Origin of the sequence: Citreicella sp. C3M06 (assembly GCF_018860705.1) — a bacterium.
Classification (GTDB): domain Bacteria; phylum Pseudomonadota; class Alphaproteobacteria; order Rhodobacterales; family Rhodobacteraceae; genus Salipiger.
This window is the reverse complement of record NZ_JAHKQA010000041.1, coordinates 1-55,052: the sequence shown is the minus strand read 5'-3', so window position 1 is coordinate 55,052 and position 55,052 is coordinate 1. Positions and strand designations below refer to the sequence as shown.

The 55,052-nt window shown below is 65.3% G+C and carries 56 protein-coding genes, 1 tRNA gene and 1 pseudogene (1 of these 58 running past the window's edge); 30 read left to right on the top strand and 28 right to left on the bottom strand.

The window, feature by feature from the left end; translation table 11 throughout:
- The 5 genes from KO516_RS08545 to KO516_RS08525 form a co-directional block, all read right to left on the bottom strand.
- Window positions 1-665, bottom strand: partial view of a pitrilysin family protein gene (locus KO516_RS08545; protein ID WP_216003368.1) — the 5' portion only. 598 nt of this gene lie to the left of the window's left edge; 665 of the gene's 1,263 nt are visible here — the first part of the coding sequence; the start codon lies at window positions 663-665; its stop codon lies off the left edge, out of view.
- Window positions 662-2,050, bottom strand: coding sequence for a threonine synthase (gene thrC, locus KO516_RS08540; RefSeq protein ID WP_216003367.1), 1,389 nt, complete (start codon window positions 2,048-2,050; stop codon window positions 662-664). Before thrC ends, KO516_RS08545 begins: the two co-directional genes overlap by 4 nt.
- A complete protein-coding gene (locus KO516_RS08535) occupies window positions 2,051-2,725 on the bottom strand; it encodes an SURF1 family protein (protein ID WP_216003366.1) in 675 nt (224 codons plus the stop codon).
- A gap of 213 nt (window positions 2,726-2,938) precedes the next feature.
- Window positions 2,939-3,592: a DsbA family protein gene (locus KO516_RS08530; RefSeq protein ID WP_216003365.1), complete on the bottom strand. Its 654-nt coding sequence runs from the start codon at window positions 3,590-3,592 to the stop codon at window positions 2,939-2,941.
- Window positions 3,593-3,632: 40 nt separating this feature from the next.
- Complete coding sequence (locus tag KO516_RS08525) at window positions 3,633-4,175, bottom strand: DUF721 domain-containing protein (protein WP_216003364.1); 543 nt, start codon at window positions 4,173-4,175, stop codon at window positions 3,633-3,635.
- Between the two features lie 84 nt (window positions 4,176-4,259).
- Here KO516_RS08525 and mutY point away from each other — a divergent pair, with 84 nt between their 5' ends.
- From mutY to KO516_RS08485, 8 genes are all read left to right on the top strand, one after another.
- Window positions 4,260-5,297, top strand: coding sequence for an A/G-specific adenine glycosylase (mutY, locus tag KO516_RS08520; RefSeq protein ID WP_216003363.1), 1,038 nt, complete (start codon window positions 4,260-4,262; stop codon window positions 5,295-5,297).
- Between the two features lie 63 nt (window positions 5,298-5,360).
- Window positions 5,361-6,503 (top strand): alkane 1-monooxygenase, encoded by a 1,143-nt coding sequence (locus KO516_RS08515; RefSeq protein ID WP_216003362.1) that lies wholly within the window; start codon window positions 5,361-5,363, stop codon window positions 6,501-6,503.
- A gap of 203 nt (window positions 6,504-6,706) precedes the next feature.
- Window positions 6,707-7,099, top strand: a complete 393-nt coding sequence (locus KO516_RS08510) for a cytidine deaminase (protein WP_216003361.1) — start codon at window positions 6,707-6,709, stop codon at window positions 7,097-7,099.
- Window positions 7,099-8,388 carry a thymidine phosphorylase gene (locus tag KO516_RS08505; RefSeq protein ID WP_216003360.1) on the top strand — a complete coding sequence of 430 codons (1,290 nt, stop codon included), beginning with the start codon at window positions 7,099-7,101 and terminating at the stop codon, window positions 8,386-8,388. Before KO516_RS08510 ends, KO516_RS08505 begins: the two co-directional genes overlap by 1 nt.
- On the top strand, window positions 8,385-9,590 hold the full coding sequence (locus KO516_RS08500; protein ID WP_216003359.1) for a phosphopentomutase: 1,206 nt from the start codon (window positions 8,385-8,387) through the stop codon (window positions 9,588-9,590). Before KO516_RS08505 ends, KO516_RS08500 begins: the two co-directional genes overlap by 4 nt.
- Window positions 9,587-10,624: an adenosine deaminase gene (locus KO516_RS08495; protein ID WP_371742050.1), complete on the top strand. Its 1,038-nt coding sequence runs from the start codon at window positions 9,587-9,589 to the stop codon at window positions 10,622-10,624. The genes KO516_RS08500 and KO516_RS08495 overlap by 4 nt, the downstream gene beginning before the upstream one ends.
- Window positions 10,625-10,727: 103 nt before the next feature.
- Entirely contained in the window at window positions 10,728-11,360 is a 633-nt protein-coding gene (gene upp / locus KO516_RS08490) for a uracil phosphoribosyltransferase (protein ID WP_216003358.1), read from the top strand.
- A gap of 67 nt (window positions 11,361-11,427) precedes the next feature.
- Window positions 11,428-12,627: an SPOR domain-containing protein gene (locus tag KO516_RS08485; protein ID WP_216003357.1), complete on the top strand. Its 1,200-nt coding sequence runs from the start codon at window positions 11,428-11,430 to the stop codon at window positions 12,625-12,627.
- Between the two features lie 18 nt (window positions 12,628-12,645).
- Here KO516_RS08485 and KO516_RS08480 read toward each other — a convergent pair whose 3' ends face one another.
- A complete protein-coding gene (locus KO516_RS08480) occupies window positions 12,646-13,671 on the bottom strand; it encodes a hypothetical protein (RefSeq protein ID WP_216003356.1) in 1,026 nt (341 codons plus the stop codon).
- 167 nt (window positions 13,672-13,838) lie between these two features.
- Between KO516_RS08480 and KO516_RS08475 the strand changes: the two genes are divergently transcribed.
- Entirely contained in the window at window positions 13,839-15,161 is a 1,323-nt protein-coding gene (locus KO516_RS08475; RefSeq protein ID WP_216003355.1) for a diguanylate cyclase, read from the top strand.
- Between the two features lie 6 nt (window positions 15,162-15,167).
- Here the strand turns inward: KO516_RS08475 and KO516_RS08470 are convergent, their stop codons facing one another.
- Entirely contained in the window at window positions 15,168-16,793 is a 1,626-nt protein-coding gene (locus KO516_RS08470; protein WP_216003354.1) for an AMP-binding protein, read from the bottom strand.
- A 111-nt stretch (window positions 16,794-16,904) separates the two neighbouring features.
- Between KO516_RS08470 and KO516_RS08465 the strand changes: the two genes are divergently transcribed.
- Window positions 16,905-17,552 (top strand): sulfotransferase family 2 domain-containing protein, encoded by a 648-nt coding sequence (locus tag KO516_RS08465; RefSeq protein WP_216003353.1) that lies wholly within the window; start codon window positions 16,905-16,907, stop codon window positions 17,550-17,552.
- Window positions 17,553-17,703: 151 nt separating this feature from the next.
- Here the strand turns inward: KO516_RS08465 and KO516_RS08460 are convergent, their stop codons facing one another.
- A complete protein-coding gene (locus tag KO516_RS08460) occupies window positions 17,704-18,327 on the bottom strand; it encodes a ribonuclease T2 (RefSeq protein WP_216003352.1) in 624 nt (207 codons plus the stop codon).
- 142 nt (window positions 18,328-18,469) lie between these two features.
- On the opposite strand from KO516_RS08460, the gene KO516_RS08455 reads away from it, so the two are divergent.
- The 4 genes from KO516_RS08455 (at window position 18,470) to KO516_RS08440 (ending at window position 20,924) form a co-directional block, all read left to right on the top strand.
- Window positions 18,470-19,243 (top strand): DUF1013 domain-containing protein, encoded by a 774-nt coding sequence (locus tag KO516_RS08455; protein WP_216003351.1) that lies wholly within the window; start codon window positions 18,470-18,472, stop codon window positions 19,241-19,243.
- Window positions 19,218-19,415, top strand: a complete 198-nt coding sequence (locus KO516_RS08450) for a hypothetical protein (protein WP_216003350.1) — start codon at window positions 19,218-19,220, stop codon at window positions 19,413-19,415. Before KO516_RS08455 ends, KO516_RS08450 begins: the two co-directional genes overlap by 26 nt.
- Before the next feature lie 66 nt (window positions 19,416-19,481).
- Window positions 19,482-19,691 carry a hypothetical protein gene (locus KO516_RS08445; RefSeq protein WP_216003349.1) on the top strand — a complete coding sequence of 70 codons (210 nt, stop codon included), beginning with the start codon at window positions 19,482-19,484 and terminating at the stop codon, window positions 19,689-19,691.
- A 366-nt stretch (window positions 19,692-20,057) separates the two neighbouring features.
- Window positions 20,058-20,924, top strand: a complete 867-nt coding sequence (locus tag KO516_RS08440) for a hypothetical protein (RefSeq protein WP_216003348.1) — start codon at window positions 20,058-20,060, stop codon at window positions 20,922-20,924.
- 3 nt (window positions 20,925-20,927) lie between these two features.
- Here the strand turns inward: KO516_RS08440 and recR are convergent, their stop codons facing one another.
- From recR to KO516_RS08415, 5 genes are all read right to left on the bottom strand, one after another.
- A complete protein-coding gene (gene recR / locus KO516_RS08435) occupies window positions 20,928-21,521 on the bottom strand; it encodes a recombination mediator RecR (RefSeq protein WP_216003347.1) in 594 nt (197 codons plus the stop codon).
- Between the two features lie 43 nt (window positions 21,522-21,564).
- Window positions 21,565-21,909 (bottom strand): YbaB/EbfC family nucleoid-associated protein, encoded by a 345-nt coding sequence (locus KO516_RS08430; protein WP_216003346.1) that lies wholly within the window; start codon window positions 21,907-21,909, stop codon window positions 21,565-21,567.
- An 86-nt stretch (window positions 21,910-21,995) separates the two neighbouring features.
- The gene (locus KO516_RS08425; protein WP_216003345.1) at window positions 21,996-24,023 is read right to left on the bottom strand and encodes a capsular polysaccharide biosynthesis protein; all 2,028 of its coding nucleotides are present in this window, start codon (window positions 24,021-24,023) and stop codon (window positions 21,996-21,998) included.
- Between the two features lie 17 nt (window positions 24,024-24,040).
- Window positions 24,041-25,186, bottom strand: a complete 1,146-nt coding sequence (locus KO516_RS08420) for a polysaccharide biosynthesis/export family protein (protein ID WP_216003344.1) — start codon at window positions 25,184-25,186, stop codon at window positions 24,041-24,043.
- Window positions 25,187-25,283: 97 nt separating this feature from the next.
- Entirely contained in the window at window positions 25,284-26,576 is a 1,293-nt protein-coding gene (locus tag KO516_RS08415; protein WP_216003512.1) for a capsule biosynthesis protein, read from the bottom strand.
- A gap of 104 nt (window positions 26,577-26,680) precedes the next feature.
- On the opposite strand from KO516_RS08415, the gene KO516_RS08410 reads away from it, so the two are divergent.
- The gene (locus KO516_RS08410) at window positions 26,681-27,268 is read left to right on the top strand and encodes a riboflavin synthase (RefSeq protein ID WP_216003343.1); all 588 of its coding nucleotides are present in this window, start codon (window positions 26,681-26,683) and stop codon (window positions 27,266-27,268) included.
- A 137-nt stretch (window positions 27,269-27,405) separates the two neighbouring features.
- On the opposite strand, the gene KO516_RS08405 is transcribed toward KO516_RS08410, so the two are convergent.
- On the bottom strand, window positions 27,406-29,820 hold the full coding sequence (locus tag KO516_RS08405; RefSeq protein WP_216003342.1) for a ligase-associated DNA damage response DEXH box helicase: 2,415 nt from the start codon (window positions 29,818-29,820) through the stop codon (window positions 27,406-27,408).
- 123 nt (window positions 29,821-29,943) lie between these two features.
- On the opposite strand from KO516_RS08405, the gene yghU reads away from it, so the two are divergent.
- The 4 genes from yghU to KO516_RS08385 all read left to right on the top strand — a co-directional run bounded on the left by yghU (window position 29,944) and on the right by KO516_RS08385 (window position 33,117).
- Window positions 29,944-30,798: a glutathione-dependent disulfide-bond oxidoreductase gene (yghU, locus tag KO516_RS08400; RefSeq protein ID WP_216003341.1), complete on the top strand. Its 855-nt coding sequence runs from the start codon at window positions 29,944-29,946 to the stop codon at window positions 30,796-30,798.
- A 257-nt stretch (window positions 30,799-31,055) separates the two neighbouring features.
- Window positions 31,056-31,550, top strand: coding sequence for a 5-(carboxyamino)imidazole ribonucleotide mutase (gene purE / locus KO516_RS08395; protein WP_216003340.1), 495 nt, complete (start codon window positions 31,056-31,058; stop codon window positions 31,548-31,550).
- Between the two features lie 60 nt (window positions 31,551-31,610).
- Complete coding sequence (locus tag KO516_RS08390; protein ID WP_216003339.1) at window positions 31,611-32,681, top strand: 5-(carboxyamino)imidazole ribonucleotide synthase; 1,071 nt, start codon at window positions 31,611-31,613, stop codon at window positions 32,679-32,681.
- A 229-nt stretch (window positions 32,682-32,910) separates the two neighbouring features.
- Window positions 32,911-33,117 (top strand): cold-shock protein, encoded by a 207-nt coding sequence (locus tag KO516_RS08385; RefSeq protein WP_216003338.1) that lies wholly within the window; start codon window positions 32,911-32,913, stop codon window positions 33,115-33,117.
- Window positions 33,118-33,179: 62 nt separating this feature from the next.
- On the opposite strand, the gene KO516_RS08380 is transcribed toward KO516_RS08385, so the two are convergent.
- The gene (locus KO516_RS08380) at window positions 33,180-33,782 is read right to left on the bottom strand and encodes a CDP-alcohol phosphatidyltransferase family protein (RefSeq protein WP_216003337.1); all 603 of its coding nucleotides are present in this window, start codon (window positions 33,780-33,782) and stop codon (window positions 33,180-33,182) included.
- A gap of 459 nt (window positions 33,783-34,241) precedes the next feature.
- Between KO516_RS08380 and modA the strand changes: the two genes are divergently transcribed.
- The 7 genes from modA to KO516_RS08345 all read left to right on the top strand — a co-directional run bounded on the left by modA (window position 34,242) and on the right by KO516_RS08345 (window position 40,113).
- Complete coding sequence (gene modA / locus KO516_RS08375) at window positions 34,242-34,979, top strand: molybdate ABC transporter substrate-binding protein (RefSeq protein ID WP_216003336.1); 738 nt, start codon at window positions 34,242-34,244, stop codon at window positions 34,977-34,979.
- A 1-nt stretch (window position 34,980) separates the two neighbouring features.
- A complete protein-coding gene (gene modB / locus KO516_RS08370; RefSeq protein ID WP_216003335.1) occupies window positions 34,981-35,667 on the top strand; it encodes a molybdate ABC transporter permease subunit in 687 nt (228 codons plus the stop codon).
- Window positions 35,664-36,749: a molybdenum ABC transporter ATP-binding protein gene (gene modC, locus KO516_RS08365; protein ID WP_216003334.1), complete on the top strand. Its 1,086-nt coding sequence runs from the start codon at window positions 35,664-35,666 to the stop codon at window positions 36,747-36,749. Before modB ends, modC begins: the two co-directional genes overlap by 4 nt.
- A gap of 132 nt (window positions 36,750-36,881) precedes the next feature.
- Complete coding sequence (locus KO516_RS08360) at window positions 36,882-37,706, top strand: UDP-2,3-diacylglucosamine diphosphatase (protein WP_216003333.1); 825 nt, start codon at window positions 36,882-36,884, stop codon at window positions 37,704-37,706.
- On the top strand, window positions 37,703-38,809 hold the full coding sequence (locus KO516_RS08355) for a ceramide glucosyltransferase (RefSeq protein ID WP_216003332.1): 1,107 nt from the start codon (window positions 37,703-37,705) through the stop codon (window positions 38,807-38,809). Before KO516_RS08360 ends, KO516_RS08355 begins: the two co-directional genes overlap by 4 nt.
- A gap of 3 nt (window positions 38,810-38,812) precedes the next feature.
- Window positions 38,813-39,385 (top strand): DedA family protein, encoded by a 573-nt coding sequence (locus tag KO516_RS08350; RefSeq protein WP_216003331.1) that lies wholly within the window; start codon window positions 38,813-38,815, stop codon window positions 39,383-39,385.
- Entirely contained in the window at window positions 39,382-40,113 is a 732-nt protein-coding gene (locus tag KO516_RS08345; protein WP_216003330.1) for a glycosyltransferase family 2 protein, read from the top strand. The genes KO516_RS08350 and KO516_RS08345 overlap by 4 nt, the downstream gene beginning before the upstream one ends.
- A gap of 133 nt (window positions 40,114-40,246) precedes the next feature.
- On the opposite strand, the gene argE is transcribed toward KO516_RS08345, so the two are convergent.
- The 9 genes from argE to KO516_RS08300 all read right to left on the bottom strand — a co-directional run bounded on the left by argE (window position 40,247) and on the right by KO516_RS08300 (window position 49,243).
- Window positions 40,247-41,314, bottom strand: a complete 1,068-nt coding sequence (gene argE, locus KO516_RS08340) for an acetylornithine deacetylase (protein ID WP_216003329.1) — start codon at window positions 41,312-41,314, stop codon at window positions 40,247-40,249.
- Window positions 41,314-41,991: a DUF1028 domain-containing protein gene (locus KO516_RS08335; protein WP_216003328.1), complete on the bottom strand. Its 678-nt coding sequence runs from the start codon at window positions 41,989-41,991 to the stop codon at window positions 41,314-41,316. The genes argE and KO516_RS08335 overlap by 1 nt, the downstream gene beginning before the upstream one ends.
- Before the next feature lie 47 nt (window positions 41,992-42,038).
- Complete coding sequence (locus tag KO516_RS08330) at window positions 42,039-43,160, bottom strand: SRPBCC family protein (protein ID WP_216003327.1); 1,122 nt, start codon at window positions 43,158-43,160, stop codon at window positions 42,039-42,041.
- Window positions 43,161-43,270: 110 nt separating this feature from the next.
- Window positions 43,271-44,641: an aminotransferase class III-fold pyridoxal phosphate-dependent enzyme gene (locus KO516_RS08325; RefSeq protein WP_216003326.1), complete on the bottom strand. Its 1,371-nt coding sequence runs from the start codon at window positions 44,639-44,641 to the stop codon at window positions 43,271-43,273.
- A gap of 3 nt (window positions 44,642-44,644) precedes the next feature.
- A complete protein-coding gene (locus KO516_RS08320; protein ID WP_216003325.1) occupies window positions 44,645-45,412 on the bottom strand; it encodes a carbon-nitrogen hydrolase family protein in 768 nt (255 codons plus the stop codon).
- Window positions 45,413-45,414: 2 nt separating this feature from the next.
- Window positions 45,415-46,434 carry an extracellular solute-binding protein gene (locus tag KO516_RS08315; RefSeq protein ID WP_216003324.1) on the bottom strand — a complete coding sequence of 340 codons (1,020 nt, stop codon included), beginning with the start codon at window positions 46,432-46,434 and terminating at the stop codon, window positions 45,415-45,417.
- 21 nt (window positions 46,435-46,455) lie between these two features.
- Complete coding sequence (locus KO516_RS08310; RefSeq protein WP_216003323.1) at window positions 46,456-47,262, bottom strand: ABC transporter permease; 807 nt, start codon at window positions 47,260-47,262, stop codon at window positions 46,456-46,458.
- Window positions 47,259-48,179 (bottom strand): ABC transporter permease, encoded by a 921-nt coding sequence (locus tag KO516_RS08305; RefSeq protein WP_216003322.1) that lies wholly within the window; start codon window positions 48,177-48,179, stop codon window positions 47,259-47,261. Before KO516_RS08305 ends, KO516_RS08310 begins: the two co-directional genes overlap by 4 nt.
- On the bottom strand, window positions 48,179-49,243 hold the full coding sequence (locus tag KO516_RS08300) for an ABC transporter ATP-binding protein (protein ID WP_216003321.1): 1,065 nt from the start codon (window positions 49,241-49,243) through the stop codon (window positions 48,179-48,181). The genes KO516_RS08305 and KO516_RS08300 overlap by 1 nt, the downstream gene beginning before the upstream one ends.
- A 117-nt stretch (window positions 49,244-49,360) precedes the next feature.
- Between KO516_RS08300 and KO516_RS08295 the strand changes: the two genes are divergently transcribed.
- Window positions 49,361-50,161, top strand: a complete 801-nt coding sequence (locus tag KO516_RS08295; RefSeq protein WP_252737486.1) for a helix-turn-helix transcriptional regulator — start codon at window positions 49,361-49,363, stop codon at window positions 50,159-50,161.
- Here the strand turns inward: KO516_RS08295 and nusB are convergent.
- From nusB to ribB, 3 genes are read right to left on the bottom strand one after another with little or no spacing between them, the layout of a single operon-like run.
- Entirely contained in the window at window positions 50,158-50,649 is a 492-nt protein-coding gene (nusB, locus tag KO516_RS08290; RefSeq protein ID WP_216003319.1) for a transcription antitermination factor NusB, read from the bottom strand. The two genes, KO516_RS08295 and nusB, sit on opposite strands and share 4 nt — an antisense overlap.
- A complete protein-coding gene (locus KO516_RS08285) occupies window positions 50,646-51,197 on the bottom strand; it encodes a 6,7-dimethyl-8-ribityllumazine synthase (RefSeq protein ID WP_216003511.1) in 552 nt (183 codons plus the stop codon). Before KO516_RS08285 ends, nusB begins: the two co-directional genes overlap by 4 nt.
- Window positions 51,197-52,321: a 3,4-dihydroxy-2-butanone-4-phosphate synthase gene (gene ribB / locus KO516_RS08280; RefSeq protein WP_216003318.1), complete on the bottom strand. Its 1,125-nt coding sequence runs from the start codon at window positions 52,319-52,321 to the stop codon at window positions 51,197-51,199. Before ribB ends, KO516_RS08285 begins: the two co-directional genes overlap by 1 nt.
- A 128-nt stretch (window positions 52,322-52,449) precedes the next feature.
- Between ribB and KO516_RS08275 the strand changes: the two are divergent.
- Together KO516_RS08275 and KO516_RS08270 are read left to right on the top strand one after the other, a co-directional pair.
- Window positions 52,450-52,533, top strand: a pseudogene (locus KO516_RS08275) (IS5/IS1182 family transposase); the annotation flags it as partial.
- 693 nt (window positions 52,534-53,226) lie between these two features.
- Window positions 53,227-53,544: a hypothetical protein gene (locus tag KO516_RS08270; RefSeq protein ID WP_216003317.1), complete on the top strand. Its 318-nt coding sequence runs from the start codon at window positions 53,227-53,229 to the stop codon at window positions 53,542-53,544.
- A gap of 462 nt (window positions 53,545-54,006) precedes the next feature.
- On the opposite strand, the gene rlmB is transcribed toward KO516_RS08270, so the two are convergent.
- On the bottom strand, window positions 54,007-54,786 hold the full coding sequence (gene rlmB / locus KO516_RS08265) for a 23S rRNA (guanosine(2251)-2'-O)-methyltransferase RlmB (RefSeq protein ID WP_216003316.1): 780 nt from the start codon (window positions 54,784-54,786) through the stop codon (window positions 54,007-54,009).
- Between the two features lie 133 nt (window positions 54,787-54,919).
- Between rlmB and KO516_RS08260 the strand changes: the two genes are divergently transcribed.
- A tRNA-Tyr gene (locus KO516_RS08260) sits at window positions 54,920-55,003 on the top strand.
- Window positions 55,004-55,052: the final 49 nt, after the last annotated feature.

Genomic DNA, 55,052 nt, shown 5'->3' with positions numbered 1-55,052 from the left:
AAGCGGGCGGCCTCAAAGGCGGTTGCCCCGCGCCGGGGCATGTCGCCGAACAGCGCCTGCGCCTGTTCGACCAGCGCGCCGTGATCCACCGCGCCCGCCGCCGACAGGATGAATTGCTCGGGGCCGTAATGCTCGCCGACGAAACCGCGCAGATCTTCTTCGTTGAAGCGGCGCACATTGGCGGCCTCGCCAAGGATGGTGCGCCCCAGCGGCTGGTCCTGATAGCAGCGGTCCTGCAACCAGTCGAAGATCACGTCATCGGGGGTATCGAGCGCCTGACCGATTTCCGACAGGATCACCCCGCGCTCGACCTCGATCTCACGCGCGTCATAGATCGGGTTGCGCAGGATGTCGGCGGTCACGTCCAGCGCCAGCCGCGTGTCGTTTTCCAGCACGCGGCAGTAATAAGCGGTCACCTCGCGCGAGGTATAGGCGTTGATATAGCCGCCCACGTCCTCGATGGCTTCGGCGATCTGCAACGAGCTGCGGGTCTTGGTGCCCTTGAACGCCATGTGTTCAAGGAAATGCGCGATGCCGTTCTGTTCGAGCCGCTCGTTGCGCCCCCCGGCAGACACCCAGACGCCGATCGAGGCCGATTGCAGCCCCTCCATACGTTCCGATACGATACGAAGCCCGTTGCCGAGCGTTGTCATTTCCACGGTCACTTGGCAGTGCGCTCCCGGATCAGTGTTTCTAGCGCGCCAAGGTCGTTGGCAACGCGGGTGAGGCGCTCGGGGCGCTCGAAAAGATCGGCCATGCGCGCGGGCAGGGGCGGGCGGATGCCGCTGGCCTGTTCCACCGCATCGGGGAATTTCGCCGGGTGGGCGGTGGCAAGGGTGATCATCGGGACATCTGGCCTGCGGTGCTCGTCCGCGACCTTGACGCCAACGGCCGAATGCGGGCAGAGCAGCTCTCCCATCGTGGCCCGGGCCGCCTTGATCGTCGCCAGCGTGTCGTCTTCGGAGGAGCGCCCCGAATCGAAGCTTTCGCGCAGGGCCTGAAGCGCGCCTTGGCTGACCTTGAACGCGCCGCCCTTGAGCTCGTCCATCAGCTGCGCCACGGCCTTGCCGTCGCGCCCGTAGGCATCGAACAGCACCCGTTCGAAATTAGAGCTGACCTGAATGTCCATCGACGGCGAGATCGACGGGTGCACCTGCGATGTCGCGTAATCGCCGGTGCTCAGGCAGCGGTGCAGGATGTCGTTCTGGTTGGTGGCGACCACCAGCCGGTCGATGGGCAGCCCCATCTTCTTGGCGATGTACCCGGCGAAGATATCGCCGAAATTGCCGGTGGGCACGGTGAAGCTGACGGTGCGGTCCGGCGCGCCCAAGCTGACGGCGGCGCTGAAGTAATAGACCACCTGTGCCAGCACCCGCGCCCAGTTGATCGAATTGACCCCGGCAAGGCGGATTTCATCGCGGAAGGTGAAATCGTTGAACATGTCCTTGAGCCGCGCCTGACAGTCATCGAAATGCCCGTCCATCGCCAGCGCGTGCACGTTGCTTTCGCTCGGCGTGGTCATCTGGCGGCGCTGCACTTCGGAGACGCGGCCATGCGGATAGAGGATGAACACATCGACGGCATCAAGGCCGCGGAACGCCTCGATCGCCGCCGAGCCGGTATCGCCCGAGGTCGCCCCCACGATGCACACCCGCTCGCCGCGCCGGGTCAGCGCCTCTTCGAACAGCTGGCCGATCAGCTGCATGGCGAAATCCTTGAACGCCAGCGTCGGGCCGTGGAACAACTCCAAAAGGAAGTGGTTCGGGGCCAGCTGCACCAGCGGCGCGCGGGCGGTATGGCCGAACCCGGCATAGGCCTTGGCAATGAGATCGCCGAAGGTTTCATCGCTGAAGGTGCCTTCGACGAAGGGGCGCATCACGCGGAACGCGGTTTCCTCGTAGCTGAGGCCGTTGAGGGCGCGGATGTCATCGGCGCTGAGGGTTGGAATGGTCTCGGGCACGTAAAGCCCGCCGTCACGGGCAAGGCCCGACAGCATGGCATCCTCGAAGCTGAGCGCGGGCGATTGGCCGCGGGTGGAGATATAGCGCATTCAGGTCTCTCCGGTCTTGCGTTGCCGCACGATGTAATAGGCGGTCATGATCAGCCACACCACGGCAAGCGAGAACCATGTGATGGCATATTGCAGGTGATCGTTGGGAATGCCGGCGCTGTCCACCGGCATCGGCTCGATGGCCGGGTCTTGCGGGGTGATCTGGCGCGCCACGACCAGCAGCGGCTCGGTGCCGAGCGCCTCGGCCATGGCGCCGATGTCGCGGGCGAACCAGATGTTGGCGGCGGCGTCGTTGTCGGGCGTCGAGGAGGTGCGATCGTCGGGCCAGTGCAGGTTGCCAAGCACATGCACCGGGCCGGTGCTGCGGGTGGCATCCTTGTTCTCGTCGGCGGTAAAGCCGCGATCGAGCAGGATCAGGCGATCGCCGGTGCGCAGTGGCGAGACGATCCGGTAGCCCGCGCCGATCTGCTTGCGGCTGACGAGGATGCGGATCTCGCCGGGCAGGATGTCGCCGTCGAGTTCAACCGGCTGATATTTCTGTTCGGTGGGGGACAGCATCACCGGCAGCGGTTCCGGCGGGGCGGAAATGCGGGCGTCGATCTCGGCCAGCACGCCGAGCTTCCAGTCGAGCCGCTGCATCTGCCACAGGCCGAGCGCGACAAGAATGCCAGCGCCGATCAGGCCGAACAGCAGGGGGGCAATGAAACGGGACACGCGGACTCCGCAAGGGTGGCTGGTCGCGCCTGCTTTATCGCGTGGGGGTGGGGGGTATCAAGGCGGGATTGCTTGAGCCGGTGCCTTGTTCGCGGGGCGTTACCCGGCCGCAATGGCCGGGCTGCCTCCGGCGGGGATATTTAAGGCCAGAAGAAGCCGGGGCGCTGTGCCCTGCTTCTTCTGGTTGGGTCTTGTGACCGCAGGGACGCGGTGTCAGTTCGCGGCCTCGATGCGCGCGTCGAGCTTTTCGGCGAATTCATCATAGGACATGTTGGAGTTCAGCTCGCCGTCGATCATGAAGGACGGGGTCGAGTTGAAGCCGTCGCGGGTCATGTTTTCCTGATACCAGCCGACGAGGGCCTGAAGCTGATCGCCATCGGACATGCAGGCGTCGAGCTGATCCTTGTCGATGCCGGCTTGCAGGCCCATCTTGCGGATCGCATCGGCGACGCCCTGTTCGCTGCTCTGGCGGGCCCATTCGTCCTGTGTGCTGTAGATCATGTCGACGATGCCGTAATATTTCATCTCGCCGCCGCAGCGGGCCATCATCGACGCCCACATGTCGTATTTGTTGAAATAGGCCTCGCGGAAGATGAATTTCACCTTGCCGGTGTCGATGTAATCTTCCTTGATCTGCGGGAAGACGTTTTCATCGAAGGCGGCGCAATGGGGGCAGGTGAACGAGCCGTATTCGATGACCGTCACCGGCGCGTCGGCCTCGCCCAGCACCATGTCGGTCACCGTTGCGGGGGTTGCGTCCTGGGCCGAGGCCGCGCCCATCGGGGGCTGTGCATTCGGGTTCAGGAACCAGCTGCCGCCAGCGGCAAGGGCGGCCGCAAGGGCGGTGGTGGTCAGGATGCGCTTCATGGATCTTCCTTGTGGTCTGTTCTGGTCTGGTCTGCGGGCGCTAGCGCCCGGGGCGTTGCGTTCTGGATATGACGTTGGCGCCAAGCCGTTCAAGCGCCTCGCGCAGGCCGCTGTCGCCGACGCCTTCGGTGGCGCGGTGCGCCTCGGCCTGCTGGGCGGGCGAGGGGGCTTTTTCCTGCGCTTTACGCGGCGCATGATCGAAGCTGACGCGGCCTTCGGCAAAGCCGGAGGCCGCGGTCTGGGTGATGCGCAGCTCGCCGATGGCCTGATAGCCGTAAACGGCATTGATGCGCTCGACGATTTCGCGGCTGCGCATCTGCAGAATCTGGGCGTTGGCGCCATTGGTCAGCAGCACGAGGGTGGCGCCCTTTTTCTGGCGGCCAAGGTCGTAGCGGGCGCGGGGGTTGTATTTGATCTCGACCGGGCGCGAAATCGCGGCAATGTCGGCGCCGGCGATTTCTTCCCAATGGGTCAGCACGCGCGACTGGGCGAAGCCGCGGCTTTCGCTGGCGCGCCGGATGTCGCCCTTGAGCAAACCGCCCGTCTGGGCGAAGCCATATGTGGTGGTTGTGCGCCGCGCCATCTTGAATCCCTCTGCCAGACACTATTCTAGTGAGCGCGCCCCCGGGCGCCAGCCCGTAAATGCGCCATCAAGGGAATGTCACCGTTGCGTGAGCAAGCAAAGCCTCAGGATCTGCTCGACTGGTACGACCGTCACGCCCGCGCCCTGCCGTGGCGGGTGCCGCCTCATTCCAATGTGCGGCCCGACCCCTATCGGATCTGGCTGTCCGAGATCATGTTGCAGCAGACCACCGTTCCGGCGGTGAAGCCATATTTCGAGGCGTTCACGGCGCGCTGGCCGACCGTCACCGCGCTGGCCGAGGCGCGCGACGAGGATGTCATGGCGGCCTGGGCCGGGCTTGGCTATTACGCCCGGGCGCGCAACCTGCTGAAATGCGCGCGGGCGGTGACGGTCGATCATGGCGGTGTGTTTCCCGATACGCTCGAGGGGCTGCTGTCGCTGCCGGGTGTCGGGCCGTATACGGCGGGGGCGGTCGCGGCGATTGCCTTTGATCAGCCAGCGACGGTGGTTGATGGCAATGTCGAACGGGTGATGGCCCGGTTGCACGACGAGCATACGCCCTTGCCCGCCGCCAAGCCGATCCTGACGCAGATGGCGGCCGCGCTGACGCCCGCAACGCGCCCCGGCGATTACGCGCAGGCGGTGATGGATCTTGGCGCGACCCTTTGCACGCCGCGCAACCCGGCTTGCGGGCTGTGCCCGTGGCGGCGCGCCTGTGCGGCATGGGAGGCGGGCACCGCCGCCGAATTGCCGAAGAAAGCCCCCAAGGCGCGCAAGCCCACGCGGCTGGGCATCGCCTATCTGGCGCGCCGGGTCGACGGGGCATGGCTGCTGGAGCGCCGCCCGGACAAGGGCTTGCTGGGCGGGATGCTGGGCTGGCCCGGCAGCGACTGGGGCGAGGCCCCGCAAGAGGCTCCGCCGATCCGCGCCGAATGGAAAACCCTGCCCGGCGAGGCACGCCATACCTTCACCCATTTCCACCTGCGATTGACAGTCAAGACCGCGCTGGTGCCGATGGACCGTCCACCCGAGCGAGGAGATTTCATCGAATTGCCCGAATTCAGCCCGTCTGATCTGCCAACGGTGATGCGCAAGGCCTTCGACCTTGCCCGCAGCGCCTGAGCCTGGGCGTGACGCTTGCAACGAAGGCGGATAGGATTGGCGCAGACGCAAGGGGAGCGGGCCATGATCTCATCGCAGCAGGTGGCGCGGCTAAGCGCAGCGATGCCGTTCTGGCTGACCTACATCCTGCCGCCGCTGGTCTGGCTCGGGGCTGTGAAGGGCGGGGCGTGGATCCTGCTACCTCCGCTCGCGACGTGGTACCTGTTCTCGGCGCTGGACGCGGCGCTGGGGTTGAACGAGGAAAACGCCGATCCGCTCACCCCCGATCGCCAGCTCATCTGGCATCGCCTTGGGGTGATGCTTTGGGCGCCGGTGCAATTTGCAACTCTGGTGTCGCTGATCTGGTACGTCGGGCACAGTGGCCACCTGTCGGCGCTGGAGAAATTCGGCGTGATGTTCGGCGCTGGCGTGATGAGCGGCTCTGTCGGGATCGTCTACAGCCACGAGTTGATGCACCAGAAGAACCGGCTTGAACGACGGCTGGGCGACTGGCTGCTGGCGATGGTGCTGTATTCGCATTTTCGCTCTGAGCATCTGCTGGTGCATCACGTCTGGGTCGGCACGCCGCGCGACGCGGTGACGGCGCGGTATAACGAGGGATTTCACCGCTACTATCCGCGCGTTCTGCACGAGTGCCCGCGCTCGGCCTTTCGCGCCGAAGCCGCGCTTCTGGCGCGCAGGGGGCTGCCGTGGTGGCATCGGCGCAATCCGTTCTGGCTCTATGCCGGGCTGCAACTGGCGATGCTGGTGCTTGCGCTGCTTGCGGCAGGCTGGTCCGGGCTGGTCTTTTTCCTCGTGCAGGCCGGGGTGGCGATCTGGCAGCTCGAGCTGACCAATTACGTCGAACACTACGCGCTGACCCGGCGCTCTCTGGGCGGGGGGCGCTATGAACATGTCAAGCCGCACCACTCTTGGAATTCGTCACACACCGCGACCAACTGGCTGCTGATCAACCTTCAGCGCCACTCGGATCACCACTACAAGCCAGACCGCCGCTTTCCGCTGCTTCAGACCTACGCCGAAACCGACGCCCCCCAGCTGCCTTACGGTTATCCAATCATGACCATGGTCGCGATGATACCGCCTCTCTGGCGACGTATCATGAATCCCAAGGTCAAAGCTTGGCGGTGCCACTGGTACCCGGACATCGAGGATTGGACGCGTTACAACCGTGGGCAGACGCCAATGCCGCGCGCTGGCGGGTAGGGCAGAGGGGGCGCTGCCCCCGCTCCTTCGGAGCTCCCCGGGATATTTGGAGCCAGAAGAAACATGAGGCGCTGCGCCCTGTCTTCTTCTGGCCTGAAATATCCCCGCCGGAGGCAGGCCGGCCGGTGCAACCAGCGCGGGGCTTGCATTCCGCTCGAGCGGCTTTCAAACATGGTTTTCCGAGTAGGCAGCAGGAGAGTGTCATGGATCTCGAGAACGCCGCGCGCGCGGTGCGCGAAAACGCCTATGTTCCCTATTCGCGCTTCAAGGTGGGGGCGGCACTGCGGAGTGCGTCCGGGGCGGTTCACGCCGGATGCAATGTCGAGAATGCCGCCTACCCCGAAGGCACCTGCGCCGAGGCCGGGGCCATCGCCGCCATGGTCGCATCCGGCGAGACCGAGATTCTCGAAGCGTTTGTCGTGGCCGACAGCCCGCGCCCTGTCCCGCCTTGCGGTGGGTGCCGGCAGAAGCTGGCAGAATTCGCCCAGCCCGATGTCAGGGTCACGCTGGCGACGGTTTCGGGCGAGGTACTGGTGACGACAGTGGGAGATCTTCTTCCCGGCGCATTCCGCAACGACGACATGGGCAAGGCCTGATGGGTGCACGAGACCTGATCGCGGCGTTGCGGCGTGGTGAAGAGCCAACGGCACAAGCTCTGCGTGAGTTTGCCAAGGGGCTTGCCGACGGGCGGGTCAGTGATGCGCAGGCAGGGGCCTTTGCCATGGGGGTCTGTCTGCGCGGGCTGAGCACGGACAACGTGGTCACGTTGACGCTGGCGATGCGCGATTCGGGGCAGGTGATGCGCTGGGATCTCGGGGCGCCGGTGGTCGACAAGCATTCCACCGGCGGTGTGGGGGATTGCGTTTCGCTGGTGCTGGCGCCGGCGCTGGCGGCGTGCGGGGTCTTTGTTCCGATGATCTCGGGGCGGGGACTGGGCCACACCGGCGGTACGCTCGACAAGCTGGACGCGATTCCCGGCTATGCCGTTGCCCCTGACGAGGCGCGGTTCCGCCGGGTGGTGCGCGAAGCAGGGTGCGCCATCGTCTCTGCCAGCGCCGACATCGCCCCGGCAGACCGGCGGCTTTATGCGGTGCGCGATGTGACCTCGACGGTGGAGAGTCTGGCGCTCATCACCTCTTCGATCCTGTCCAAGAAGCTGGCGGCGGGGCTCGAGGGGCTGGTGCTTGATGTCAAGGTCGGCTCTGGCGCCTTCATGAAAACCGATGCGGATGCGCGCGCCGTTGCGCGGGCGCTGGTGGAGACCGCCAACGCTGCGGGCTGCCCGACCACGGCGTTGGTCACCGACATGGACCAGCCCATCGCGCCGGCCCTTGGCAATGCGCTTGAAGTCGACGCGGCGATGCGGGTGCTCACTGGCGCGACCGGTGCGCTTTATGATCTGACGCTGGCGCTGGGCGCGCCTTTGCTGGCCGGGGCCGGCATCGCCGATGGCGAGGCCAAGCTGCGCGCGGCATTGGCCAGTGGCGCGGCGGCCGAGCGCATGGGCCGGATGATCTCTGGCCTTGGCGGGCCGCATGAATTTGTCGACCACTGGCAGCGCTTCCTGCCCGAGGCGACGGTGATCCGCGAGGTGCCAAGCGCCCGTTCCGGCATTGTCACCGCCATCGACGGCGAGGCGCTGGGCCTTGCGGTTGTGCGCATGGGCGGCGGGCGCAGGGTGGAAACCGACATGATCGACCCGTCGGTCGGGTTGTCCGACGTTGTGCGGCTTGGCCAGCGGGTCGAGATTGGTGAGCCGCTGGCCCGTGTTCATGCCGCCCGCGAGGCGGAGGCCGACGCCGCGCTTTGCGCGGTGCAGGGGGCGATCACCTTGGGCGACACCGCCCCCAAGGTCGGCCCGCTGGTGCGGGAGCACATCACATGAGGGCCTTTCTGGTCGTGATGGATTCCGTGGGCATCGGCGGTGCCCCGGACGCGGCGCAATTCTTCAACGACGGCTTGCCCGACACCGGAGCCAACACGCTGCTGCACATAGCGCAGGCCTGCGCAGAGGGGCGCGCCGAGGACGGGCGCAGCGGCCCGTTGCGGATGCCGGTGCTGGATGCGCTGGGCCTCGGGCAGTCGGCGGCGCTGGCGTCCGGAGAGCTGCCCATGGGGCTTGGCGCATCGCCGCAGGGGCTTTGGGGCGCGGCCACCGAAGCCTCGAACGGCAAGGACACCCCGTCGGGGCATTGGGAGCTGGCCGGGCTGCCGGTGCCTTTCGATTGGGGCTATTTCCCGCAAACCGATCCGGTGTTCCCGCCCGAACTGCTGGCCTTGGTGCAACAGATCGCTGGTACCGAGGGCACGCTTGGCAATTGCCACGGCTCCGGCACGGTGATGCTCGATCGTTTCGGGGGCGACCACCTGCGGACCGGCTGGCCGATCTGCTACACTTCGATCGACAGCGTGTTCCAGATCGCCGCGCATGAAGAGCGCTTCGGCCTCGAGCGGCTGCTGGATCTGTGCGAACGGCTGGCCCCGACGCTGCACAAGATGAAGGTCGGGCGGGTGATCGCGCGGCCTTTCGTCGGGCAGGACGGCGCGTTCCGGCGCACCACGAACCGGCATGATTATGCGCTGCGCCCGCCGGCGCCCTTGCTCGCCAACTGGGTGCAGGATGCGGGCCGGACGGTGCATGCGGTGGGGAAAATCGGCGATATCTTCTCGATGGAAGGCATCGACCATTTGCACAAAGGTGATGACGCCACGCTGATGAATCACCTCGGGCGGCTGGTCGACACTGCCGAAGACGGCGCGCTGGTCTTTGCCAATTTTGTCGAGTTCGACAGCCTTTATGGCCATAGACGGGATGTGTCGGGCTATGCCCGCGCGCTGGAATGGTTCGACCGGGCGCTTGGATCGCTGATTTCGCGCCTGCGCAAAGACGATCTTTTGCTGCTCACCGCCGATCATGGCAACGATCCTAGCTGGCACGGCACCGATCACACCCGCGAGCGGGTGCCGGTGCTGGCCCATGGCGTTGGGGCGCGGGCCATCGGGCAGGTTGCCTTTGCCGATGTCGCCGCGAGCATTGCCGCCCACTTGGGCGTTCCCTCATCTGGCCCCGGAAGGAGCTTTCTGTGACCCGCGATCCGAACGAGCCGATCAGCCGCGACGAATATGAATACGAGATCGAGCTGATCCGCGCCCTGCCGAAGGTTGAGCTGCACCTGCATCTGGAAGGCGCGGCGCCGCCCGGTTTCATTCGTAGTATGGGCAAGCAAAAGAGCATCCGCCTTGATGGCGTGTTCAACCCCGATGGCAGCTACGCCTTCCGCGATTTCCCGCATTTCCTTCGGACCTACGAGGCCGCGACCTCGGTGCTGAAAACCCCCGAGGATTATCGCCGCCTGACCCTTGCGGTGCTTGAGGAAAGCGCCGCCAATGGCGTGGTTTACAGCGAGTGTTTCATCAGCCCGGATTTTTGCGGCGGCGGCGAGCTGAACGCGTGGCGCGAGTATCTGGACGCCATGCGAGAGGCCTCGGATGAGGCTGGGAAAAGCCTGGGGATAACTCTGAGGGGCGTTGTGACATGCGTTCGTCATTTTGGCCCCGATCAGGCGAAGCGTACGGCGCTTTGCGCGGCCGAAACCGCCGGTGACTGGATCGTCGGCTTCGGCATGGGCGGCGATGAAAACCGGGGCAGCCAGAAGGATTTCGCGTATTCCTTTGATATGGCGCGCGAGGCGGGGCTGGCGCTGACCACCCATGCCGGCGAATGGCGCGGTCCGCGCGAAGTCGAAGATGCGGTGCGCGATCTGCGCGTGCAGCGCATCGGCCACGGGGTGCGGGCCATCGAGGATTTTCGCCTTGTGGATAACTTGGTGGAGAAAGGGTTTGTTCTTGAAGTCTGCCCCGGTTCCAACGTGACGCTGGGAGTTTACCCGAACCTTGCGGCGCACCCGATTGAAAAGCTGCGCGAACGCGGCGTCAAGGTCACCGTTTCGACCGACGATCCGCCGTTCTTTCACACCGCCATGGCGGATGAATACGAAAATCTCGCCCGGACCTTCCGCTGGGATGCCGCGCGCTTTGCCGAGATCGCCCGGACCTCGGCCGAGGCCGCCTTTTGCGATGAGACCACCCGGGCGGCGGTGCTCAAGCGGCTGGGCGCCTGAACGTGGGGCAATTCGCCTTGCGCGGCGCGCGTGGGGCGGGATCGGCGTTGCGACAGGCGGGACGCCCGTCTAGAGAGGGAGGCGGATAAACGGAGGCCCGGCCATGAAGCAGCATCTTACCGTCGTCGATCACCCGCTGGTGCAGCACAAGCTGACCCTGATGCGGGAGAAGGAGACGTCGACCGCCTCGTTCCGGCAGCTCTTGCGGGAAATCTCGCTGCTGCTGGCCTATGAGGTGACGCATGCGTTGCCGGTCACCACCAAGCGCATCGAAACGCCGCTATGCGAGATGGATGCCCCGGTGATCGAGGGCAAGAAGCTGGTGCTGGTGTCGATCCTGCGCGCCGGCAACGGCCTGCTTGACGGCATTCTGGAACTGGTGCCGGCGGCGCGGGTCGGGTTTGTCGGGTTGTACCGCGACGAGGAAACGCTGCAGCCGGTGCAATATTACTTCAAGGTGCCCAAGTCGCTCGAGGATCGCTGCGTGATCCTTGTCGATCCGATGCTGGCGACGGGCAACAGCTCGGTCGCGGCGGTCGACCTGATGAAGCAGGCCGGGGCCAAGGATATCCGTTTCCTCTGCCTGCTCGCCTCTCCGGAAGGCGTGGCCCGGATGCAGGAGGCGCATCCCGACGTGCCCATCGTGACGGCGGCGCTTGATGAGCGTCTGGATGATAAAGGATACATCGTTCCGGGGCTGGGGGATGCGGGGGATCGCATGTTCGGGACCAAGTAGGCGGGCGTTAAGCTTTACTCAGGCGGAATCATGTATCATGATTCCGATGACTTTCTTGGGGGCGGGCATGCATTTGAAACGACTGGTGATCATCGCGTTTGCCGCAGCCGGGTTGGCTGCGGGGGCAATGCCCGGCCTTGCGCAGGGGATCGCCGTGATCGACCGCCCGTCCGAACTGCCGCCCGCCAGTTTCACCGGACGCCAGTTCGTCGACAGCCGGGGCTGCGTATTCGTGCGCGCCGGGTTCGACGGCGCGGTGATCTGGGTGCCACGGGTGACCCGCGACCGCGAGCAGATCTGCGGCTATGCGCCGACCTTTGGCGGCACCCGCGCCGCGGCAGAGCCAGTGCCAGAGCCGACGCGCCCGGCGGCCAAGCCCAAGCCCATTCCCAAGGCCGAGCGCCCGCTTGAAACCGTGGCATCGCGCCCCGCGTCGGTGGTGAAGGCCCCGGCGTCAAAGCCGCCCTCGGCCCCGCCGCCCTCGACCGTTGTGCGACAGGTGCCGGTCGCGCCCTCGGCCTCGGCTGGCGTCTGCCCGCCGGGCTACAGCGGCAACGTCGAGCGTAACGGCATGGCGGTGCGCTGCGGCCCGCAGGCCGAACCCTACGTGACCGAGGTCGAGCGCACCCGCACTCCGGCGCGCGGCAGCTGGGATGACAGCCGCCTCTATGCCGACGAGCCGGTGGCCGAGGTCTCGCGCTCGGATATCCCGCTGGTCGGGGTCAGCGCGCAGACGCGTATCATTCCCGATCAGGTCTATCGTGGCCGCTCTTATGTCGCGCCGATCGTGCCGCCGGGCTATCGCCCGGCGTGGCAAGACGATCGCCTGAACCCGTATCGCGCCTGGCAGACCGTTGGCGGCTATTACCAGACGCAGCGGCACTGGACCAACACCGTTCCGCGGCAGAATCCGTCGCCATCCAGTTCGAAATTCGTGCGGGCCAAAGATCCGGTTCTGCTGTCCCCGTCTCAGGTCGACCGCGAGCCGCCGGGTTCGTCGCAGGGCTCGGCGCCGGTGCTCTCGACCCGCTCGGCCTCGAAGACATTCGATGCGCCGCGCTATGTTCAGATCGGCGTGTTCGCCTCTGCCGAAAGGGCGCAGCAGGCCGTGTCGCGGCTGGGGGCGTCTGGGCTGCCGGTGGCCTATACCGATCTGCCGGGCGGAGCGCGGCGCATCGTCGTTGGACCGTTTCGAGATCAGGCCGCGCTTCAGGCCGGATTGCGCGGCGCGCAGGCGGCGGGCTACGTACAGGCATCCCTGCGCTGACACGCTGATATCCCGCGGTCAGCCGCTGCAGACGCCCTGAAGCCGGACCCAGTCCGCATCGGGCAGCACAAGGCGGGTGTTCGCTGCTGTCGCGGCGTCACCATTGGCAAGCACGGCCGTACGCTCGGCCCCCGGGTCGAGCGCCGTGGCATAGGGCGCGCTGCGCAGTTGCGCCCTGTCGAACGCATCGCGCAGGACCTCTGTCGGAAGCGTTTCGGGCGGGCGGGACAGCAGCGTTTCGGCATAACGGTCCAGCGCCGAGTCGGGCAGCTTTCCGGTGGTCAGCAGTTGAAGCGCCGCCCAGAGCCCGGCATGATCCAGCACATCGCCCAGCGGATCGGTGCGCGCGGCGCGCAGCGATTCTGTCAGAATGTAGCCCGCGACGATATCGGGATCTTCGTAATTTTCCAGCACATCGCGGCTGACGAGGATCAGCCCGCCCGGCAGGTGCGCCGTGGTTCGCAGCCCGTCGGGCAGGATGAAAAGATCGTCCTGCCGGGATTCGCCAAGAATGCGCAGGGCCATGTGGCGCAGTGGCAGGCGGGCTTCCTCGGTCACGCAGGGCTGGCCCGCGATCCGGGTGATGCGCGACAGCAGGGCGGCGCCGATCTCGTCGCGCTTGACCATCGGAACGACCTTTTCGGTGTGGCGCACCAGCGCCCCGGGCAGCCAGAACACCGCCGCCGCCAGCACCACCGTCGCAACCCCCGACAGCAGCACCAGCCGCAACTTGCCAGGCTTGGGGCGGCGCTTGTCGATGGTGCGCATCAGGCGTTCGATCGCGTCGATCATGTCTTCGGCATCTTCGCGGAATTCGAGCGTTTCGCCCGGATCGCCGTCGGGATGATAAATGGCCGGGCGCTGCCCCTTGTTGGCGCGCCGCACGGCGGGCAGGGACCAATGCGCCAGCGCCCGTCCCGAAAATTCCGCGATGGTCAATGACGCATCGCCCAGCGACACGATCACCTCGCGACGCTGTGCGCCCGGTTCGGCGCGCCAGAGGGCGGACGCCTCCAGTCGGACATACTCCTTGAGTGCGGTCATGTATGGGCTGCTCTGCCTCGTTGCGCGCCGATCCTAGCACGGGCCGCGCGGCAGGAGCAATGCGGCGACACCGCTGCGGTGCGTGGCGCTGCGTCAGCTTGGCAAGGTTAACAGATTGTTAATGGATTCGCGGGACAACACCCCAGCTGTGTTGCCTCGGTGGTCGGATGGGTGCGTACGAACAGAAAAGGTTTCGGGGCCTGCGGCTGATCGCGCTGACGCTTGTCATGTTCGTCTGCGTCGGGCTTGCCGAAAACCTGCTTGCGCCGCGAGGTGGCCCCGAGGTGCGCCTCGCTGTTCCGGCGGCGATTGTCTTCACGATCTTTGCGGCGCAGCTTGCCGCCATCCGGTCGCGGGCATGGGTGCGTTGGCTCGCCTCTGCGATCACGCTGTGCTGCGGGGCGATCTCGGTGCTCGGGCTCGTGCAGGCGCCGCTTGCACCGCGGCTTGACGGGATCGAGCGGATGCTGGACGCGGTCGCCCTGAACGAGCGTGGCTTCAGCGGCCATATGTCGCTGAGCCTGCTGCTGTTCGGCGCTTTCGGAGCGTTTGCCTTGCTGGCGTGGCGGCAGGCACCGATGCTCGCGGTGATTGCGACGCTTGGTCTGATGCTGCGCACCAAGATTGCGGTGCTCGAACTGGTGCTGAACGGAATGATGCTGGAGCCCGACCTGTCGGTCTGGTCGGTTCTGTGCGCCTGCAGCCTCGAGCTCGGGTTGATCCTTTTGCTGCGGCGCGAGACGCTGTTCGCCTGCCTGTTCATGCGGGGGCGGCCGGGCAACATCATGCGCGCCATGGCCTTGGCGACGGTGGTTGTTCCGATGTTCTCGGGCGCGGTGTTCTTGCGCTTTACCGGCGGAGAGGCCGATAGCCAGCGCGAAATCGGCGTGCTCTGCGGGCTTCTGGGCTGGGGCATGATGCTGCTCACGCTGGCCTTCGGGTATTATCTGAAGTCGGTCATCGAGCAGCTCGAGGAGAACGGGCGGCGCGATCCGCTGACCCGGCTGCTCAACCGGCACGGCCTGTACGAGGCATTGCGCCGCGCGCGCGGGGCGTATCGGGGGGTCATCCTGTGCGATCTGGACCGGTTCAAGTCGATCAATGATCGGTTCGGCCATGAACAGGGCGATCGGGTGCTGCGCGGTGTCGCGGATGCGCTGACCACGGTGCTGGCGAAGGAACAGGCGCTGGTGGCGCGTTGGGGCGGCGAGGAATTTCTCATCCTGCTGGACGAAGACTCCAGCGTCGCTCTGCGCGAGGTGGCCGAGCGCTGCCGCAACGCGGTCGCGACGATGCCGGACAGCGTCTGGCTGGGCAGGGCGGGGCATGGCGCGTCGGCCTCGTTCGGTTGTGCGCTGGCCCTGCCGGGCGAGCGCGCGCTGGAAGGCGCGATCCAGTCGGCCGACCTGTCGCTTTACGCGGCCAAGGTGTCGGGCCGCAACCGCGTCGTGGTGTCGCCCCCGCGCGAGGCCATGGTGGACCTGCTCTGAGCCAGCTCAGATCTCGCGCGCGCGGGCTCTGAGCTGGAATTTCTGGATCTTTCCGGTCGAGGTCTTGGGCAGCTCTTCGAACACTACCATCTTGGGGGTCTTGAACCCGGCCAGCCGGGCGCGGGCAAAGGCGATCAGCTCGGCCTCGGTCGCTGTGTGCTTTGGCTTCAGCTCGACAAAGGCGCAGGGCACCTCACCCCAAGTGTCGTCGGGCCGCGCCACCACGGCGCAGAGCAGCACCGCCTCATGCGCCATCAGCGTGTTCTCCACCTCGACAGAGCTGATGTTCTCGCCGCCCGAGATGATGATGTCCTTGGCGCGGTCGGCGATCTGCACATAGCCGTCGGGATGGCGCACGGCGATGTCGCCGGAATGGAAATAGCCGCCTTCAAAGGCTTCGCGGGTTGCCTTGGGCGCCTTGAAGTAGCCTTTCATCACGCCGTTGCCGCGATGCATGATCTCGCCCTTGGTCTCGCCGTCGGCGGGCACCACCTGCATCTGTTCGTCCATAACGGTGACATGCTCCATGAAGGGCATCGCAACGCCCTGCCGGGACTTGCGCGCGGCGCGCGCGTCGCCCTCGAGATGATCCCAGCCCGATTGCCAGGCGCATTCGACGTCAGGCCCGTAGGTTTCGGTCAGCCCGTAAACCTGGGTGACGTTGAAGCCCAGGGTCTCGATCCGGGCCAATGTGGCGGGGGCGGGCGGCGCGCCGGCGGTAAACACCTCGACCAGCTGGTCGAACGGGCGCCGGTCGTCGTCTTTGGCGTTGACCAGCATGTTCAGAACGATGGGCGCGCCGCCGAAATGGCTCACACCTTCAAAGGCGATGGCGTCATAGATGGCGGCGGCGCTGATGTCGCGGCAGCACACCACGGTGCCGCCCACGGCGGGCATCATCCACGTGTGGCACCAGCCGTTGCAGTGGAACAGCGGGACGATGGTCAGATAGACCGGATGCAGCACCATACGCCAGCTGAGCACCTGCCCCATGGCATTCAGATAGGCCCCTCGGTGATGATAGACCACGCCCTTGGGGCGCCCGGTGGTGCCGGAGGTATAGTTGAGCGCAAGGCTCTCCCATTCGTCCTCGGGCATGATCCAGGCGAACTCGGGATCGCCGGTTTCCAAAAACTCCTCGTATTCGGGATATTCGCCAAGATGGGGCACGCCGCCATGCGGGTCGGCGACCTCGATCACCGTGGGGGGCTCGTTTTCCATCAGTTCGATGGCTTCGGCGAGATGGGGAATGAACTGCGGATCGCACAGCACCACCCTAGCCTCGCCGTGATCGAGGATATAGGCGATCGTGTCGACATCCAACCGGGTGTTGATGGTGTTGAGTACAGCCCCGCAGGCGGGAACGCCGAAATGCGCTTCGGCCTGTGCGGGGATGTTGGGCAGGATCGTCGCCACCACGTCGCCGGGCACGATACCGATCTTCGTTAGCGCCGAGGCAAGACGGCTGACGCGGGCGTGGTATTCGGCATAGGTCTTGCGATGCGCGCCATAGACGACGGCCAGATGATCCGGCCAGATCTGCACGGCGCGTTTCAGAAAGGACAGCGGCGTCAGCGGCACGTGGTTCGCAGCGCATTTCCCAAGTCCGGATTCGTTGGCAAGCCAGCCCATGATGTTTCCTCCCGCATCTGGTCCGCCCAATGACTATGCGTCGAAGCCGCCGGGCGGGGAAGGCCCGAAAATCGCGATGACGTTGCAGATCGGTATCGTTAATGTGCCGCCATGATCATCTCTCGCGGCCGCCGATATATCTTTGTGCATATTCCGAAAACCGGCGGCACCTCGATGGCGGCGGCGCTCGAGGCGCGGGCGATGCACGATGACATCCTGATCGGAGACACACCAAAGGCGCGGCGGCGGCGCCATCGTCTGACGAGGTTGAACGCGCGCGGGCGGCTGTGGAAACATGCAACTCTGGCAGATATCGACGGGGTTCTGTCGCCAGCCGAGATCGCTGCGATGTTTACCTTCACGCTGGTGCGCAACCCGTGGGACAGGGTGGTGAGCTATTACCACTGGCTGCGGATGCAGAATTTTTCACACCCGGCGGTGACGCGCGCAAAGGCGTTCGAGTTCAAGGCGTTCGTGCTTCAGCCCGAGACAACGTCAAGCCTCGCGGCGCACCCCTCCAGCCACTACATGCGCGCCGCCGATGGGGTCGAACGCGCGTCGCTTTACCTGCGGCTCGAGCGGTTCGAAGAGGACATCGCGCCGTTGGTCGCGCATCTGGGCTTTGTCCCGGCGATGGGCTTTGAAAACCCATCGCCCCGTGGGCAGGATTGGCGAGCGTATTACGACAACGCAACCGCAACGGCGGTTGCGCGGGCCTGCGCCGAAGACATCGAGCGCCACGGCTACAGCTTCGGCTGAACAGCGCGGGTCGATAGGGTCGGCCTGCCTCCGGCGGGGATATTTGGGGCCAGAAGAAACGGGGAGCTTGCACCTCAAAGCCCGCCCTTTTTCGAGGGCGGGCCGAAGCGTGAAGCTTCTCCTGGCGCGGTCATCGGCGCGGCGCGGTGGCTCAGCGAACTGGATCAAGCAGCGCATTTCCAAGGCTGCAATCGCGCACCACGTCCTGACCGCAAGGCACGGGATCAAGCGTTTTGGACAGGCACAGGCGCGCTTCGTCGATGCGCCTGTTCTCGCAGGTGATGGTGATCATGTCCGCCGACCAGCCGGCGTTGGCCTTCAGGAACGCCTGTTCGACCAGTTCGGCGGGCAGGGTCACCGGATCGGTGAGGCGGCGCAGCGCCTCGGGGCGGTTGACCCGATTGAAGGCGTCGCGCGACAGGGCAAAATAATCTTCGGCGGACAGACCCGAGCAGGTGCCGTGCTTGTTCCACTCATGCCATGCCAGCCCGGAGCTGCCCATGATATCGGCCATTGCCTCGGTCATGGCGCGGCTGGGCGGACGGTGCTTGGTGGGGCAGTTCGCCGGGTAGCCGCGATGGTATTGCGGCCATAGCCCGTGCAGCACCCAGCCCAGGGGCCGCTCGCATTGCGCCGCGCCCCGCGCCTCGCCCTGTAATGCGCACCAGGTCGGAGACCAGCTGAGCGAGAGCACGTAATAATCGAAGGTTCCGGATGGTTCTCCGTCGGCGCGGGCGAGGCCCGCAACAAGCATCAGCGGCAGCAGCCAGCGCATTTTCTCTTCCCTCTTTGGCCTCGTTTCACTATATAGCCGCCAAGTTCCCCGACAACGGTAACCGTCCCGGACCACCCTCCAGGACATCCCGGCCAGAAATGGCCCGGGGCAGGGGAAGAAGTTTTGCAAGGAGACGAGAACGATGGCCAAACTGCTCCATACCAAGGCGACCGCCGTCTGGCTGGTCGACAACACCACGCTGACCTTCAAGCAGATCGCCGATTTCACCGGGATGCACGAGCTCGAGGTGCAGGGCATTGCGGACGGTGACGTTGCTGTCGGCGTCAAAGGCTTCGATCCGGTGGGCAACAACCAGATCGAGCAGTCCGAGATCGACAAGGCCGAGAAAGACCCGCTGCGCAAGCTAAAGGTCAAGTACAACGCCGCCGCCGTCGACGAGGACAAGCGCCGTGGCCCGCGCTACACGCCGCTGTCCAAGCGTCAGGACCGCCCGAACGCGATCCTGTGGCTGGTGAAATTCCACCCCGAGCTCAGCGATGGCCAGATCAGCAAGCTGGTGGGCACCACCAAGCCGACCATCCAGTCGATCCGCGAGCGCACCCACTGGAATATCCAGAACATGCAGCCGATCGATCCGGTCGCGCTGGGCCTGTGCCGTCAGTCCGAACTCGATGGCGCGATTGCCAAGGCCGCCAAGGGCCGCGAATCCGTCATGACCGATGACGAGCGCCGCAAGCTGGTGTCGACCGAGCAGAGCCTTGGCATGGACACCGAACCGCGCCTGCCAACCGCCATCGAGGGGCTTGAGACCTTTTCGCTTTCGGACCCGCGCGGCGAGGACGACGACGAGGACAAGCGCAGCCCGAGCGACTATTCCGACGCCGAGAGCTTTTTCAACCTGCCTGCGGGCGGCGATGACGAAGACGAGGATGACAGCGACGATCCGCGCCGCTGAGATGAAGAAAGCCCGCGCCAGTTGCGCGGGCTTTTTTATTGCCGAAACGGCCTTTGCGAAACGGCACCGGCGGTCGTGCGGCACCAGCGCCCTTTCATCATCGCGCGATACGATCCGCGCGGATCACAAGGCCCTCAGGTCAGGCGGTTTCGGCTTGTGCGCGACAGGCTGAGAAACGACAGCAGCCTTTACCAGAACTGATGCACCGGACAATGCTGCGCTGCTGGTCGGCGAGCCTTTGCGGCACCTTGGCTTAACGATACAGCTTGTCGGCGCGGTCAAAGGCGCCCAGCCTGAAATTTTCGCGCAAGAGGGTGTGATCATGCTATGGTCGGTCGGCGGCCTCTTCGGCAAAGCGGCAGATGTCTGCGATGAACAGCTTGCGTTGCAGGGCGGGCTCGATGATCGATGGCGCGACGTCATCGTCGATCTGGCCAGGATCATCTGACAGCGCGTGGCTTTGCGCCAGTGCCGCGCCGCAGATTTCAGCATCGTTCTTCCACGTCTAGTCGCTGAGATCGCCAAGGTCGATATCGTTCGCGGAACGAGGGCGCGCTCGCGGCTCATGAAGCTTTCGCCGTCGATCTGGGCCGCCCCGTAGAAAAATTCGCCAAGCGCCAGTTGTACGCGCGGCCCTGTCTTTGCCGTGGTCATTGCGCTGTCTCTTCCATTGCCCACGAAGCGCAAAGCAAAGCGGCGGCGGCCATTCCGGATGCGCCGGTGTGCCGGTGTGCCGGTGTGCCGGTTTAGCCTTGCATCCGTGAATTCCGCAAGTCCATGATTTCGAGGTACTTTTTTCAACTGAGATACTTCAATGACTTTTCAATCACTCAAATGGCTTGTCAGTTCTGTCTTTCGCTTTGCCAAGGGCATCTGGCGCGTGCTCGCGGTGTTGCTTCTGGCGCTATCGCTCGCAGTGAATGTGCTGCTGTTCGGCGGGTATACGCTGGGCGGCCTTTTGGATCTGCCCGGCGGCCAGCTCAACGCAAGGAACGCGGTGCTGTCACGGGACAATGCGCAGCTTCGCCAGCAGCTTGATGCCGTCGATGCGGATCATATCGCCGACCGGCGGGTGAACAGTGAGCTGCGCGCGAAACTGGCCGAGCAGGGCGAGGCGCTGTCGCTCAGCCGGGCTTCGGAACGCAAGTTGAGAACGCAGATGGCGGAACACACTGCGGAGCTGATGGCGGCGCGGGCAGGCTTCAAGCTTGCGCGTCAGCAATCGGAAGATATCGCGAAACGGGTCGCTTCGAGAACCGCCAAGGCGGCGGCGCGCGACACTGCCTCGATGGCCGGCGAAGCCATTCCCTTCTGGGGCATTGCGGTCATCGCCGCCGCGACGAGTCTGGAGATCTACGACATGTGCCAGACCATAATCGACATGCGCGATCTTCAGAAGGTCTTTGACCCCGATCAGGGGCAGATCGAGGAAGAGCTGACGGTCTGCAACATGAGCGTGCCAAAGCCTGCCGAAATCTGGGACAGCGTCAGTCAGGCACCGGGCAAGGCATGGGAGACGGCGTCGGGCGCGATACCCACGGTGGAGGAGTTGTCCGATTTCGACCCGGACTGGAGCGGCATCCTGTCGACCATGTTCGAGACGGTCAGCGCCTTTGGCGATGACGCCGCGCAATCGGCCGCTGACAAGCTGGCACAGGTCTTGAAGTGGTTGAACGATTGACGCCTAGACCTTCCGCCGCGCGTTCAGCGCGGCGGTGATGGTGCCGTCGTCAAGGTAATCGAGCTCGCCGCCGATCGGCACGCCCTGCGCCAGAGAGGTCAGCTCGACGCGGGTTTCCAGCTGGTCGGCGATGTAATGCGCCGTGGTCTGGCCATCGACCGTGGCATTCAGTGCAAGGATGATCTCGGACACCGCCTCGTCTTCGATGCGGTGCACCAGTTGCGGGATGCGCAGCTCGTTCGGGCCGATGGCGTCAAGCGCCGACAGCGTGCCGCCGAGCACGTGATAGCGGCCCTTGAACACCTTGCTGCGTTCCATCGCCCACAGATCGGCGACGTCTTCGACCACGCAGATCTGGCCATTGGCGCGCTGCGGATCGGCGCAGATCGGGCACAGGTCCGATGTGCCGACATTGCCGCAGTTGATGCATTCGCGGGCGCTGACGGCAACGCGCCCAATGGCATCGGCCAGCGGTGTCAGCAGCAACGCCCGCTTGCGCACGAGGTGCAGCACCGCGCGCCGTGCAGAGCGCGGCCCGAGCCCCGGCAGTTTTGCCATCAGCTCGATCAGAACGTCGATCTCGGTACGGTCGGCCAAGCGGGCACCTTTGTTTCCATGCCGGGCGGACCCGGCAGGCGCGTCAGAACGGCAGCTTCATGTCGGCGGGCAAGCCCATTTCCGAGGTCAGCTTCTGCATTTCTTCCTGCGCGCGCTCTTGCGCCTTGGTCTGCGCTTCCTTGATGGCGGCAAGGATCAGGTCTTCGACCACTTCCTTGTCGTCGCCGTTGAAGATCGACGGGTCGATATCCAGCGCCTTCAGCTCGCCCTTGGCGGTGGCGGTCGCCTTGACAAGACCCGCGCCGGATTGGCCGACCACGGTGATGGTCTTCAGATCCTCTTGCAGCTGGGCCATCTTGCCCTGCATGTCCTGTGCGGTCTTCATCATCTTGGCCATGTCGCCAAGCCCGCCCAAACCTTTCAGCATATCGTTTACTCCAGATTGTCGTGGCCGCGAGGGGCCGGAACCGTTGACTGACTATATCGCAGTGCGGGCGGCCCGGAACAAGGGGCCTAGCGGCGCCAAAGCCCGGCGCGGCTGGCCAGCAGGCCCTGAAGCTTTGAAAGCGTGCGATTGCCGGGGCTGCTGCGCAGGGGTCCGGCGGCGAGCCGGTCTGCGACCACCTCGACCGGGCAGGGCAGGCCGGTGAGCGGATCGCGATAGCGCGGATAGGCGATCAGCGTGGCATGGACCAGCCCGGCCAGTGACGGGCGCGGGCCGTGCAGGCGGCGCGCCGGAACCGGGCCAAGATCGCGCGTCAGCCCCCAGCCGGCGTAAAACGGCGCGCCCAGCGTGGTGACCGCTGCGCCGCGCAGCAGCGCCTCGAACCCGGTGAGCGAGGTCATGGTCCAGACTTCGTGCACCTGCCCGAGCAGTGCGGCCATGTCGCCGTTGACGGTCAGGTCGGCCCATTGACCGGGATGTTCGACCGCGCCGGGGCGCAGCCCTGCGAGCACGTCGGGATGCGGTTTCCACAGGATCACCGCGCCGGGGTTTTCGGCGCGAACCCGCTGCAGCAGCGCCGCGTTCGAGGTCATCTGCGGGCTGCCCAGCCGGATCGAGGCGTCGTCCTCGACCTGTCCGGGCACAAGGATGCGATGGCCGTCGGGCAGCGGCGGCAGCGCGCCTGCAAGGTTGTATTTCGTCAGCCCGTCGGCCACCAGCCGCGCCGCCAACCGTTCGGCGCGCAGCAAGGCATCCGGGCGCAGCAGCGGCGAATCCGCGATCAGCCGTTCCAGCGTCGAGGCGCGGGTGGGGTCGTAATAGATGCCCATCGGATCGCAGACCAGTGACAGCGGCGGCGTCAGCTCGGCCCCCAGCCCGCGAGAGCGCAGAAATCCGTCTTCGACGCGCACCGCTTGTGCATCCTCGGCGGTGGTGGCCCATGCCATAAGGCGGGGCGGGGTCTTGCCGCTGGCGGGATCGACATCGGCCATGGCCCGCGCTTCGGGGGCGTTGCGGGCGAACCGCACCGGCTGCACACCGCCAAAGAACCGTTGAAGGTGCTTGCGCTTCCATAGCCGCATTCCGGTCGCGACCCAGCCGTGGCGATCTTCGCGCCACGCACGGGTCTGCGCTTCCAGCTGCGCCAGCACGTCCTCGAGCGGGCAAAGCCGGTCGCGGCAGGGATCATACCATGTCGGGTAGAGGATCATCGCGGCGGCAAACAGCTGGGTGCGCGTCAGCCGGCGCTGGCGGCGGGTGATGGGGGCCTCGTCATCGCTCAGGCCCCAGCCCGCGTAGAAAGGCGTGCCAAAGACGCGGGGGCGGTGGCCGGCAAGGATTGCCTCGAACCCCATCTGCGAGCTGACTGTATAGACCGCCACCGCCCCCTCCAGCAAAGCCCAGGGCGAAACCGGATCGCTATGCATCGACACCGGGCCGCCGCAATCGCCCTTGCGGAAATGCCCCTTGCGATGGCCTGCCTGCGTTTCGGGATGGCAGCGCAGCAGGATGCGCTTGCCGGGGTGTTCCTCGCGCGCCCAGTAAAGCATCTCGCGAAAGCGGTTGCGATCGGCGCCAGAGGCGATCACCGAGGCATCGCCCGCGGTCTGATCGATCACCAGCACATAGCCCGGCTCGGGCGCGGGCAGCGTAGGATCGACGGCGGCGTATTTGGTCAGATGGCCTTGGCGCATCCGGGCAATGGCACCGCGCGCGCGTTCGAGCAGGGCGTGATCGTCCAGCGGATGGGTCAGCAGCAGCGTTTCCAGATCGCTCGGCACGCGCGCATCGAAATGCACGCCTGCGCGGTCGAGCAACAGGCCGATGGGCGGCTCGCCGTCGCGTCCGGGGTGAAGCGAGCGCAGAAAGCCATCCTCGACGCGCAGCAGCGGCGCGCCGCATCGTGCGGCAACCGCCTCGCCGCGTTTCGCATAAGGGGATTGCCCCCAGACCCCGACATGGTCGTCGCCGCGCGGCAGGCCAAGCGAGACGCGCCAGCCCGCCAGTTTCAGAATCCGGCGCAGGCGCTGCTGGCGCAGGAAACCGCCATTGTAGACGCAAAGACGCCGGAGGGTTTCCCCCCCGGCGTGCGGCATGTCGTTCTCCGACAGGATCAGCTTCCGTTGATGACGGCGGCGGTGCTGGCCACGGTGCTGACAGCGCCAAGCGGGCTGGTCAGGGCGGAAATCACCTTGGCCCACTGGGCATAGGGCGCTTCGGTCACGTAAAGCGTGTCCTGATCGCGCACCACGAAATCACGGGCCATGAACATGCCGTTGGGCTTGGTCAGGTCAAGCACATAGACCATGCGCTGCGCACCGATCAGATCGGACCGGCCCAGCACTTGGTTGGCGATCTCGGCAGGCTCGTTGCGCAGTACGAAGACGCCGGTCGGGTCCGCCGAGGCAGGCAGCAGACCGCCCACGGTGGCGATGGCCTCGACCGCCGACAGGGTCTGGGTTTCGAAGGGCACGCGGGCCTGCGTGCCAGTGGCCCCCAGCGCGGTAAAGGCGCGGGTGTCTTGTTCGACAAGGATCTTGTCGCCGCCGCGCAGGGCGATGTCATTGCCGGGCTGCTTGTGCAGATCCTGAAACCAGATCTTTTCGGTCTGGTTGCCACGGGTGACCGATACCTGCGCCACTTCGGGGGTGATGGTGATGCCGCCGGCGCGGGCCAGCATCGAGGCCAGCGTACGGGTCGGGCGCTCGATCGCATAGATGCCCTGTCCGCCGACCGCGCCCAGCAGGCTGACGGTCGAGCCGTCCCCGGCAAGGCGGCGCACCTCGACCTGCGGGTCGGGGGTCTGGTCGGAGAGGCTCGTCGTGATCACGCGGCGGATGGCATCGGGGGTGTTGCCCGCCGCCTTGATGCGCCCCGCATAGGGCACAAAAATGAAACCGGAGCCGTCGACCTGTACTTCTTCAAGCACCGTGGCATTGGCCGCTTCCGCCGCCAGCAGCCCGTCGTCGACGTTTTCCCAGACCGTCAAGCCAAGGGTATCGCCAGCCCGGATCGTGTCCGAGCCGAGCATGGAGGCATTGCGGAAGCCTTCGGAAAAGCCAAGCGCGGGAACAAGGGCGGTGGCGCGGGTCACCCGGTCGTTGACGGAGACGACAAAGGAATCGCCCTCACGCTGGACGGAGCCGGCAAAGATCTCGCGCTTGTTGGGGCCAGACCGCGGCAGGGCGCAAGCCGCAAGAAGCGACACGGCGGCCAGCAACGCGACGGTCTTCACCCATCGTTTGGTGGATGGTTTCACTGCTCGGTCTCCTCGACCCGTTAATTCTTATGCCTCGAATTTTTGAGTTAACGTATCGAAAATACTGTTCCAAATCCAGCACGAGGGGGGAGGAGGGTCAGTGCACGACGCGCAACTGTTGCCGAGGGGCCGCGGTTCCCCGGGTCAGTGCATCGTAGGGATCGTCGGGGCCAAGCATCATGTCGACCACCAGCCGCAGCAGCTGTCGCCGCCCGCGCGAGGAATAGAACCCGCCCGGAACCTGACTGGTTTCCAGCAGATATCGGCGGAAATCGCGGTAGGCGCGGTTGTCGGGCTGGGTCGGCCTTGCAAAGAACTCGGGCAGAGGCTGGGCCGAGACGAAATCCGGTTTGGCATAAACCGCATCGCCAAAGACCCGCAGCGGGATGCCGCGCCACAGCACCTGCTGCCCGGCGGTGGAATTCACCGTCACCGCGCTGCGGGCATCGTCCAGCAACCGCGCCAGCTTGCCGCCGCGCACGAAATGCACCCGGTGGGCGATGCCAGCGCGGCTGGCGGCGTCGCGGATGGCGCGCAGCACCGGGGCGCGGCCATCTTCCAGCGGGTGGGCCTTGAAGACAAGGTGATGGTGGCCGGGCGCGCCCTTGGCGAAACCGTCGATCACCAGCTCGACAAACTCGGTCATCGAGCCAAAGGGCGAATGGTCGCGAAAGCTGGCATCATGCTCAAGCTGCATCAGCACGAGGTGATAGGGGAAGCCGCCGCGCCGGATGCGCATGGTTTCCAGCAGCCGCTCGGCCCGGTGCAGCGGCATCATCAGCAGGCGCTTGACGTGCAGCTGGAATTCCTGACCGACCGACAAGGTGCGATGCGGGCGAAAGGCACGATAGGCGCCGTTCCGGAACATCACGAACCAGTGGTAGAGCGCGCCGTAGAACACATGCTGGCGCATGTCGCCCCAATGGCCGGGGGGCAGCGGCGCCTCCATGTCGGATTTCGCCAAAGCGCAGCGCATGTCGGCGACGCTCATCCGCATCAGCCGCGAATGCCCGTTGGCGCCGCCGCGCTCATATGTCACCCAATAGGGCCGCATATAGCCTTCTTCGAAAACATGCACCGTTAGCCCGCGCGCCTTGGCAGCCCGCACCGCCTCGGCATGGATCGGGCGGGTGTCGCCATAGATTACAAGGTCCGTGACACGCTTTTCCTCGAGCAGCCGTGCGAAGGCGTCCGGCCACTCCGCTTGCGGGGCGTCGAAGGCGATGTAGCTGCCCGGATGAAACCAGAACGCCCGGTCGCCGGCGTTGAACCCAACCCGCCAAACCTCGGCCCCGGCTTGCCGCAGCATTCCGGCGAGGCGATGAAAGAACGGCCCGTGCGGCCCTTGCAGGCACAGAAAGACGCGGCCTGCGGGCGTGGCATCTGGCATGGTTGCCATGGTCAGGGTGCCCCGGTAATGGATAAAAGGACTGCCGAAGCCTAGCGCGGCTTTCCGGCGAAATTAAGACCCGCGCCGCGGGATGGAGGCAAGTGATGTTCACCGGCATCGTAACGGATATGGGCGAGATCCGCGCCCTCGAGAAAGCGGGTGATCTGACCGCCCGTATCGGCACCAGCTACGACACGGGCAGCATCGACATCGGTGCGTCCATCGCCTGCGATGGCGTCTGCCTGACGGTGGTCACGCTCGGGGATGACTGGTTCGACATGCAGATCTCGGCAGAGACACTGTCGAAGACCAACCTTGGCACTTGGGAACCGGGCCGCCGCGTCAACCTCGAACGCGCGCTGAAGGTCGGCGACGAATTGGGCGGGCACATCGTTTCTGGCCATGTCGACGGCCTGGCCGAGGTGGTTTCGCTCACCGATGAAGGCGACAGCACGCGGGTGCAGCTGCGCGCGCCCGACGATCTGGCGCGGTTCATCGCCCCAAAGGGCTCGGTGGCACTGAACGGCACCTCGTTGACGGTGAACGAAGTGCAAGGATCGGTCTTTGGCATCAACTTCATCCCCCACACCAAGGACGTCACCACATGGGGCAGCGTGGCAGTGGGCGACAAGGTCAACCTCGAGATCGACACCATGGCGCGCTACGTGGCTCGCCTTGCCGAGTATTCCTGACCGCCGCGCGAGGCCGCTATCTCCGGCCGGCCTCCGGCGGGAGTTTTTCTGGCAAGATGAAGGGGCTGGCGCCGCGCCCCATCTTCATCTTGCCAAGTAAACTCCGGGGGGAGCCGCAGGCGGGGGGCTGGCCCCCCTCAGGCGGTTGATATCTGCGCAAGGCCGGAAATCTCGAGCAGCGCCGTCACCTCTTCTTCAAGCAGCCGCTCTTCGGCCAAGCCTCGGACCGGCACGCGGCCCGGCTCCAGAAGCAGGGGTGCGGACAGCGGCGATACCCGCGACAGGCGGCGCAGGTCGATACGCCCCTCCACCTGTGCGCACATCTCGCGAATGCGCGCGAAATCGACCAGCCCGCGCATTGCCTCTTCGCGGGTGATCTGCAGCAGCAGGTGGTCGGGGTCGTATTTCACCAACGTGTCATACAGGATATCCGACGACATGGTTGCCTGACGGCCGCTCTTGCGGGCCCCTGCGGTGTTGCGCTCGATCAGTCCGGCGATGGTTGCCGAGGCGCGGAAGGTCCGTTTCATCACCGCGTTGCCTTGTAGCCAGCCTTCCAGCCCGGCCTCGAGCCGTTCCAGATCGAACAGCGGAGCAGGGTCGATCACCGCGTCCAGCCCCCAGATCAGTACTGCGTAATCCGACGCGACAAAGCCCATGGGGGCCAGCCCTTCCTCCTCCATCCGCTTGGTCAGCAGCAGCCCCAGTGTCTGCATGGCGTTGCGCCCGGCAAAGCCGTAGGCGACGAGCTGTTCGCGCCCGTCATGGGGGAAGCTCTCGATCAGCAGGCGGCCTTCGGTCGGCAGTTGGGATACCTCGCGCTGCAGCGCCAGCCATTGTGCGGTATGAGCCGGAAGTTCGGGCCAATGCCCCTGTTCGAACATGCGCAGGATGCGGTGCGATAGCTGCGTTGAGGTGGCGAATTTGGTGCCCATGAAGGTGGCGATCTTGGGTTTCTTCGCCGCGTCACGGGTGACCTCCACGGTCATCTCGCGCAGCCCTTCGTAGCGCACGATCTGGCCGCCGATCAGGAAGGTATCGCCCTTGGTCAGCGAGGCGGCAAAGCTTTCCTCGATCTCGCCCAGCGGCGCGCCGCGCCCGCGCCAGCGGACCTTGAGCGTGTCGGTATCCTGAATCGTGCCGATGTTCATACGGATACGCGCCGCTGCACGCGGGTCGCGCAGTTGCCAGAGCCCGTCCGGGCGCAGCAGGATGCGCTGCCAGCGGTCATAGGCGCGCAGCGCATAGCCGCCCGTAGCGCAGAAATCGAGGCAGGCGTCGAATTCGGCGCGTGTCAGGTCCGCATAGGCCCCGGCCGAGGACATCTCGGCATAAAGCGCCCCGGCGTCGAACGGGCCGGCGCAGGCGGCGATCAGGATGTGCTGGCACAGCACATCACGTGGCCCACGCCCGCGCCATTCCCCGTCGAGATCATGCGCGCGCACCGCTTCGAGCGCGGCAACGCATTCCACCACCTCGAACCGATTGGCGGGCACCAGCAGCGCCTTGGACGGCGCGTTGTAGCGGTGGTTGGCGCGCCCGATGCGCTGCACCAGCCGCTTGACGTTCTTGGGGGCGCCAATCTGGATCACCAGATCCACATCGCCCCAGTCAATGCCCAGATCCAGCGAGCCAGTGCAGACGATGGCGCGCAGATCGCCGTTCACCATCGCCGCCTCGACCTTTTCGCGCTGGGCACGGTCGAGGCTGCCGTGGTGGATGCCGATGGGCAGCGCGTCTTCATTGGCAAGCCAGAGCTTGTGAAAGAATATCTCGGCCTGTGCCCGCGTATTGTGAAAAATCAACGTGGTGTTGTGGCGCTTCACCTCGTCCAGCACCGCCGGGATGGCATAGGCCGCGCCGCCCCCCGACCATGGCGGTGGCGCATCGGTGGTCAGCATCTGTATGTCGGGCTCGGGGCCGGGATCGGCCAGCAGGATCTCGCAGGGGTCGGGGGCACGGGCGAGCAGGCGGGCGATGGCTTGCGGGTCTTCGACCGTGGCGGACAGGCCGACGCGGAGCAGATCAGGGCATAGGGTCTGAAGCCTCGCCAGTGACAGCATCAGCTGATCGCCCCGCTTGCTTTCGGCCAGCGCATGGATCTCGTCGATGACCACCCGTTGCAGGCCGGCGAACATGCGCGGCGCGTCCTCGTAGCTGGTCAGCAGCGCCAGCGATTCCGGCGTGGTGAGCAGAATCTGCGGCGGGTCAACGCGCTGGCGGCGCTTGCGGCTGGACGGGGTGTCGCCGGTGCGGTCCTCGACCCGGATCGGCAGGTTCGCTTCTTCGATAGGGATCAGCAGGTTGCGGCGAATGTCGCTGGCCAGCGCCTTGAGCGGCGAGACATAAAGCGTGTGCAGCCCGCCGCGCGGCTGCGCGGTCAGCTCGGCCAGCGTCGGCAGGAAACCCGCGAGCGTCTTGCCGCCCCCGGTCGGCGCGATCAGCAGCAGGCAGGGCGCATCGGCCCGCGCCAGCATGTCGCGCTGATGCGGGTGCATCTGCCAGCCGCGCGCCGCGAACCAGTTCTCAAGGGCAAGGGGAAGCGTATCCATGCGACCACAGATAGCGCATGCGCGGCGAAAGCGAAGCGACCTGTGCGTCAGCGAACAGCGCTGGGTCTGGCATTCCTGGTCACGCAGGCTAGGGTTCTGCAAAACAACATACAGGAGCTCGGGATGACCGAAGAATACACACCGCCGAAGGTCTGGACATGGGATGCCGAGAACGGGGGCCAGTGGGCCTCGCTCAACCGGCCTGTCTCGGGGGCGACGCATGACAAGGCGCTGCCGGTCGGAGAGCATCCGTTTCAGCTTTACAGCCTTGCCACGCCGAACGGGCAAAAGGTGACGATCCTGTTCGAAGAGTTGCTTGAGGCCGGGTTCGCGGCGGAATATGACGCCTGGCTGATCAAGATCGCGGATGGCGACCAGTTCGGATCCGGCTTTGTCGAGGTGAACCCCAATTCCAAAATTCCCGCGCTGATCGATCGGAGCGGCGCGGCGCCGGTGCGAGTCTTTGAATCCGGGGCGATCCTGTTGCATCTGGCCGAGAAATTCGAAGCCTTCCTTGCGACCGGCGACAAGCGCGCAGAGATGCTGTCCTGGCTGATGTGGCAGATGGGGTCGGCCCCTTACCTTGGTGGCGGCTTCGGGCATTTTTACGCCTATGCGCCCTATCCGATGGAATATCCGATCAACCGTTTTGCAATGGAGGTGAAGCGCCAGCTGGATGTGCTCGACAAGCATCTGGCACAGAATCGCTTCATGGTGGGCGATGACTACACCATCGCCGATATCGCCATCTGGCCGTGGTACGGGCGGACGGTGCACGGCAAATCCTACAATGCCGGCGAGTTTCTCGACGTCGGGATCTACAAGAACGTCATCCGCTGGGCCGACGAAATCGGCGAGCGCCCCGCCGTGCAACGCGGCCGCATGGTCAATGCCATGAATGGCGAGCCGTCGGAACAACTGCGCGAGCGTCATTCCGCGGAGGATTTCGCGACAAGAACGCAGGACAAGATCGGCTGACGACAAACCGACCCTGCGCTGCGCCTGGCGATAGGTCGGATGCCTCCGGCGGGGATATTTGAAGCCAGAAGAAGGCCCGGCACTGCATGCCCCGTGCTTCTTCTGGCCAAAAATATCCCGGGGGGAGCGCATCGCGCGGGGGGCAGCGCCCCCTCTGCCGACGACGCTGGCGCGATGCAAGGAGCAGGCGGCACCGTGCATGGACAAGCTTGCGCGGCCAGCTATGATACGGGTCTCTTTCGCGATAAGGACACGGGATGTCGGAACAACAGGTCAAGGTCGGGATCATCATGGGCAGCCAGTCGGACTGGCCCACGATGGAGGAAGCGGCGCGCATTCTCGACGAGCTGGGCGTGGCCTACGAGACGCGGATTGTCAGCGCGCATCGCACGCCGGACCGGCTTTGGTCTTATGGCAAGGAGGCCGCCGGGCGCGGGCTTCAGGCAATCATTGCCGGCGCCGGGGGGGCGGCGCATCTGCCGGGCATGATGGCATCCAAGACCCGTGTGCCGGTGATCGGCGTGCCGGTGCAGACGCGGGCCTTGTCCGGGGTCGACAGCCTGTATTCCATCGTGCAGATGCCGCGCGGCTTTCCGGTCGCGACCATGGCGATCGGCGGGGCCGGGGCGGCCAATGCGGGGCTGATGGCGGCGGGCATTCTGGCGCTGAACGATCCGGCGCTGGCCGAACGGCTCGATGCGTGGCGCGAGGCGCTGTCGGCATCGATCCCCGATGAGCCGGTCCGCGACTGACCGGCTTGCGGCGGCGCCCGTTTCGCGGGACAACGCCGCAACGGCAGCACGGAGGCTTTCATGACCAATCCCCTTCCTCAAGGCGCGACCATCGGCATTCTCGGCGGCGGCCAGCTTGGCCGGATGCTGTCGGTTGCGGCCAGTCGGCTTGGCTTTCGCAGCCATATTTTCGAGCCGTCGGAAAACCCGCCAGCCGCGCAGGTGGCCGATGCGGTGACCACCGCCGGGTATGACGACGTGGCGGCGCTCAGCGCCTTTGCCGAGTCGGTCGACGTCATCACCTACGAGTTCGAGAACATTCCCACCGAGGCGCTTGACCTGCTTCAGGAGCTGCGCCCGATCCGTCCGGGGCGCGAAGCGCTGCGGGTCAGTCAGGACCGGCTGGTGGAAAAGACCTTCCTCACCGATCTGGGCCTGACCACCGCGCCCTTTGCTGACATCACCTGTCTTGCGGACCTTCAGGCGGCGCTTGGGGCGATCGGCTGCCCGGCGATCCTCAAGACCCGGCGGCTGGGATATGACGGCAAGGGGCAGGTGCGCATCGACTCCCCCGATCAGGCCGAAGCGGCGTTGGCCGAGATGAAGGGGGCGCCCGCGATCCTCGAAGGGTTCGTGGAATTCGACTACGAGGTGTCGGTGATTGCCGCACGCAGCGCCGAGGGGTCTGTCGCCTGTTTCGATCCCGGCGAGAACATCCATAGCATGGGCATCCTGCGCACCACCACGGTTCCCGCGCGCCTGTCGGGGCGGCAAAGCACCGATGCGGTGTTGCTGGCGGCGCGGATCCTCAATGCGCTCAATTACGTCGGTGTCATGGGGGTCGAGCTGTTCGTGACCTCGCGAGGCATGCTGGTGAACGAGATCGCGCCGCGGGTGCACAATTCCGGGCACTGGACCCAGAATGGCTGCGTGATCGACCAGTTCGAACAGCATATCCGCGCTGTGGCCGACTGGCCTTTGGGCGATGGCAGCCGCTATGCGGACGTGCAGATGGAGAACCTGATCGGCGACGACATGGACAAGCTGCCAGAGCTGGCGCAAGAGACCGAAACGGCCATTCATCTGTACGGCAAGGCTGTTGTGAAGCCGGGGCGCAAGATGGGTCATGTCAACCGGATCGTCCGGGGCTAAGGCCGTTTGCCTGCAAATGGATTGCCGCGAAAATTGCGCGTCCCTCTACCATAGGTTGCGAATGGGCGCGCAACTCTGTTGCACCGAATCAGGCTTCATGAGATAATATGAGGGCTTACGTTCTTCTACTTCGACGACCCAACCATACGGCCTGTGTCTCTCGAACATGACGACAAGGCCAGGCTGCCGCAGTCTCGCGGGCAGCATCTACAAGGAAGGGTCCAGGACCATGGCAACCGGCACCGTCAAGTGGTTCAACACCACCAAGGGCTACGGCTTCATCGCTCCCGATGGGGGCAGCAAGGACGTGTTCGTCCATATTTCGGCAGTTGAACGTTCGGGTCTGACTGGCCTGCAGGACAACCAGAAGGTGTCGTTCGAGCTTCAGTCCGGCCGCGACGGTCGCGACAGCGCGATCAACCTCGAACTGCTCTGAATTTCTGCCAAGCGGAAGCATGAGGCGCGCCCCTGCCGGGGGCGCGCCTATTGCGTGCCCGCCTAGCGCAGCAGCGTCCAGCCCGCGTACCAGCGAGTCAGCGTGGTGAGGCTGCAGGCCAGCGCATAGCCGCCCGCCAGCCATGGGAAGGCGCTCGGCCAGAGACACATGGCGATGAGAACCGCGATGGTCTCGGTGCCTTCGGTCAGGCCGCCAAGGTAGAAGATGCCCTTTGACGGGTAGTCCTGTGCCTGCAATCCGCGCCGCTCGGCGATGACCGAAAAGGCAAGGAAGGACGATCCCGTTCCGACAAAGCTGGCGATCAGCAGGGCTGCGGGCAGGGCGTTTTGCGGCGCGGCCACGGCAAAACCCAGTGGCACCAGCGCATAGAACACGAAATCCAGCGCGATATCCAGAAACGCGCCCCGGTCGGTGGCGCCTGCCATGCGCGCGACCTCGCCGTCCAGCCCGTCGCCGATACGGTTGGCCAGAATGCCCGCCAGGGCCAAGCCAAACGCCCCGTATGCCGCGGCCAGCGCTCCGGCGGCCCCAAAGGCAAAGCCGACAAGGCTGATCGCATCGGCAGAGACGCCGCGCAAATACAGCCATCGAGCCACAGGGTGCAGCAGGCGGCGTTGCAGGGGCAGCAGGCGAGCGTCGAACATTGGCATCCTTCCGGGATGGGGCGTTCCACTGAACCGCAGGCGACTTGCATGTGCAAGTCCGCCCCGGTCATGCTTTCGTGTATGACCCCAGCCCGACCCGAGCGTGACACCCGTCTGCGCCTGGTCTTTGGCAAGGACGCCATGCTTGGCCTCGGCAAGGCCGAACTGTTGTCGTTGATCCGCGCACCGGCTCCATCGGGGCCGCCGGGCGCGCCATGTCGATGCGCGACAAGCGGGCCATGCAGCCTTGTCGACGTTGTGAACGCCGAGTGGTGCGCCGCGCTGGGCGCGCGCAAGTGCTGCAGCAGTACGGGGCGCTGGAACAGCAGGGGTGGGGGCTCTGGCGGCGCTGGATCAGCCTCTGGCCGTGCCGGGCGATATTTCCTTTGGGAATTAACGCTTGCGGACGCGCCGCCGCCATGCCGATATGACCGGCGATCGCCATCAGTTGAGGATGCCATGCGCCTGACCTGTATCGCCGCCCTGCTTGCCGTGACCGCAGCGGCGGCTCAGGCCGAGACCGTCACGGTCTTTGCCGCCGCCAGCCTGAAAACCGCGATGGATGACATCTCGGCCGCCTACACCGCCGCAACCGGCAATACGGCGCGTGTCTCGTTGGCGGGTTCGTCGGCGCTGGCGCGGCAGATCGAGGCGGGAGCGCCAGCGGATGTGTTCATCTCGGCCAACCAGCAATGGATGGATGTCTTGCAGGGCGAGGGACTGATCGACGCGGACACACGGCGCGATCTGCTTGGCAATCGGCTGGTGCTGATCGGGCTGGGCGCACCGGTGGAGATCTCGCCCGCGCTCGATCTGCCGGGGATGCTGGGGGAGGGCAAGCTGGCGATGGCGCTGGTCGATTCGGTACCCGCCGGGATCTACGGCAAGGCGGCGCTGACCTCGCTTGGTCTGTGGGAGGCCGTTGTGCCGCAGGTTGCGCAGGTCGACAATGTGCGCGCGGCTTTGGCGTTGGTCGCGGCGGGCGAGGCTCCGTTGGGCATCACCTACGCCACCGATGCGGTGGCAGAGCCACGGGTCGTCGTCCTCGGCAGTTTTCCCGAAAGCAGCCACGCCCCCATCGTCTATCCCGTCGCCGCCATCGCCGAGGGCGATCCGCTGGATTTCCTGACCTTCTTGCAAGGCGCGCAGGCGCGCGCCGCCTTCGAGGCGCAGGGCTTTGCCGTGCTGACCCCGTAACATGCTGGGCCCCGAGGAATGGCAGGCGGTTCTGCTCTCGCTCAAGGTGGCGCTGTGGGCGACGCTAGGGGCGCTGCCGCTCGGCATCTTTACCGCCTTTGCGTTGGCGCGCTGGTCGTTCCCGGGCAAGCAACTGGTCAACGGGCTGGTGCTCTTGCCGCTGATCCTGCCGCCGGTGGTGACGGGCTATCTGCTGCTGCTGACCTTCGGTACGCGCGGCCCCATTGGCGCGGCGCTGAAAGAGATCGGCATCGTTTTCGCCTTTCGCTGGACGGGGGCAGCGCTGGCCGCGGGGATCATGGCCTTTCCGCTGATGGTGCGGGCCATCCGCCTGTCGATCGAGGCAGTGGACCCGAAGCTTGAAGAGGCCGCCGGAACGCTCGGGGCCTCGCGCCTGTGGGTGTTTGCCACGGTGACTTTGCCGCTGAGCCTGCCGGGCATCCTTGCTGGCGCGGTGCTGGCCTTTGCCAAGGCGATGGGGGAATTCGGCGCCACCATCACCTTTGTGTCGAACATTCCCGGCGAGACGCGCACGCTGCCCTCGGCGATCTACGCCTTTCTGCAGGTGCCGGGGGGCGAGGGCGCGGCGCTGCGGCTGGTGGCGGTGTCGGTCATCATCGCCATGGCGGCCTTGCTGCTGTCTGAATTGCTGTCGCGCCGGGTTGCCGCGCGGGTGGCGGGCAGATGAGCCTGACGGTCGACATTCGCCAGACGCTGGGCGCGTTCCATCTGGACGCCCGGTTCGAGGCGCCGCAGGGCGTGACCGTGCTGTTCGGGCGTTCGGGGTCGGGCAAGACCTCGATCATCAACGCGGTGGCAGGGCTGACGCGGCCCGACGCCGGGCGCATCACGCTGGGCGCGCGGGCGCTGTATGACAGCGATGCGCGCATCGCGCTGCCGCCGCATCGCCGCCGCATCGGCTATATCTTTCAGGACGCGCGTCTGTTCCCGCATCTGAGCGTGCGGCAGAACCTTGGCTATGGTGGCTGGTTCGCCGGGGGCACCGATTCGGCAGATTTTGCCCGTGTCGTAGAGATGCTGGGCATTGGCGCGCTGCTGGAGCGCCGCCCCGGCAAGCTGTCGGGCGGCGAGCGCCAGCGCGTTGCCATCGGGCGGGCGCTGCTGTCGAAACCGGCGCTGATCCTTGCGGACGAGCCGCTTGCTGCGCTTGACGAGGCGCGCAAGGCCGAGATCCTGCCCTACTTCGAACGGCTGCGCGATCATGGCGGCGTGCCGGTGCTTTATGTCAGCCACGCCCCGGCCGAGGTGGCGCGGCTTGCGACCTCGGTGGTGGCGCTGGATGGCGGGCGGGTCAGCGCGCAGGGCCCGGCGGCGCAGATCCTTGGCGATCCGTCGATCACCCCGCTGGGCGCGCGGGCGGCGGGGGCGATGCTCGAGGCGCGCATCGCGGCGCAGCACGCCGATGGCATCACCGAACTGGGCGCGGGCCGGCTGCGCCTGCTGGTGCCGCGCATCAGCGGCGCTGTCGGCACGGGCGTGCGGGTGCATATCCAAGCGCAGGACGTGATGATCGCCACCCGCCGCCCCGAGGAGATCTCGGCGCTGAACGTGCTGCCCGCGCAGGTCAGCACGCTGCGCCTTGGCAATGGGCCGGGTGCGCTGGTGCAGCTTGATGTCGATGGCCAGCTGCTGCTGGCCCGCATCACCCGGCGATCCGCCAAGGCGCTGGGCCTGCATGAGGGCGCACAGGTGTTTGCCGTTCTCAAGGCCGTCTCGGTCGCACCGCAAAGCATCACCGGCCCGATCTGATGCGCAGCGCCGCGTTGCAGAAAAATCGCGGTGGATGCTTGGAACCGACATCAAGGATCATACGTTTATAAGCGTCATACTCCCGATACACGCCCGCGCGATAAGGCCCGCGAGCGAACAAGGACATTCCCGATGGCGCCCATATCTGGCGGTTCCGCCAAGCCCGTGAACAGCTTGCGCAGCCTGTTCCTGTCCGACCTTCACCTTGGAGCGCGGGCAAGCCGCCCCTGGATGGTGCTGGAATTTCTGAATGGCATCGAGGCCGAGACGATCTATCTTGTCGGCGATATCTTCGACCTCTGGCACGGCGGGCGGGTGCATTGGGGCGATGCCCATGATGCGGTGCTCGACGATCTGGCGCGGCGGGCAAAGGCTGGAACGCGGATTGTCTATCTTCCGGGAAATCACGACACGCGGATGCGCGAGCCGGACGCCCGCGTCGAGGGCTGGGAGCTGCGCGAAGCCGCGGTGCATACTGCCGCCGACGGCCGCCGCTATCTGGTGTTGCATGGCGATCAGTGCGACCCGCGCTTCCTGCGCTGGCATTTCATGACGCGGCTTGGCAGCCGTCTGGACGCGTTGCTGCGGCAGGCCGACGAGATGCAACGTCGCCGGGGCCGCCTGCAGCCGGAAGCCGCAAGCTATGCGCAGGCCGTTATCACACGCGCCAACGCGCTGCTGGCGATGGGCGACCGGTTCGAAAAGCGGCTGGTCAAGCTGGCGCGCGCGACCGGCACCGTCGGGGTGATCTGCGGGCATTCGCACAAGCCGGGGATGCGCCGCCACGATGGCGTGGTCTATGCCAATTGCGGCGACTGGATCGACAGCCTGACCGCGCTGGCCGAAGACGGCTCTGGCGCGTTGAGCCTTATCCAGCATGTGCCGGTCCCCGCGCAACTGCCCGCTGGGAGACCCGCGCGGGGCAATGCTGGCGCGCTGGCGGAGGGATTGGCATGACCACCTTTCTGCTGACCGCTTTGCTCGGGATCCTTGCGGTGCATCTGCTGACCGCCGCTCTGGCCGCGTGGCGCTATCGGCGCGGCGCGGCGAGCGAGCCGGTGGATGACACGCTGCCGTTCATCTCGCTGGTGCGGCCGGTCTGCGGCGTCGATGCCTTCGATGCCGAGACGCTAGAATCCTCGTTCCGGCAGGATTATCCGCGCTACGAGGTGATCTTTTGCGCCGCGCGGGAAACCGATCCCGCCGTGCCGCTGGTCCGGGCGCTGATCGCCAACAACCCGCAGGTCGAGGCCAGCCTGCTGATCGGCGATACTGCGATCAGCGGCAACCCCAAGCTCAACAACCTGCACAAGGGCTATGTTGAGGCGCGCGGCGAATGGCTGGCGATGACCGACAGCAACCTGCTGCTGCCGCCCGATTACCTGCACCGGCTGATCACCCGCTGGGATGGGCGCACCGGGCTGGTGACCTCGCCCCCGGCGGGCATCCGGCCCGCGAATTTCTGGGGTTCGGTGGAATGCGCTTTTCTCAACACCAGCCAAGGGCGCTGGCAACTGGCGGCGGATGCGATGGGCATGGGCTTTGCCCAAGGCAAGACGCTGTTCTGGAAGCGCGAGGTGCTGGAACGCGGCGGTGGGCTGGCGGCGCTCGGGCGCAACCTTGCCGAAGATGTCGCCTCGACCAAGCTGGTGCGGGCACAGGGGCTGCAGGTGCGGCTTGCGCCGCAACTGTTCGCCCAGCCTGTTGGGGCCCGCAGCGCCCGCTTTGTCTGGGATCGCCAGCTGCGCTGGAGCCGGGTGCGCCGCGACGGCTTTCCGCTGATCTTTGCCGCCGAAATCGCGCAGGGGCCGCTACTGCCGGTGCTGGCGCTGCTGGCGCTGGGCGGCGCGGCGTGGCTGCCGGCAATGCTGGCGCTGTGGTATGGCGCGGAATGGGCGCTGGCGCGGCTGGCGGGCTGGCCATCGGGCGGGCGAGATCTTGCCGCCATGCTGGTGCGCGACCTCTTGCTTGTGCCGCTGTGGCTTGCGACATGGGCCGGGCGCGAGATCACCTGGCGCGGTACGGATATGGCCCCGGCCAAGGCGGGAGCCGCGGAGTAGCATTTGCTTGGACTGGAAACCGTTGCAGCCCTGATCGCCAAGGACGGGCTGGTTCTTCTTGCCCCGATTGCGGTGCTTGAAGGCCCTATCGTGACCGTCATCGCCGCATGGGTCGCCTCGCGCGGGCTTCTGGATGTCTGGAGCGTCGCCATCGTGGTGATCCTTGCCGATGTTTTCGGAGACGCGCTGTTCTATGGGCTCGGGCGCTGGGGGCTGCATCGGCTGCCGATCCGCTGGCGCTACCGCATGGGGCTGAACCGCGCCCGCCTGTCGAAACTGGCCGGGCATTTCGAACGCAGCGGCGTGCGCACGCTGATCTTTGGCAAATGGACGCATTCGGCGGGGGCGGCGGTGCTGGTCGCCGCTGGGTTAGGGCGGATGCCGCTGGCAAAGTTCCTGTGGGTGAACCTGATCGCAACCATCCCCAAGAGCCTGTTCTTCGTTGCCATCGGTTACCTGTTCGGATCGGCTTATAGTCGCATAGATGACTGGATCGCACGGATCTCTTTGCTGCTTCTCGGCGTTATACTTCTGGCCGGGATCATCTGGCTGCTGAAAAGGTATACAAGGAAATGACCGCCCCGACGCTAAGCTGCATCATTCCCGCGTTTAACGAAGCTCCGCGCATCGGCGCGGTGCTGGACGCGGTGCTTGATCATCCGCTGATCCACGAGATCGTCGTGATCGACGATGGATCAAGTGACGACACCGCCGCCCGCGCGCAGGCGGTGGCGCTGCGTGCCCCGCATCTGCGCGTGATCCGGCTGGAGCGCAACGGCGGCAAGACCCGCGCCGTCACCCGCGGCATCGCCGAGGCAACATCGAGCCATATCCTGCTGCTCGACAGCGATCTTCTGGGCCTGCACCATGACGAGCTGACGGCGCTGATCGCCCCGGTGCTGGAGGGGCGGGCAGATGCCTCGCTGTCGCTGCGTGGCAATGCGCCGCTGGTCTGGCGCGGGCTGGGCATCGATTACATCTCGGGCGAGCGGGTGATGCGCCGCGAGTTGCTCGCCAGCCGCGCCGAGGCGCTGCAAAGCCTGCCGAAATTCGGGCTGGAGGTGTTTATCAACGGGCTGTGGATCGAGCAGGGGCTGAAGATCGCCGTGGTCCGCTGGCCCGGCGTCGAAAGCCCGATGAAGCATGAAAAGCGCGGCGGCTGGTTGATGGGTCTGAAGGCGGATGCCGCGATGCTTGGTGACATCTTCCACACCGTCACGCCGCTGGAAACGCTGCGTCAGGTGTTCCGCCTGCGCCAGCGACGGGTGCCCGGCCCCGGCCTTGCTGCCTCGGATCATCACTGACGCCTGCGCGCAGGCCCTGCAGCCGGTTGGTGCCGCAAGAACCAAGAGCCATGTTTTGGGCGGGCAGAACAGCCTGTCCGCCGCGATGCGCGGGCGGTGACAGGTCTTGTAAACTGTCAGCCGCGATCCGCCGTTAGACCAGTGCGCGCAGCATCGTCAGGCAGCCGGTCAAATGCTCCAGCTCGACGAATTCATCGGGCTGGTGGCCCTGCTCCATGTCGCCCGGCCCGCAGACGGCGGTGGGCAGAAGCGGTGCAAAGAACCCGGCCTCGGTGCCGTAGGACACCTTGGTCAGGCCGCGCGACAGGCCGCGCAGCTGCGCCAGCGCCGGATCATCGGGGTTGGCGGCAAGGCCGGGATAGGCGAATGTCTCGCTTACTGTGATGCCGCTCAGCCCGTCCATCACCCGCGCCAGCAGGTCGGCGGGGGAGTCGGAGGCAAGATGGCGGGCTTCGAACAGCACTTCGGCGCTGTCGGGCACGATGTTGAGCGCGGTGCCGCCGCGCAGCACACCCACATGCAGCGTGGAGCAGGGCACATCGTAGCCGTCTTCCTTGGCGCCATTCTGCAGCAGCGCCGCCTGCTCGCGCCGCAGCGCCGCGACAAGATCGCAGGCGCCGTGCAGCGCATTGCGATACATCGGCGCCATGGCGGAATGGCCCGCTTCGCCCGAACAGAGGCCGCGCCATGCGACCTTGCCCTTGTGCCCTGTCGCCATCTTCAGCGAGGTCGGCTCCCCCACGACGCACAGCTTTTGCGGCCCAAGCGCGCGCACCGCATCCATCATGTGCGGGATGCCGATGCAGCCAAGCTCTTCGTCCCAGCTCAGCACGATGGAAACCGGGCCAGCGTTGGCGGGCAGTTCCTCGGCCAGCGCCAGAACGCAGGCGACAAAGCCTTTCATGTCGGTGGTGCCGCGCCCGTAGAACCGGTCGCCCTCGCGGGTCAGGGCAAAGGGATCGCGGGTCCAGGGCTGGCCTTCGGTTGGCACCACGTCGACATGCGCCGACAGGATGGTGCCGCCGCTGCCGCCCCTGTTGGCGACCAGCCCGGCCTTTTGCCCGCAGGGCGAGGGCACGCGCACCACGTCGAACCCGGCGGTGGCCAGCAGGGCCTGCGCCCAGTCGATCAGCGCAAGGTTGCTGTCTTTGGACACTGTCGGAAAGCCGATCAGCGTATCGAGGATATCCAGCATACGCATCATTCGTCTCCCGGAACGCCGTAGGAGGGCGCGGCGGACGGGTCGAGCGCCCGTGTGACATAGGCCTCGGCCTGCGGGGCATAGACCTCCCATGCCCGCGCGATGGCCTCGATGGGGCAGCCGTCGTCGATCCAGTCGCAGCGCAGTTCGGCATAGGGCCATGACTCGCGCTCAACGATCAGCATGCCCGCGGAATGCACCGGCCCGGCCTCGCCGCCCTCCGCCATCCCGGCGCGCATCGCAGCGATGAGGCGGTCGCCAAGCGGGCCGCTCGCGGCCTCGAACCCGGCGACGATGGCGGCAGGCACGCCGTCATTGGCCAGCAGGTTGCCGCCCGATACCACGTCGACGCCGCTGGCCGATGTCCAGATCCCCAGAGAATTGGGCCCCGAATGGATCGCCGTGCCGCCAGAGCCATCGACGCACAGCACCTGCCGATAGGCCATGTGATCGCGGGTTGCGGCCAGCTCTGCCACAGCTTCCGCCGCGCTAGCGCCTTTGGCCATCAGATCCAGCGCCGCCGGGCCGAGCCGTGGGTCGGTGACGTTCTGCGAGGCCGCAGCCCCCACGCCCGCCCGCGCAAAGGCGCAGCGCGCCGCAACCGCCGGGGAAGACGATGAAATCGCCACCCCGAACTGACCCGTCTGGGCGCAACGCGCCACCAGCGAAAACGTCATGTCTTACCTTTCCGGGCCAGCGCCCGGCCTTTTGCTTCGTCTGCGCCTTACGGCATCCGCGAGGCGATCCACGTCGCGAATTCGTAATTCGGACGTTCCAGATGCGACAGCGCACCGGGCACCGCGTGTTTCGATTGCATGCCCTTCCAGACACGTTCGGTACAGCCCCGGTCTTCGTCGTTCACATCGTCTAGCAGGCCCTTGAGCGTGTTGAAATGCTGCTCGGCGTCGGGATCCTTGACAAAATCGGGGTGCAGCCCGCCGCCGTACAGGATCTTTACGCCGCCCGGGCCGTCGGGCATCAGCGACAGGTACCAGAAATACCCCGGCGTCAGCGTGATCATCAGCGACGGGTAGATCGCCAGCAACCATGTGCGGTAGCGGTCGTCGCCCTCAAGCGTGGTGTTGTCCTTGTGAGCAATCGACAGGGCGATGGAATCGTCCTTGAGAATGTGGTGGTAGTTGAAGCCCGAAAAGCCCTCGGGGCAGGTCATCTTGCGCAGATCGACCGCGCCGCCGATGGTGCCGCCGTGGCACATCGGCAGATGATAGCTTTCCATGAAATTCTCGGCGAGGATCTTCCAGTTGGTATTCCAGCGGTGTTCCTCGCGGAAGGTTTCGACATAGTCTTCCATCGGCAGGTAGCCGACCAGATCGTCGATTTCCTTGAGCGTCTCGCCCGGCTCGGGCAGATCAGGGTCGAGCGTGACCATGATCCAGCCCTTCCAGTCGACGCAGCGGATCTGCGGCAGCCCCATCGCCTCTTTGCAGAAGCTCTTGTTCATGTCCATCGCGGGTGCGCCGCGCAGGCTGCCATCCAGATTGTAGACCCAGGCGTGATAGGGGCAGGTGATGGTGCGGATGTTGCCGCGTCCTTCAAGCAGCACCGACATGCGATGGCGGCACACGTTGGACATGGCGCGCAGGGTGCCATCGCGGCCGCGGATCACGGCCACCGGCTCTCCGGCGATTTCCATCGTGGTGTAATCGCCCGGCTCGGCCAGCGACTCGGCGCGGCCAGCGCACAGCCAGCTTTTGCCAAAGACGTGTTCCTGCTCGAGGGCAAGGAATTCATCCGAGGTATAGACCGACACGGGCATCGCCTGCGCCTGATCAAACGGGGTGGCGACATTCGCGCGCAGCTCGGCGGCGGGATCAAAGATGTTCATACCGTGCAACCTCGGGCAGTGGGGAGGCGCGTAAGCGCCGACCCCGAAGATGTGGCAGAGCGCGAGCGTTTTGAAAAGTAAACTCACCAAACGCCCGGCTTAGGCTTTTCCTATGCAGACAGGTCTTGCATGACCTCAAGGATGCTTTCGCGCAGGATGCCGCCGATCTGCTCGATCTGTCGCGGCGTCAGGATCAGCACCGGCGACAGGATCAGGATATGACCCAGCGGGCGCGCCACGAGGCCGCGTTTCTGCGCCGCCTGCGCCACGCGCATGCCGATGTTCAGCGCCGGGTCGAACATCGCCTTGCTCGCCTTGTCCTTGACCAGTTCGATGCCCATCATGAAATGGCTGCCGCGCACTTCGCCGACGATGTCCAGATCGATCAGGCCCTTCAGCGTGTTTTCGAACAGCTTGCCGGTGGTCTGGACCTGCTGCGGCAGGCCGTCACGTTCCATCAGCGCGATATTGGCAAGGCCGGCGGCGGCGGCGGCGGGGTGGCCCGAATAGGTCATGCCATGGGTGAACATGCCGCCCGGCGCGCTGATGACCTCGTGGATCTCATCGGAAAAGATCGTCGCGGACAGCGGCTGATAGCCCGAGGTCAGCCCCTTGGCGGTGGTGATGACGTCGGGCTGGAAATCGAACACATCCTTGGCGGCAAAGAAATGCCCAAGGCGGCCAAAGCTGGTCACCACCTCGTCGGAGATCACCTTGATGTCATAGCTCGCGCACAGCTCGGCGGCGCGTTTGTGATAGCCCGCCGGGGGCACGATGACGCCGCCCGCGCCCATGATCGGCTCGCCGATGAAGCAGGCGATGTTTTCGGCGCCAATCGATTCGATGCTGCCCTTCATGTCGGCCATCAGCGCATCGAGGAATTCTGCCTCGCTCATGCCGTCGCCTTCGCGCCAGTGATGCGGCTTGCGCAGGTGGTGCACGATGCCTTCGGCCTTGTGCCAGCCTTCGGAATAGCCCGGCGTGGTCATGGCGATCGCAAGATGTGTCGAGCCGTGATAGGCGCCGTGGCGGCTCAGCACCATGCGCTTGGACGGCTGGCCGAGGCGCTTGTAGTAATGGTGCAGCACCCGCACCGCCGTTTCATTGGCGACCGAGCCGGAATTGCCGAAATGCACCTTGTTGAGGTTGCCGGGGGCGAGCTGCGCCAGCTTTTCCGCCAGCGCCGCGGCGGCGGGGTGGGTGAAGCTGTAGAAGGTCGAATAGAAATCCAGCGTGTTGAGCTGCTCGGTGATGGCGTCGATGATCTCGGCCCGCTTGTGGCCGACGTTGACGCACCACAGCCCGCCGATGCCGTCGATCAGCTTGTTGCCGTCGCTGTCGGTGACATAGCTGCCTTCGGCGGACACGATCGCTGTGCGCGCGCCGTTCTGCTTGAGCGCGTTGAGATCGGCCCAGCTTTGCATCAAGTGCACGTCGGTTGTGAGGATGTCGTCTGTGGTGACGGGCAGATCGAGGCTCATGGGTCAGACCTTTCGGAAGTCTTGGGCTTGGGTGGACAGCAGCGACGGGTCGATGCCCTGCGTGCCGGGAATATCGGTGATCAGCAGTGTCTCGGTGGTGCCCGCTGCGGCGAGCGTCTGGCCAAGTGGTCCGGCGATCACCGAGCCGCCGCCGAACATCAGCCCGGCGTCATCGCCGCAGAAATTGGCGTAGGCGACGGTGATGTTACGTTCCGCCGCGCGGGCGGGCACCAGCAGGCGCTGCACATGTTCGAATCCCTGCGGGTTGGCGGTCGGTACAAGGAACAACGTTGCGCCCCGGTCGGTCAGCGCGGTGACATGGGCCGAGAATTCGATGTCATAGCAGATCAGCAGGGCGCAGGTCGTGCCCTCGAAGTCAAAGCTGCAATAGGCGTCTCCGGGCACGAAAGAGGCGCGCTCCATCGGGCCATAGAGCTGGATCTTGCGGTAATGGCCGAGCAGCTCGCCGCGCCGCCCGAAGGCGGTCGCGGCATTGTAGACGGCATCGCCCTCGCGCTCGGCCCAGCCGATGGTCAGCCCGCAGCCCGCCTGCGCCGCCATGCCTGACAGCCGGGCTTCCCACGCGCCGCCGCGTGGCTGCGACAACTCGCGGTGGTGATCGGGGTGGTTGTAGCCGGGCAGGTAGAGTTCGGGCATCACCAGCATTGCAGCCCCAGCCGCGGCGGCTGCCGCAAGCTGGGTTTCGATGGTGGCAAAGGTGGCCTCGGTGGCCCCGGCGGATGCGGGGCCCTGATAGAGCGCGAGTTTCATCGTCACTTCTTCAGGTTGGTCCAGATCGCGTCATACATGACCTGGATTTCCTCGGGGCAGGCTTCGACGAAGACGGTCTTGGTGCCTTCGGGCGGATTGTTTTCCGGCGAATTGGCCACCTCGGGATCGAGGAATTCCGCCATGCCTTTCACCCCTCCCGAATATTGCGCGAAGTTGGTCAGCGCGGCGGCGTTTTCCGGCTCCAGCATGAAATTCATGAAGGCCAGCGCCGAGTCGCGGTTCGGCGCATCCTTGAGCAGCGTCAGGTTGTCCATCCACACGATGACGCCCTGCTTGGGATAGGCGTATTCGATATTCGCGCCCTCGTTGCGCGCCTTGGCGGAAAAGCCGTTCCAGATCATGCCCGCAGCGGCGTCGCCCGAGGTCAGCACATCCTTGGCGACGTCCGAACCAAAGCTGGCCCAGCTGGCCTTGGCCTCGGTCACCAGCGCGTTCAGCGCCTTGAGCTGGTCGCGATCCGACGTGCATTGCGGGATGGCAAGGTGCATCGAGGCCAGCGTCAGCGTTTCGCCCGAGGTGTCGAGCACGTTGATCTTGCCGGCCAGTTCCTCGGGCGGCGAGAAGATGATCGCGGTGTCGTTGATATCGCCGTCGAACACATCGCGGTTCACCGCAAAGGAGGTCGAGCCCCACTGATAGGGCACCGAGCTTTTGCGCCCCTCGTCGAAGGGCACGTTGAGCCACTGCTCTTCGATATTGCCATGGTTGGGAATCTCGTCGGGGGTGAAGCTGCCCAGCATCCCCTCGTCGCCAAGGATCTTGACCATGTAATCGCCCGGAACGGCGATGTCATAGGCCCCAAGCTTGCCGGCCTTGAGCGAAGCCAGCAGCGCCTCGTTGCTGTCATAGGTATCCATGGTGACGGTGATGCCGGTCTCTGCGGTGAACTTGTCGAGCAGCTCCTGCGGCATGTACTCGAACCAGTTGTAGAGCTTGAGCTCTTGCGCAGAAGCGGCAGAGGCCGTGAGCGCGATCAGCGAGGTGGCGAGGAATTTATTCATGTTTTTATACTCCACTGTTGGTTATTGGGTCTTCTGGCCGGATCGACCGATCAGCCAGGACAGGGTGACGAACACCACCGACACGCCCAGCATGAGGGTGGAAATCGCCATGATGTTGGGCTTGATGCCCTGTTTCACCGCGCCGAAAATCGCAGTCGGCAGGGTTTCGACCCCCGCGCCCTTGACGAAATTGGTGATCAGGAAGTCATCGAGCGAGATGATGAAGGCGAGCAGGAAGCCCGAAAAGATTCCGGGCATCATCAGCGGCAGCAGGATCAGCCGGAAGGCTTCCTTCGGCGTGGCATAAAGATCCATCGCCGCCTGTTCGTAGCTGTCGGAAATGCTTTGCATCCGCGCTGCGATGGGCAGGTAGGCGAAGGGGATGCAAAAGGCCAGATGCGCCAGCAGGATGGTGCCGATGCCGCCAGAAAAGCCGATGGCGGTGAAAAAGATCAGGCTGGCCACGGCGGTGACCACCTCGGGGACCATCAGCGGCAGGTTGATCAGCGCAAAGCTGGCGGTCTTGGCCTTGAAGCGACCCGCGCGATGCATGGCAACGGCAGCCGATGTGGCGATCAGCGTCGCGCCGCTCCCCGCCAGCACCGCGATGATCAGCGAATTGAGTGCCGCGCGCTGGAATTTCGGGCTTTCAGGTCCGGTGAAGACATCGGCGTACCAGCTTAGCGAAAAGCCGCCCCAGCGGGTGATCGAGGTCGATTCATTGAAGCTGTAGACCGCCACCACCATCAGCGGGGCATACAGCACGAACACGCAGGCCAGCGTGATGGCGAAAAAGCCGGGGAAACGGCGCAGGTCGAGCTGTTTCATGCTTTTGCCTCGCGGGTTTGCGACCGGGCGTAGACCAGCAGCACGATCATCACGATGGTCATCAGGATCATTGCGGCGGCGGCCCCGAACGGCCAGTTGCCCGCCGCGCCCTTGAACTGCTCTTCGATCAGCGAGCCGATCATGAAGCTTTTCGCTCCGCCCAGCAGGTCGGGCGCAAGGAACGCCCCCAGCGACGGCACGAATACCAGAATGCAGCCCGCGATGATGCCGGGCTTGACGACCGGCAGGATGACAAGGCGCAGGATGGTCCAGCGGCTGGCGTACAGATCCGCCGCCGCCTCGGAGAGCGCGAAATCGTAGCGTTCGACCGCAGCATAGACCGGCAGCACCATGAACGGCAGGTAGCTGTAGAACAGCCCCAGTTGCACCGCGAGGTTGGTGTTGATCAGCCCAAGCGGCGCGTCGATGATGCCAGTGGACAGCAACAGCGCGTTCAGCGGGCCTTCGTCGCGGATCAGGAATTTCATCGACACGGTGCGGATCAGCAGGTTGACCCAATAGGGCACGGTGACGATCAGCAGCCAGATGGTGCGATCGCGCGGCGCACGGGTGGCGATGAACCACGCGGTGGGAAAACCGATCAGCAAACACAGCACGGTTGCCAGCCCGGCCTGCCAGATCGAGCGCCAGAAGATGCCGATATAGGTCCATTCGATGCTGGGCGGTTCGTCGCCGAACAGGCCCCGGTTCAGGAAGAACTGGTCATAGGCGGTCAGGCTGAACTCCCAGATCACGCCGCCGCGAAATTCCTTGGTCAGAAAGCTGTAGATCGCCATAAGCGCCACGGGGATCAGCAGGAAAAACCCGATCACCAGCCATGTCGGCAGCAGCAGCTTCCCCGCGTTGCCTTTGTAGATCTCGGAATTGGATGCGCCGCCCGGCGCCATCGCCGCCATCAGGCAGCCAGCAGGCGCGCGGCGCCTGTTTCCAGCTTCAGCCCCAGTTCGGTGCCACGTTCGGGCAGCACCGTCGCGGCGGCGTTCTGCAGCCGTACGGTCACTTCCTGCCCGCCGGCGAGATGCGCCTTGAGCTGGATATCAGTGCCCAGATAGACCTGCTCGCCGGCGGTGACGATCATGTCGGCCTCGGCGGCGGGACACAGATCGATGCGCTCGGGGCGCACCGACAGCACGCCCTGTTTGCCATCGACCAGCCGCGTCGGGCAGTGCACCCGGCGCCCACCGGGCAGCGACACCTCGGCCAGCCCACCGCTGATGCCCAGCACGGGAACTTCGATCAGGTTGGTCTCGCCGATGAAATCCGCGACAAAGCGGTTGGCGGGGGTTTCATAGATCTCGCGCGGGGTGCCGATCTGCTGGACATGGCCATTGGACATGACCGCGATGCGGTCGGACATGGTCAGCGCCTCTTCCTGATCATGGGTGACAAAGACAAAGGCGATGCCGGTTTCGCGCTGGATCTGTTTGAGCTCCATGCGCACCGCCTGACGCAGCTTGAGGTCAAGCGCCGACAGCGGCTCGTCCAGCAGCAGCACGCGCGGTTCGGGCGCCAGTGCGCGGGCCAGAGCGACGCGTTGTTGCTGCCCGCCAGACAGCTGTGCGGGGCGACGTTTCAGGAACTCCGACAGGTGGACCAGCTCCAGCGCCTGCCGGGCGCGGCCCTGCGCGTCCATCGCGCTCCAGCCCAGCCGTTGCAGGCCGAACATGACGTTTTCAAGCACCGTCATATGCGGAAACAGCGCGTAATGCTGGAACACCGTGTTCACCGGGCGCTTGTAGGGGGGCAGGGGGGCGATATCCTTGCCATTGAGCCGGATTTGCCCGCCGCTGACCGGTTCGAACCCGGCGATGCAGCGCAGCAGCGTGGTCTTGCCGCAGCCCGACGGCCCCAGCAGGGTAAAGAATTCATTGTCCGCGATGTCGAAAGACACCTCGTGCAGCGCGGTGAAGGTGCCAAAGCTTTTCACCACGCGGTCAATGCTGATCACGGTTCCCGTCACGCTGTTCCCCTGTCTCGCCGGATCTGTGCCCGGTCTTGCGTGGATGATACCACCTGTTTAGGTGGTCATACCCTAAACGGGGCGCCAAACAGGGGTATATACCCCCAGAGAGGTATGATGCGCGATTTGCCGAACCTGTCCGAGACGTTTCTGGGCGATGCCATCGCGGCGCTAAACACCGATGGCTTTGCGGGGCACCTGTTCCAGTGGCTCACCCGGTGCTTTGAAATCGACAACACCACGATGCTGGCGTATTTTCAGGAACGCAGCCCGCAGCTGCTGTTTTCCCACGCGCGCGAGCCGCGTGTCCATGAGAGGATCGTGTCGGATTACCTGACAGGGGCCTATCTGCTGGATCCGTTCCACGCGCTGCACATAGAACGGGCAGCCGCGGGCCTGTACCGGATGCGCGACATCGCGCCCGATCAGTTTACCCGCAACGAGTATTTTGCCACCTATTATCAAGAAACGACGATGTGCGACGAAATCTCTTATGTCGGTTATCCGGCGCCGGGGGTGTCGGTGCATGTCTGCCTTGGGCGCGATGCCAGTTCGGCGCGGGTGTTCAGCCCGCGCGATTTGGAACGGGCGCAGCGGCTTGCCCCCATCGCCTGCGCGCTGATCGAACGCAACTGGGCTGGGCTGCGCTCCGAAGGCGCGATCCGCGACAGTGACGTGTCAGGGGCGCTGCAACGGCGCGTGGCGGCGGATCGCGGCATCGCGCTGACCGACCGACAGGCGGAGATCGCGCTTCTGGTGCTCAAGGGGCATTCGTCGAGCTCGATCGCCATGCGGCTGGAGATCAGCCCGCAGACGGTCAAGGTGTTCCGCAAGCAACTGTACCGCAAATGCGACATCAGCTCGCAAGCCGAGCTATTTTCGATGATGATGCCGCTGCTGTCGACGCTGGACCTTTAGAACGCCTCGGGGCGCGCTTCGCGGGCCATGTGGTCGAGCACGGCGTTGACGAATTGCGGCTCCTTGCTTTCGGGAAAGAAAGCGCGGGCGACATCGACATATTCGGTGATGACGATTCTGGGAGGCGTGTCGCTGTCGACAAATTCCGCCCCGGCGGCGCGGAACAGGGCGCGCAGGGTCGGGTCGATGCGCCCGATGGGCCACTTGGCGACCAGCGCGCGGTCGGTCATCTGGTCGATCTTTGCCTGCCAGTTGACAGCCGAGGCGGTGATCTTGCCAAACAGGCCGACATCGCCGTCGATCATCTCGACACCTTCTTCGATTTCGGCGCCGAAGCGGTGATCGATGAACTCGTTCTGGACACGCTCGACCGTCTGGCTGCCGATTTCCAGCTGGTACAGAGCCTGCACCGCATAAAGACGCGAAGCGGATTTCATCTTGCGCTTCTGGTTGCCCGAGAGGGCCTGAGGCGTGTCCTTGGTCGTCATGCGGTGTCTTTTCCTGAGCCGAATCCCGCCACCTGATACTCGTCACGGGCCGGAACGAATCCAACCCCCTTGCGGGAAGAGCCCCACCTACGGGCGAGCGCGATCAGATGCAAGGCCGCAGCGGCCGCGCCGCCGCCCTTGTTCTGCCCGGCGGCCTCGGCGCGCACCATCGCCTGCTCGTGGTTTTCGACCGTCAGGATGCCGTTGCCGATGCACAGCCCCTGAAGCCCGAGCAGCGTCAGCCCGCGCGAGCTGTCGTTGCAGACGGTGTCGTAATGGGTGGTCTCGCCGCGGATCACGCAGCCAAGCGCCACGTAGCCGTCGAAGTTCGACATGCGCTCGGCGATGCCGATGGCGGTCGGGATCTCGAGCGCGCCGGGCACCTCGACGATCTCGTGAAATCCATCCACGGCTTCGATTTCGGCGGTCGCACCGGCGACCAGCTGCTCGGCGATCTGCTTGTAATACGGAGACAGCACGATCAGCATCTTCACCGGCTTGTCAAAGGCCGGGCGCGGCAGAACGTAATGGGTTTCCGACGATGCCATCATGCGTCTCCGATCTTTTGCGTACCGATGATCTCAAGGCCATAGGCGTCAAGGCCGACGATCTTCGGCGTGGGAGAGTTGGTCAGCAGAACCAGCTTGGACAGCCCGAGCGAGGACAGGATCTGCGCGCCAAGCCCGTACTGACGAAGCGTGCGCGGGCTGTCGCCTTCTTCCGGTTCAAGCTTCATTGCGGTGTCGCGCAACAAGACGACAACGCCGCGACCCTTGGCGGCCACGGCCATCATGGCGTCGCGGAATTCGTTTGCGCGGCCTGCATGGCCAGTGCCGACAATGTCCAGCATCGGGTCCATGGCGTGCATGCGCACCAGCACCGGCTCGTCGGTCGAGATATCGCCCATGGACAGCGCGATATGCTCGTCGCCATGGGTGGTGTCGGTGTAGATCTTCATCTTCCAGTCGCCACCGAATTCCGAGGTGACGGATTGTTCGCGCACGACCCGCACGAGATTGTCGTGGCGACGCCGATAAGCGATCAGATCGGAAATGGTGCCGATCTTGATGCCATGGCGCTGTGCAAAGGAGATCAGTTCGGGCAGCCGCGCCATGGTGCCATCGTCGTTCATCACCTCGCAGATCACTCCCGCGGGCTTCAACCCGGCAAGGCGCGCGACATCCACGGCCGCCTCGGTATGGCCTGCACGGACCAGAACGCCGCCGGATTTGGCGCGCAGCGGGAAGACATGACCGGGGGTGGCGATATCCGCCGGTCCTTTGCTGCTGTCGATGGCGACGGCGACGGTGCGGGCGCGGTCGGCGGCGGAAATCCCGGTGGTGATGCCCTCGCGGGCCTCGATCGAAATGGTGAAAGCGGTCTCGTGACGCGAGCTGTTGTTGACGCTCATCATCATCAGGCCCAGATCATCGCAGCGCTCGGGCGTCATCGACAGGCAGATCAGGCCGCGCCCGTAGGTGGCCATGAAATTGATCGCGTCCGGGGTGGCCCATTGTGCGGGGATGATGATGTCACCCTCATTCTCGCGGTCCTCATGATCGACGAGAATGAACATGCGCCCGTTGCGCGCATCGTCGATGATCTCCTCGATCGAAGAGATCGCGTCCCTGAAATCAGTTTCGACCGGTCCGGGGGTTTCGTATTCCGCCATGTCTCGCCACTCCTTGTCGCCACTGCAGATACGGTTTTGTGGCGCGGAATGCCAGAACGCTTTTGGGCCCGGGGCCCGCTGATTTCAGGTCGCTGCATGTTTCGCGGCTTCAGACAAGGAGCGGTGACATGGCTGATCTCTTCTGGCTGCGCGAAGCGCAGATAGCGTGTGTTGAGCCATTCTTCCCCAAGCCCCACGGCAAGCCTCGCGTTCGCTGCCCGGCAGCAGATGCAAAGCACGTGTGAGAGGGGCACGGCGTCCGGTCTCGGCGTCGACGTCAAAAAGGGGAGGGCCTGATCGGTCGCACCAAGGCAAACTATTCTTCTCAGCCGTCGCTCTCGCCGCAACTGTCATCTATTGGCTATGAATCCTGAGCCTTCTGCACCCCGGCGCTGCTATTTTACCCCCGTCCCCTTTCTCGGCCGAGGTAGGTGGCGAGGGGGTGTATGGGGTCTGGGCCTTGTGGCCTGACCACGTCTGCTAGCGCGCCGGCGCCGTCTCTCTTTCATCATCCCGAACAGTTGGATACGCCCGACATGGATCGCGGAGCAGAAAGAGGAGAGCATGAGCGCGCTATCATCCGAACAGGCCATCGGCATAGACGTCTCGAGCGACTGGCTGGACATCCATTGCCTGCCCGATGCGACGCGACCTTCGGTCGCCGAACACATCGGAGGGCCATGCCCGGGTGGCGTCTCTCGCGCTGCGGCGTGGCGCTCTGGTCTGCTTCGAAGCTACCAGCGGGCAGGAGTGGCGGTTAAGGGCTTCGCTGAGCGCGGTGCGGATCGTCGCGCGTCAATTGCCGCCAGCCGTGGTGCCCGGGCCAAGACGGATCGATGCGGAACTCATCGCCTGCGTCATGGTGTGCGCCTCAAGGCGGGAGGTAGCCATCCGGCCGGAAAGTTGTGCGGGATCAGAGCTTTGACATCGAAGCGAGCGCAACTTGTCGAAATGCGAAAGCGCTACTTGCCCAGATCAAGGCACACGAAAAACGCGCGAGCGCTGGACTGTGGACCGGCATGGACATGGAGTTGAAGGCTCTGCTCGATATCAGGATCTCAGAGCTGGAAGCGCGCATCGAGCAAGCCATTGCTGCCGACGGAATACTGGTCGAAACCGCCGGTATCCTGCGCTCCATTCCCGGGGGTGGCCCCGTTGTCAGCGCTATGCTGATCGCCGACCCGAGTTCGAGGCGATATCCGCAGAACAGGCCGCAGCCCTGACGGGCTCGCCTCCGTAGCGCACGACGGCGGTGCATTGCGGGGCAGCCGAGCCATCGCCGAAGGACAGCGCGCCCTGCGGCATGTCCTGTTCCCGGCGGCCCTCGTCGCTACAAATCACCCCCCCTGAGAGCCTGCGCGCAGCGACTGCGCGACGCCGGAAATCCGCACAAGGTCATCATCACCGCGGACGCACGAAAGCTCGTCAATATCGCTAACGCTCTATCCAAAGCGCGCAAACTAGGTGGTTTCAGGGCGGCTGACGGAGACGGTTGCTAGGAACAGCTGCTGTACGTGGTAAGAGGGCAGACGGGGCGCTGGCCCCGTCTCCTTGCGGAGCCTCCCCCGGGATATTTCATGCCAGAAGAAACAGTGGCGCAGCGCCTGATCTTCTTCTGGCGCAGAATATCCCCGCCGGAGGCAGCCCCGAAATCGCGGTCAGGGGCTGCATGAGGAAGAGGGCCGTCAAGAACGGGCCGCGTAAAGCGCCACGGCCGCGGCGTTCGAGACGTTGAGCGAGCCGAAACCGCCGGCGAAGTCGATGCGCACGAGCCGGTCGACCGTCTCTTTTGTCTTTTCGCGCAGGCCCGGCCCTTCTGCGCCAAGCACCAGCGCGACGGCTCGGTCGCGCAACCCGTCCAGTGCCTGCTCGATGGTGGTCTCTGCCTCGCCGTCGAGGCCAAGCACGAGGTAGCCCATCTCCTGCAGGGCGCGTATCGTGTCAGACAGGTTGCGCTCGCGCAGGTAGGGCTGGCGTTCGAGCGCGCCACTGGCAGTCTTGGCAAGCGCGCCGGTTTCAGGCGCCGAATGGTGCAGCGTACCGATGACCGCCTGCGCGCCGAATACCTCCGCCGAGCGCAGGATTGCGCCCACGTTGTGTGGATCGCTCACCCGGTCAAGGAGCACCAACCGCGGCGGGCGGGTGCCATCGCCCAAGGCAACATCCTCGAGTCGCCCCCAGTCAAGCGGTTTCACCTCGAGCGCCGCGCCCTGGTGCACCGATTGCGGATCGAGCGGGGCGTTGAACCGGCGTGGGTCCTGAACATCTGGCGTGATTTCGGCGGCGGCGATGGCATCGGCCAGCTTGAGTTCGGCATTTGGCGTCACAATAAGCTGTAGCTTCACCCGTGCCGGGTTCAGCAGGGCATCGCGCACCGCGTGAAGACCGAACAACCAGACGGTTTCGGCGGCGCGGGATTTCTTCGCCTGTTCCTTTTCGACGACCCACTTGGGCTTTTTCACCATGGTGCGGCTCCTGTTTACGGGGTGTGCCTCCCTTGCATCGGGCGACATGCAGTTGCAACGGATTTTCCTGTTGACGCCAGTTTTGGTGGACTGTAATCAGCCCCCCACACGCCGGGCTGGCCCGGTGGAAAGTGGGCGACAGGCCGCAAGGTGTGGCAGGGGACTGTAACTCCCTCGCGGAGACGCACGCCTGGTTCGATTCCAGGGTCGCCCACCACTTTTCCAGATAAATCGTTGGTTCTCCTCGAAAATTTGACGGATCAAAT

What these genes read in the sequence shown, in the direction of transcription:
- thrC (WP_216003367.1), bottom strand. Translation starts at nt 2,050, where the DNA reads ATGCGCTATATCTCCACCCGCGGCCAATCGCCCGCGCTCAGCTTCGAG.
- KO516_RS08530 (WP_216003365.1), bottom strand. Translation starts at nt 3,592, where the DNA reads ATGAAGCGCATCCTGACCACCACCGCCCTTGCGGCCGCCCTTGCCGCT.
- KO516_RS08525 (WP_216003364.1), bottom strand. Translation starts at nt 4,175, where the DNA reads ATGGCGCGGCGCACAACCACCACATATGGCTTCGCCCAGACGGGCGGT.
- KO516_RS08515 (WP_216003362.1), top strand. Translation starts at nt 5,361, where the DNA reads ATGATCTCATCGCAGCAGGTGGCGCGGCTAAGCGCAGCGATGCCGTTC.
- KO516_RS08510 (WP_216003361.1), top strand. Translation starts at nt 6,707, where the DNA reads ATGGATCTCGAGAACGCCGCGCGCGCGGTGCGCGAAAACGCCTATGTT.
- KO516_RS08505 (WP_216003360.1), top strand. Translation starts at nt 7,099, where the DNA reads ATGGGTGCACGAGACCTGATCGCGGCGTTGCGGCGTGGTGAAGAGCCA.
- KO516_RS08500 (WP_216003359.1), top strand. Translation starts at nt 8,385, where the DNA reads ATGAGGGCCTTTCTGGTCGTGATGGATTCCGTGGGCATCGGCGGTGCC.
- upp (WP_216003358.1), top strand. Translation starts at nt 10,728, where the DNA reads ATGAAGCAGCATCTTACCGTCGTCGATCACCCGCTGGTGCAGCACAAG.
- KO516_RS08485 (WP_216003357.1), top strand. Translation starts at nt 11,428, where the DNA reads ATGCATTTGAAACGACTGGTGATCATCGCGTTTGCCGCAGCCGGGTTG.
- KO516_RS08480 (WP_216003356.1), bottom strand. Translation starts at nt 13,671, where the DNA reads ATGACCGCACTCAAGGAGTATGTCCGACTGGAGGCGTCCGCCCTCTGG.
- KO516_RS08475 (WP_216003355.1), top strand. Translation starts at nt 13,839, where the DNA reads ATGGGTGCGTACGAACAGAAAAGGTTTCGGGGCCTGCGGCTGATCGCG.
- KO516_RS08470 (WP_216003354.1), bottom strand. Translation starts at nt 16,793, where the DNA reads ATGGGCTGGCTTGCCAACGAATCCGGACTTGGGAAATGCGCTGCGAAC.
- KO516_RS08465 (WP_216003353.1), top strand. Translation starts at nt 16,905, where the DNA reads ATGATCATCTCTCGCGGCCGCCGATATATCTTTGTGCATATTCCGAAA.
- KO516_RS08460 (WP_216003352.1), bottom strand. Translation starts at nt 18,327, where the DNA reads ATGCGCTGGCTGCTGCCGCTGATGCTTGTTGCGGGCCTCGCCCGCGCC.
- KO516_RS08455 (WP_216003351.1), top strand. Translation starts at nt 18,470, where the DNA reads ATGGCCAAACTGCTCCATACCAAGGCGACCGCCGTCTGGCTGGTCGAC.
- KO516_RS08450 (WP_216003350.1), top strand. Translation starts at nt 19,218, where the DNA reads ATGACAGCGACGATCCGCGCCGCTGAGATGAAGAAAGCCCGCGCCAGT.
- KO516_RS08440 (WP_216003348.1), top strand. Translation starts at nt 20,058, where the DNA reads ATGACTTTTCAATCACTCAAATGGCTTGTCAGTTCTGTCTTTCGCTTT.
- KO516_RS08430 (WP_216003346.1), bottom strand. Translation starts at nt 21,909, where the DNA reads ATGCTGAAAGGTTTGGGCGGGCTTGGCGACATGGCCAAGATGATGAAG.
- KO516_RS08425 (WP_216003345.1), bottom strand. Translation starts at nt 24,023, where the DNA reads ATGCCGCACGCCGGGGGGGAAACCCTCCGGCGTCTTTGCGTCTACAAT.
- KO516_RS08415 (WP_216003512.1), bottom strand. Translation starts at nt 26,576, where the DNA reads ATGCCAGATGCCACGCCCGCAGGCCGCGTCTTTCTGTGCCTGCAAGGG.
- KO516_RS08410 (WP_216003343.1), top strand. Translation starts at nt 26,681, where the DNA reads ATGTTCACCGGCATCGTAACGGATATGGGCGAGATCCGCGCCCTCGAG.
- KO516_RS08405 (WP_216003342.1), bottom strand. Translation starts at nt 29,820, where the DNA reads ATGGATACGCTTCCCCTTGCCCTTGAGAACTGGTTCGCGGCGCGCGGC.
- yghU (WP_216003341.1), top strand. Translation starts at nt 29,944, where the DNA reads ATGACCGAAGAATACACACCGCCGAAGGTCTGGACATGGGATGCCGAG.
- purE (WP_216003340.1), top strand. Translation starts at nt 31,056, where the DNA reads ATGTCGGAACAACAGGTCAAGGTCGGGATCATCATGGGCAGCCAGTCG.
- KO516_RS08390 (WP_216003339.1), top strand. Translation starts at nt 31,611, where the DNA reads ATGACCAATCCCCTTCCTCAAGGCGCGACCATCGGCATTCTCGGCGGC.
- KO516_RS08385 (WP_216003338.1), top strand. Translation starts at nt 32,911, where the DNA reads ATGGCAACCGGCACCGTCAAGTGGTTCAACACCACCAAGGGCTACGGC.
- KO516_RS08380 (WP_216003337.1), bottom strand. Translation starts at nt 33,782, where the DNA reads ATGTTCGACGCTCGCCTGCTGCCCCTGCAACGCCGCCTGCTGCACCCT.
- modA (WP_216003336.1), top strand. Translation starts at nt 34,242, where the DNA reads ATGCGCCTGACCTGTATCGCCGCCCTGCTTGCCGTGACCGCAGCGGCG.
- modB (WP_216003335.1), top strand. Translation starts at nt 34,981, where the DNA reads ATGCTGGGCCCCGAGGAATGGCAGGCGGTTCTGCTCTCGCTCAAGGTG.
- modC (WP_216003334.1), top strand. Translation starts at nt 35,664, where the DNA reads ATGAGCCTGACGGTCGACATTCGCCAGACGCTGGGCGCGTTCCATCTG.
- KO516_RS08360 (WP_216003333.1), top strand. Translation starts at nt 36,882, where the DNA reads ATGGCGCCCATATCTGGCGGTTCCGCCAAGCCCGTGAACAGCTTGCGC.
- KO516_RS08355 (WP_216003332.1), top strand. Translation starts at nt 37,703, where the DNA reads ATGACCACCTTTCTGCTGACCGCTTTGCTCGGGATCCTTGCGGTGCAT.
- KO516_RS08345 (WP_216003330.1), top strand. Translation starts at nt 39,382, where the DNA reads ATGACCGCCCCGACGCTAAGCTGCATCATTCCCGCGTTTAACGAAGCT.
- argE (WP_216003329.1), bottom strand. Translation starts at nt 41,314, where the DNA reads ATGCGTATGCTGGATATCCTCGATACGCTGATCGGCTTTCCGACAGTG.
- KO516_RS08335 (WP_216003328.1), bottom strand. Translation starts at nt 41,991, where the DNA reads ATGACGTTTTCGCTGGTGGCGCGTTGCGCCCAGACGGGTCAGTTCGGG.
- KO516_RS08330 (WP_216003327.1), bottom strand. Translation starts at nt 43,160, where the DNA reads ATGAACATCTTTGATCCCGCCGCCGAGCTGCGCGCGAATGTCGCCACC.
- KO516_RS08325 (WP_216003326.1), bottom strand. Translation starts at nt 44,641, where the DNA reads ATGAGCCTCGATCTGCCCGTCACCACAGACGACATCCTCACAACCGAC.
- KO516_RS08320 (WP_216003325.1), bottom strand. Translation starts at nt 45,412, where the DNA reads ATGAAACTCGCGCTCTATCAGGGCCCCGCATCCGCCGGGGCCACCGAG.
- KO516_RS08315 (WP_216003324.1), bottom strand. Translation starts at nt 46,434, where the DNA reads ATGAATAAATTCCTCGCCACCTCGCTGATCGCGCTCACGGCCTCTGCC.
- KO516_RS08310 (WP_216003323.1), bottom strand. Translation starts at nt 47,262, where the DNA reads ATGAAACAGCTCGACCTGCGCCGTTTCCCCGGCTTTTTCGCCATCACG.
- KO516_RS08305 (WP_216003322.1), bottom strand. Translation starts at nt 48,179, where the DNA reads ATGGCGGCGATGGCGCCGGGCGGCGCATCCAATTCCGAGATCTACAAA.
- KO516_RS08295 (WP_252737486.1), top strand. Translation starts at nt 49,361, where the DNA reads ATGCGCGATTTGCCGAACCTGTCCGAGACGTTTCTGGGCGATGCCATC.
- nusB (WP_216003319.1), bottom strand. Translation starts at nt 50,649, where the DNA reads ATGACGACCAAGGACACGCCTCAGGCCCTCTCGGGCAACCAGAAGCGC.
- KO516_RS08285 (WP_216003511.1), bottom strand. Translation starts at nt 51,197, where the DNA reads ATGGCATCGTCGGAAACCCATTACGTTCTGCCGCGCCCGGCCTTTGAC.
- ribB (WP_216003318.1), bottom strand. Translation starts at nt 52,321, where the DNA reads ATGGCGGAATACGAAACCCCCGGACCGGTCGAAACTGATTTCAGGGAC.
- rlmB (WP_216003316.1), bottom strand. Translation starts at nt 54,786, where the DNA reads ATGGTGAAAAAGCCCAAGTGGGTCGTCGAAAAGGAACAGGCGAAGAAA.